Consider the following 55,032-nt stretch of genomic DNA (forward strand, 5'->3'; position numbering starts at 1 on the left):
GCGCCAGATTTTGCGCTGCGGCTGGCGCCCGTGGACGTCGACGAGGCCCGCCGCATGATCTTGGAGGTGCGTCAGACGCGCCTCATCCGCGGCTTTCGCGGCCTGCCCGAAGGCGATTGCGAGGCGCTGGCCTGCGCAGTTGCCGCATTTTCGCGACTGGCGCAGTGCGCCGACGTGCGCGTTGAGGAAGCCGAGATCAATCCGTTGTTCGTCCGCGCCGATGGCGTGGTCGCCGTGGATGGCCTGGTCCGCCTTGGCTGACCGGACGTTCGCTTTCCAACATTTGTCTTAGGAACCATAAGATGGACTTCAAACTTACTCCCGAACAACAGGACTTCCAGTCGGCCGTGCGCCGCTTTGCTGAGCGCGAATTGCGGGCCGGCGCCGTGGAGCGCGCGCATTCCGACGACTACCCGTGGGAAATCGCCCGGTTGATGGCTGGGCAAGGCCTCCTGGGGATCACGGTCGCGCAGGAAGACGGCGGTATCGGCGGGTCGCTGATGGATGCGGTCATTGCCATCGAGACCGTGGCCTCGGTGTGTCCGCGCAGCGCGGACGTGGTGCAGGCGGGCAACTTTGGCGCGATCCGCGTCCTCGCCGAATACGGCAGTCCCTTGCAAAAGCAGAAGTACCTGACGGGTCTGCTGGCGGGAGAAGGGCTTATCTCCGTCGGCATGACCGAACCGGACGCAGGCTCCGCCGTGACGGAATTGAAGACCAGCGCGACGCGCGCTGACGGCGGATGGCGCATCAATGGCACGAAGATCTTCACGACGCACGGCCCGCATGCCAGCGTCATCCTGGCTTACGTGCGCTTCGGCCCGGGCACGGGCGGAATCGGCTCTGTCCTGGTCGGCACGCGCGACGAGGGGGTGAAGCTGGGCAAGCGGTCCGCGTTCATGTCTGGGGAGGAGTGGGTCGAGATCTTCTTTCACAACGTCTTTGTGCCGGACGACATGGTGGTCCTTGGGGAAGGTGGGTTCAAAAAGCAAATTGCCGGCTTCAATGTCGAGCGTATCGGCAACACCGCGCGGTCGCTTGCGCTGGGCCGTTATGCGTACGAAGAGGCGCGCAACTGGGCCATGCAGCGCAAGCAGTTCGGCCGGCTTCTCTGCGAATTCCAGGGTTTGCAGTGGAAGTTCGCGGACATGCGGATCAAGCTGGATGCGGCCCAGCTCCTGCTGTATCGCGCCGCAACCGGCGCGGACACCGGCTTTCCGTCCGCCACTGAGACGGCCATCGCCAAGGCCTACTGCAACCAGGTGGGGTTCGACGTGGCGAACGATGCCTTGCAGGTGTTGGGCGGGCTGGGCTACAGCCGCGAGTCGCTGGTGGAATACTGCGTACGCCGATGCCGGGGCTGGATGATAGCGGGGGGATCCATCGAAATCTTGAAGAACCGCATTGCCGAGGGAATCTTCGAGCGCAGCTTTCCGCAACGCCCGCCGTGCTGAACCGGAGGAATGTCCGAGGATAGAACCGCCGGAACTTTACTGGCTATTTCCCCGCCGCAGGCGAATACGCGCCCACCAGTTCGATGATCCAGTCGATAAAGGCGCGCAGTTTGGCGCTGACGTGGCGGTTGGGCGGGAACGCCACGTACATCGGCATCGGGTCCATCCGCCAGTCCTCGAACACCGGAACCAATTCGCCCTGCGCAAGATGCGGCGCGGACATGTAATCCGGCAGCCACATCACGCCCATGCCGGCCAGACCGGCCGCCAGGTAGGCATTGCCGTCGTCCACGGCCAGCACGTAACGGCCGTGCACGTTGACGACTTCGTTGCCGCGGCGCATGGCGTAGGGCAGCGCGCGGCCCGTGCGTTGCCACAGAAAGCCGACGATGCGATGGTGCGTGTCCTCAAGCTCGCGTGGGTGTGCAGGCTTGCCGGCCAGTTTCAGATAAGAGGGCGCGGCATAGACGCCCAATCGTAGGTCACCGACACGGCGGGCCATCAGGGATTGATCGGTCAGCTCCCCGCCGCGCACCACGCAGTCGACGTTTTCGCCGATCAGGTCGACGATGCGGTCGCTGACGCCCATGTCGAGCTGGATGTCGGGATAGCGCGCGTGAAAGGCCGGCAATGCCGGCACCAGCACCATGCGCGCCAGCGGGCTGGGCACGTCCACGCGCAGGCGGCCACGCGGCGCTTCGGCGGCGCTGGACAGGCTGGTCTCGGCGTCGTCCATGTCGGCCAGCAGCTTGATCACCCGCTCGTAGTACGCCGCGCCGTCGGCCGTGACGTTGACCTTGCGCGTGGTGCGGTTCAAGAGGCGCACGCGCAGCCGCGCTTCCAGCTGCTGCACAAGCTGCGTGACGCTGGTTTTGCTCATGTGCAGGGTTTCGGCCGCCTTGGTGAAGCTGCCGGTCTCCACCACGCGCGCAAACGCGGTCATTGCGTCAAATCGGTCCATGGCTGCTCCGCAGGGTGTTGGGGATTGTTTGGATTCTACAAATAGTGATGGATGAAGTTGGCCGTTTATCCGCGCGGCGGGCGCTTTTACAGTCTGCCTATGTCAACGCGGGCGGTCCGAAGCCCCTTCACTTGGAGAATCCCATGAACAACCGTGACGTCGTGTTTCCTCCTCATCGCCACGCGCTTTACGAGCGCAACCGTTATTCGCCGGCCGTGCGTTCCAACGGCTTTCTGTTCGTGTCCGGCCAGGTCGGCAGCCGCGACGACGGCTCGCCCGAGCCCGATCTGCGTCAGCAGGTGCGGCTGGCTTTCCAGAACCTGAACGCCATTCTGCACGCGGCGGGCGCGTCGTTCGACGACGTGGTCGACGTGACGGTCTTCATGGTGGATCCGCAGTCGCAGTTCGAGACCATGTGGGAAGTGGTGCCGGAGTTCTGGGGCGAGGCGCCGTTTCCGAACATCACGGCGGTGGGGGTGACCTGGCTTTATGGATTCCAGTTCGAGATCAAGGTCATCGCCAAACTGCCGGAGGGCGCGACGGCTTGAGCGTGCGGCCGGCCGGCGGCCGGACCGCTGGCCGGATAATGACCGGCCCATGGCGGAATCATGACCGCCTGAAGACGACGACCTTGCTGGTCAGCTTCTGCAGCGGTTCATCCCGCTGGTTCGACGTGACGGATTCCACGACCACGATGGCGCGATCGGGTTTGGAACGGGACGGCGTGATGCTCAGCACCGTGCTCGTCACCTTCACTACGTCGTCGGGGCGGGTGGGCTGCGGCCAGACGACGTCGGCCCCAGCGCCAATCACGCCGCGCGCCACGGGAAAACTTTCGACCAGCAGCTTCATGGTCAGCGCCGCCGTATGCCAGCCGCTGGCCGCCAGACCCTGGAATAGCGTGTCACGCGCGGCGTCCGGATCCAGATGAAAGGGCTGCGGGTCGAATTGCGTGGCAAAGGCAATGATTTGCGCCGCGTCCAGGGCGTGGCTCTTGCTGACGAAGACGTCTCCGACGGACAAGTCTTCAAGATAGATCAGCGGCGGCTTGCGGGTATCGGTCATGAACAGCTCCGGCGGTCGACAGGTGGGTGGGGCATTATGGGCGCGCGCCCGCCACTCCCGCAATGCCGCGGGCGATGACCGTTGCCAAAATCGGGTCCATAATCGGCATGTCCCGTTTTATGGATGTCGCACCATGGCAGAAACCCCCACGTCGTCGCAAGAAATCCGTCCGCTGGAGATCGGCGACATCACCGTCATCGACAACACCAAGCTCAAGAAGGCCGTGACCGCCGCGGCGCTTGGCAATGCGATGGAATGGTTTGACTTCGGCGTCTACGGCTTTGTTGCCTTCGCACTGGGCAAGGTGTTCTTTCCCGACGCCTCGCCCGCCGTGCAGACCATTGCCGCCCTGGGCACGTTTTCCGTGCCGTTCCTGGTCCGGCCGCTGGGCGGCGTCTTCTTCGGCATCATGGGCGATCGCTTCGGACGCCAGAAGGTGCTGTCGCTCACCATCATCATCATGGCCATCAGCACGTTCTGCATCGGCCTGATTCCCGCCTATGCCACGATCGGCATCTGGGCGCCGATTCTTCTCTTGGCGTGCAAGCTGGCGCAGGGCTTTTCCGTTGGGGGCGAATACACCGGCGCGGCCGTGTTCGTGGCCGAATATGCGCCAGACAGGCAGCGCGGCTTCCTGGGAAGCTGGCTGGACTTCGGCTCGATCGCCGGATTTGTCGTGGGGGCGGGCATGGTCGTGCTGCTGCAGACCATGCTGGGCGAGCAGACGTTCCTTGACTGGGGCTGGCGCATCCCGTTCTTCGTGGCCGGACCGCTGGGCCTGCTGGGCTTGTATCTGCGCCACGCGGCCGAGGAAACGCCGGCCTTCACGCAACAGCTTGAACGGATGGAAAAGGAAGACCGCGACGCCGTGCAGGAAAAGCCGACGGTGTCATTCCGCGAGATCTTCAGCAAGTACCGCCGTGCATTGCTGGTCAGCATCGGCATGGTGCTCGTGACCAATGTCACCTACTACATGCTGCTCACCTACATGCCCACGTATCTGTCGGGCAGCCTGGGCTATACCGAAGGGCATGGCGTGCTCATCATCGTCGTTGTGATGGTGGGCATGCTGTTCGTGCAGCCGGTGGTGGGGTTCATCAGCGACAAGATCGGGCGCAAGCCATTCCTGCTGGCCGGCAGCCTGGGCCTGCTGGTCACGGCGATCCCCTCGTTCTTTCTCATCGGCAGCGATAACACCGCGCTGATCTTTTTAGGACTGTTGCTGATCGCCGTGTTCCTGAACTGCCTGATCGGCATCATGGCGTCCACGCTGCCCGCGCTGTTTCCCACGCGCATCCGCTACAGCGCGCTGGCCAGTTCGTTTAACGTTGCCATCATCTTTGCCGGCCTGACCCCCACGGTTGCTGCATGGCTGGTGGAAGAGACCGAGAACCTGATGATGCCCGCGTACTACCTGATGGCGGCGTCGGTCATCGGGCTTATCACGTCGTTCTTCCTGCCCGAAACGGCCAACCGGCCGCTGCGCGGGGAAACGCCGACGGCGTCCAGCCGCAAGGAGGCCAAGGTGCTCCTGCAGCAGGCGTACGAACACATCGAGCAAAGCGTGCAGGACGTCGATGCCGAGATCGCGGCGCTCGAGGAAAAGCTCGACGCGCTGCGCTTGCGGCGCCAACGGTTGGCCGACAGGCATCCGGATATTGAATAGAGGAGCGGGACATGAGCGTGCCATTCAAGCAGGTGGATGTGTTCACCAACGAACCCTATCGCGGCAATCCCGTCGCGGTGGTGCTGCAAGGGCAGGGGCTGTCGGACGAGCAGATGCGGCGCATCGCCAACTGGACGAACCTGTCGGAGACCACCTTCGTGCTGCCGCCCACGCAGCCCGGCGCCGATTACCTGGTGCGCATCTTCACGCCCCAGGCCGAGCTGCCCTTTGCGGGGCATCCCACGCTGGGCACCGCCCATGCGCTGCTCGAGGCGGGCATCGTCGCGGCGCGTGACGGCAGGCTCGTGCAGGAATGTGCCGCCGGCCTGATCGAACTGTCGGTCACGGATGCGGCGGGTGGCAGCCCGCTTATCGCCTTCACGCTGCCGGAACCCAGCCTGGCCGAACTTGGGGCCGATCTCGTCGACGAAATGGAAGCCATCCTGGGCTCGGCGGTGCTGCACGATCCTGCGCCCAAGTTCGTCAACGTGGGCCCGGTATGGACGATTGCCCAACTGCCCAGCGCACAGGCGGTGCTGACGTTGGGACCGGACTTCGCACGCATGGCCGACTTCGACCGCCGCAACAATGCCGCGGGCATCGTCGTGTACGGCGCCTACGGCGAAGGCGCGGAAGCGGCCATCGAGGTCCGGGCCTTTGCGCCCAGCTTGGGCGCCAACGAAGACCCGGTGTGCGGCAGCGGCAACGGCTCGGTGGCGGCGTTCATCCGCGACGCCGGACAGGTGCCGCAGTTCGGCACGGAATACCTCAGCACGCAGGGCGCCGTGGTCGGGCGGTCGGGCAGGTTGCGCATCTCGTTCGATGCGGGCGGCGCCATTCGCGTGGGCGGGCAGTCCGTGACCTGCATCGACGGGCGCATCGCCGTTTGAGACGGGGACCGCATGACCGCGATGCGTGCCCGGTTTTCGGCAGGCGCGGCGTGGACTATGCTTGAACGTCGCGCATTGCAGCAAGGTTGAAGCGCATCACTTTCCTGCCAAGGAGGAGCACGATGGCCAGCAAAAACACCGTTTGCCTGTGGTACGACGGCGACGCCCTGGAAGCGGCGACCTTTTATGCAAAGACGTTCCCCGATAGCAAGGTGGGCACGGTCCACCGCGCACCCGGCGACTATCCCTCCGGCCAACAGGGCGACATCCTGATGGTGGACTTCACGGTGATGGGCATCCCCTGCGTCGGCCTCAATGGCGGCGACGCCTTCCAGCACAACGAATCGTTTTCTTTCCAGGTTGCGACCGACGATCAGGCAGAAACCGACCGTCTGTGGGACGCCATCGTCTCGAACGGCGGCCAGGAGAGCGACTGCGGCTGGTGCAAGGATAAATGGGGACTGTCCTGGCAGATCACGCCACGGGCGCTGCTGGCGGCGGTCACGGACCTGGATCAAGCGGCGGCCAAGCGCGCGTTCGAGGCCATGATGACGATGAAGAAGATCGACATCGCGACGATTGAAGCGGCACGGCGGGGGTGATTTCGCGGCCGGCCAACGTAGGCTGAGGCCCGTGCAAGTTCCAACGGTTGGAAGTCAGCCGGTGTGGGGGCCAGATCAAGAAATGATCTGTCCAGGGGACAAATTTTTGGGGTCGGATTACACACGCTCGGTCACTGCCGAGCGTGATGCAAAAGCGCACCCAGAAAAGGTGAAATGACACGTTTTCACCGTAAAATCCCGCAGCCGCCGCGCGTTTTCGGCGAAATCTCCTGACTTTCGAGATGTACGTCGATCTTCTCACTCTGTACCTGCTGGCAGTTGGAACACTGCTTGTCAGCGCCGGCCTCATGTTCTGGGAACAGCGGGCCAACCCCACTCGCAGCAAGGAATTACGCATCCTGGCTTCAGGTTTCGCCACGCTGGCGCTTGGCTGCGCGGCGGCGTTATATCGTCGCGACCTTCCCGGCGTCAGCGGTGCGGCGCTGAGCAATCTCGTTATCCTCGGCGGCTATCTGCTTGTGCTCAACGGCGTTGCCGCGCTGAGCGGTCGGCGCTATGTGCGCACGCCGCTCTGCGTGCTGATCGGCATGGGGCTGACCTGGGTGATCGGGGGCGTGCGCTGGCTCGACGTGATGTGGACGTACGTAAGCTCGGTCCCGATTGCGCTCGTCAGCGGATTGACGGCCTGGGAGGTGTACCGCTGCCAGGCGCTCAAGCCGCGCCGGTCGCGGCACATTGTGATGGCCGTTGCGGGCGTGCATACGGCGCTCTACGCCGGCCGCGCGTTCATCCTGCCCTGGTTCGACTCGCAACCCGTCCTGGCGCTGGCCGGCAAGCTCACCATCTACGAGGGCGTGCTGTATTCAGTGGTGCTGCCGATGACGCTCCTCAAGCTCATCCGCGACGAAACGCACCGCCAACTGCTGCTGGAGTCGCAGACCGACTACCTGACCCGCCTGGGCAACCGGCGCTGGTTCGTCGAGCAGGGCGCGCGCATGCTGAACGGCAAGGAAGGGCGCGGCGCGGTGTCGGTGCTGGCGTTCGACCTGGATCACTTCAAGTCCGTCAATGACCGCTATGGGCACGCGGCGGGCGACCAGGTGCTCAAGTCCTTTGCCGAAACCGCGCGGGAAGTGCTGGGTCACGACACCATTCTTGCGCGCATCGGCGGCGAGGAATTCGCCGCGCTGCTCTGGGGCGACGACGCAAAGGGCGCCCACACGCTGGGCAAGGCGATGGCCGAGCGCTTTGCCGTGACCGTCTCCAACCGGATCGACAACATCGGCATTGCTGCGACGGTCAGCATCGGGCTTGCGCGTTTCAACGGCGACGCGCCCACCATCATGGATGCGCTGGCCATCGCAGACCAGGCGCTTTACCGCGCCAAATCGCTGGGTGGCAACCGGCTGGAAGTGGCCGGGACCAGGGAGCAAGCCGCGGCCTGAACGGCCGCGTTGCTTCGGGACGGTGATGGTATCGGCTACTGCGCGACGTACTGCTTGCGCGTGGCGTCGTAGGCGTAGATGACGGCGTCGCCGGGGCCCAGCTTGCGGGTTTTGCCGGGACCCGAGATCGTGTTGCCCGAGAACTGCACCGTCACGCGCGGCAGGTCGGCGGTCGCGGTGGCGCTGAAGACCAGTTCACCTTCGCTGCGCGTACACGGCATGACGTCGCCGTCCGCACAGGCCGGCCCGTTGTCCTCGCCTGCGATCACGTTGCCCACGTAGGACCACACATTGCCCGTTTCGTCCTGACGCTTTTCCGGGGGCGTGAAGACAAGCAGCGCGTAGCCGCTGATCGTGATGCCGTTCTCGAAGGTTTCGGTGGGCACCGCCAGCAATAGCTTGCCCGATGCCGTGCGGTACTCCAGCGGCTTGCGCTGGGTGTCGACTTCCGGTGGCCTTTCGTAGGCGCCGAATTCGCCGATGGTCGGCTCCATGCCGCGGAATTTCCAGGGACTTTCCGGGGATGCGGGGTCGCGGATGAAGGTGGCTTCGGCCAGATTCACGGTCGTCATCGGACCGACGTCGTCCTCGCCCGGCTTGCCGTAGCGCTCGGCGGTTTCCCAGATGAAGCCGGTGTAGTAAGGCGTGCCTTCCAGTTCGAACGCATGGCCGAACCAGTAGGTGGCGATGCTGCCGTTGGCGACGTCGGCGGAAGGGGCGCCCTTGCTGTCCACCTGATGGATGGCGTACAGGACCGCGGCGGCGTCGGGCGGCGCAATCGGCGCAGCGGCGTTGGCGGCGGGGGCGGGCGCGTTGGCTGCAGCCGTGGCGGGGACAGGGGTCGCAGCAGCCGTTGCTGCGGCAGCCGCAGGAACGGCTGTTGATGCTGCGGCCGGTGCCGCCGCCTTTTCCTGCGCGGCATTGCCCGGCGTGGGGCTCATCGCCGCAAACGCGGCCGTGATCGCCGCCACCAGCAACGCGGCGGCCGCCGCGTTGCCCGTCCGCAAACCTTTTCCTTCTGACTTGCGCGTAGACGCCATGTCCTTCTTCTCTCTCTGTCGCGATGTGCAGCCATCGGCGGAAGCGGCCGGCGCGCGCCAGTGCCTGGGGCGCTTACCTGCGCCGCAATGCGGGCTGCACGGGAATTTCGGGTGCCAAATCGTTGGCGGCCTCGACCATAGAAGGGGGACACAAAGGGTGTCAAGGCAAGTGTGTGCGGGGCGGCGGCCGTGTAACGAAGCCATCGCCGCCCGATTTCCGGTGGCGTCTACGCCTGTGCCCAAAAACCCCCGCATTTTCCTGTAATGCGTGCCATTGGACCGGGTAACAGGGCGCTTAACGCCCTGTTACCTTGGCAATATTCGGGGTTACGGCCGAGATGGGATTAGCGCTGGAACAGCGTCGTTCCCGCATGCGGCGCCCGCGCAGTCAGGATCGTTCCGCTGACGGATTCCGTGCAGAACACCCTGCGCCTGTCTTCGCCGCCAAAGGCGAGGTTGGTGGTCGACATGCCTTTCGGACTGCGCCACACCGTCATGGGCTCTGCGCGGTGATTGAGCAACCACACATAACCCAAGCCCGGATTGCACACGAGCAGGTTGCCTTCGCTATCGACGGCCAGTCCATCCGGGCCGCTGGGACCATACGACGTGAAGAACTGGCTCACCTTGCTGACGCTGCCGTCTGCCATCAGCGGCACGCGCCAGACGCAATTGCCGCGTGTCACCGCCAGGTACAGCACCTTGCCGTCGGGCGACAGCGCGACGCCGTTGGGACTGGGCACGTTGTCCAGCAGGCAATCCAGCTGCCCGCCCGGGCGCAGACGGTACAGGCGACCCGAAGGATCATGCAGGCCGCTCTGGCCCTGGTCGGTGAAATAAAGATTGCCCTGCGCGTCGAAGATCAGATCGTTCACGCCCTTGAAGCGCTCGCTGTTGCGGCGGGCGAGATAGGGCGTGACCGTGCCGCTGGCGACGTCCAGCGCCATCAGGCCGTTCTTGTAGTCGGTGATCAGCAGCCGCCCGTCATCCAGGAACTTCATGCCGTTGGGCTCGCCGTCATACTCCGCCACCAAAGTCCATTCTCGGTCCGGGGCGATGCGAAAGATGCGGCCCCACGGGATGTCGGTCACGTAGAGATTGCCGCTGCGGTCGAACACGGGGCCTTCCAGGAACGAGTCGGCAATCGCGCCGCCGCGGTTGGCATCGGCCCAGTCGCTGCGTTCGGCGCGGCGAAAGCGGTCGGGCATGGGCGACCAGACCTCGAACGACTCGACCTGTGGCGCTTGCAGAAAAAACATGGTGTCTCCCTGTTCTTATTTCGCGTCGTAGCCGATGTTGCGTGCCACGTTGCCCCACATCACGCCGCTGTCGGCCAGGATGCGGCCGAATTCGGCGGCATCGGCCACGCGCGGGTCGGCGCCCATCTTGGTGGCGAACGTCTGCATTTCTTCCGACGCCATGGCGCGGGCGACCTCGCGTTGCAGCCGCTCGGTGACCGCCGGCGGCGTGCCCTTGGGCGCCCACAGGCCGGTCCAGTTGACCACGCCAAAATCCTTCACGCCAGCTTCCGTGAAGGTCGGCACATCGGGCAGCACCGCCAGCCGCTTGTCGCCGCTGATAGCCAAGAGGCGCAGCTGACCGCCTTGCACCGCGCCCATCACGCCCGTGGTGGAGGCGAACTGAAAGTCGATCACCTTGCCCAGCACCGCCTGCGTGGCCTCCGCCGCGCCCTTGAACGGCACGTGCATGAACTTGACCTTCGTCGCCAGCGCCAGGCCTTCGGCGGCAAAATGCGGCGTCGTGCCGGGACCTCCGGAGCCGTAGGTGATCATGTCGGGCTTGGCGCGGGCCTGCGCGATCAGGTCATCGAGCTTGCGGTAGGGGCTGTCGTTGGACACGGCCAGCGCCATCGGCGCAAACACGAAAGCCGAGACCGGCTGCAGATCCTTGGCCGGATCAAACGGCAACTGCTTGAAGATGTGCGGCAGCAGCGAATAGGTCGTGTCGTTGGCCACCAGCGTATAGCCGTCGGGCGCGGCGCGGGCCACCTGATTCACGCCGATGGTGCCCGTGGCGCCCGGCTTGTTCTCCACGATGAAACTCTGGCCGGTCTGCGTTGAAAGCATCTGCGCCATCTTGCGCGTCGCCACGTCGACCGCGCCGCCGGGGCCGTAGGGCACGACGACGCGCACCGGACGGCTGGGCCACGTGTCGGCGGCGTCCGCAGCTTGGGGGAGACCGCTGGCCAGCAGCGGCAGGGCGGTGGCAAGCGTCGTGACCGCGCGGCGCAGGCGAAAACGGGTTTGAACCTGGGTAATCATTGTCTTCCTCTCTTGTTTTGTATGGATTATTCCGCTTTCATGCCCAGGTTGTCCGTCGTTGCGGCCTGGGCGCATACTCAGGCAGCCGACCCGGCGCGGGCCAGCACGTCCAGCACGTTGCGCGCGGCGGCCACGCCCATGTTGACGTAGGCCGCGCTGGTCACGCCGCCGATGTGCGGGCTCAGGATGATGCGGGGCTCCGTCTGGAAAGGGTGGCCTGCCGACATGGGTTCGACCGCAAAGCTGTCCAGGCCCGCGGCCCGCACCTGGCCCGAACGCACGGCGGCCAACAGCGCGTCCTCGTCCACCAGACCGCCGCGCGCCGTGTTCACCACGATCACGCCAGGCTTGCACTGCGCCAGCGTTTCTGCGTTGACCATGCCGCGGTTCTCGTCGGTCAGCGGGCAGTGCAGCGACACCACGTCGGCCTCGCGCCAGATTGCATCGCGTTCCACGGTACGGATGTAGTCCGGCAAGTCCTTGGCGTACGGGTCGAAGCCGATCACCTGCATGTCCATCCCGTGCGCCATGGCCGCCATGCGCCGGCCGATGGCGCCCAGGCCGATCAGGCCGATGGTCTTGCCGCCCAGTTCCAGGCTCTTGTGCGTGGACTTGTCCCAGTGGCCGGCGCGCATGCGTTCGTCCAGGCCAACCACTGACTTGGCGCAGGCCAGCAGCAGCGCCAGCGCCTGCTCGGCGACGGCGGCGGCGTTAACGCCCACCGCGGCCACGACCTGGATGCCGCGTTCGGCGGCGGCGGTCTTGTCGATGGTGTCGGTGCCGCTGCCGTGTTTGGAGATGACGCGCAGCGCGGGGGCGGCGTCCATCGCCGCGGCGCCCACCTTGCTGTAGCGCACGATGATGGCGACCGGGTTGTGTTCGCGGCACAGCGCCACGATGTCGTCTTCAGTGGGCGTCTTGCCGGCGAAGATCAGTGAGAAGTCCTGCAGCAGCGCCAGCGCCTCCGGCGCCAGATCCGCCGCGGTCACGACCAGCGCGGGCTTGCCCGTGGCAGCGGTGTTCACAGCGACTCTCCTTCCTTCAGGACGCCCGCGGCGCGCAGCGCGGCGGTCAGCCACTTTGCTTCCGTGTCGCCCGCCTGGATCGCGGCGATGCGCGCGGCTTCGTCGCGCACCTTCTTTTCGGCGGCGGGCAGCAGGCCTTCGATCTTTTCGCGCTCCACCACCACCACGCCGTCTGCGTCGCCGATGATGAAGTCGCCCGGATTGACCGTCACGCCGCCCACGGATATCGGGTGCCCGATGCGGCCGGGCACGTTCTTGGTCGGGCCGTTGGGGTTGGTGCCGGCGGCAAACACCGGGTAGTCTATGTCGATGATCTCGACGGTGTCGCGCGCGGCGCCGTCCATCACCACGCCGGCGATGCCCAGCTTGCGGCAGGCGTTCATCATGATGGTGCCCATCAGTGCCGAACTGAGGTCGCCCTTGCCGTCGATGACCAGCACGTCACCGGGCTTGGCCAGCGAAATCGCGGCGTGGATCATGAGGTTGTCGCCGGGGCGCACCTCGACCGTCAATGCGGTGCCGGCGACTTTCATGCCGGGATGCAGCGGACGGATGCGTCCGTTCAGGGCGCCGCGCCGTCCGGCGACGTCGGCCAGGATGGCGGGTTGCAGTTCGGCGGCGCGTCGCACGATGTCGGCGTTGACGCGGGGGAAGTCCTTGATGATGTCCGGGGTGCTCATGCGTGTTCCTGTCAAAGGTAGAAGAGGGATGCGGGCGCGGTCAGGCGGGCTTGATGCCGGCGTCGCGGATGACCTTGCCCCATTTGTCGAAGTCCGCTTTGCGTGTCTGGTCCAGGGCCTGCGGCGTGCCGCCGGCCAGCGTGATGCCAAGCTGGTCGGCCAGCGCAACCAGCGCGGGGCTTTGCAGCGCGCGGCCGATGTCGGTGTTGAGCCGCGCGATCACCGGCGCCGGGGTTGCAGCCGGCGCGAAGACCGCCTGCCATTGCTCGACCACGAAATCGTCGAACCCGGCTTGCGCCATGGTGGGCACGTCGGCAAGCGCGGGCAGGCGCTGCGCGGACGTGACGGCCAGGGCGCGCAGCGCGCCGGTCTGCACGTGGGGCAACGCGGCGGCGGCCGGAATGAAGGCGAACTGCACCTGGCCGGCCAGCGTGTCTTGCAAGGCCGGGGTGTCGCCCTTGTAGGGCACGTGCAGAAAGCGGGCGCCGGTCTTTTGCTGCAGCAGTTCGCCCTGCATGTGCAGGATGGTCCCGGTGCCGCCCGATGCATAGGCCAGGCTTTCCGGCGCCTGCTTCGCCGCGTTGATCAGCTCGGCCACGGTCTTGAAGGACTGCGCCTTGCCCACGACCAGCAGATGGGGAATGGTGCCGATCATGATGACCGGCGCGAAGTCGGCGACGGGGTCATACGTGAGCTTGCCCATGACGTGCGGCGCGATCGCCTGCGGGCCGATCGACGTGCCCAGCAAGGTCAGGCCGTCCGCTTCGGCGCGTGCCACGCGGGCCGCGCCGATGGTGCCGGTGGCGCCCGGGCGGTTGTCGACGATGACGCGCGTTGAGAGCAAGGCATCGAGCTGCTGCGCGATGGCGCGGCCCAGCACGTCGGTGCTGCCGCCCGCCGGATACGGCACCACCCAGGTGATGGTCTTGCCGCCGGGCCATTCCTGCGCGGCGCGAACGCCGAAGGCGGCGGTGGCCGTCAGCGCCGCGGTGGCGGCGAGGAAGCTGCGGCGGGTAAGGGTGTGAGGGTCTTGCATGGGTTGTCTCCGATGATGCTTTTTGTTCATGCCGGAAAGCCGTACAGGGCCGCCGGGTTGTGGACGAGGACCTGGCCCAGTTGGTCGCGGCCGGTCCATTCGGCCAGGCGTTCGAACTGGCGCGCGTCGTCGGGCATGGGTTGCATGCCGGCCGACGCCGACGCATGCGGCCAGTCGCTGCCCCAGACGACACGCTCGGGATTGGCGTCTAGATAACTGCGGGCCAGCGCATCCAGCGCCGGGTCTTCAATGGAATGCCGCGGGCTGACGATGTAGCCGCCGGACAGCTTGATCCACGCGCGGCCGCGCTCGAGCAGCCGCAGCACCAGGGCGTGGGCCGGATGCACGCCGGCGTCTTGCGGCGCAAGCCGCGCCATGTGGTCGAACACGATGGGCGCGGGCAGGTCTTGCAGCGCGGGCGCCAGCTCGGCTAGCTGCTCGCGCGCCATCAGCAGTTGCAGGTGCCAGCCCAACGGTGCGACGCGCTGCGCCAGCGGCACGATCTGATTCGCAGAACTGGTCACGCCCAAGGACAGATTGAGACGGATGCCGCGAACGCCTGCGTCGTGCATGGCTTGAAGCTGCGCATCGGTCTCGCTGCCATCGATCACCGCCACGCCGCGCGCCTGCCCACCCAACTGCGCCAGCGCGTCCAGCATGGGACGGTTGTCCGCGCCGTAGGTGGAAGGCGTGACCAGCACGGCCCGCTGCGTTCCCAACCGGGCCTGGATCTCGCGGTACTGCGACATCGTGGCGTCCGGCGGCGACAGCTTTGCGCCGGGCGCGGCGGGGTAGCGCGCGTCATAGGCGTGGATGTGGCAGTCGCACGCGCCGGCCGGCGCGGCAATGGCGGGGCGCGACGTGCCGCTGGAATACGGGTAGCGGGCTTGCATGGCGGATCACTCGACCTTCGCGCCCGAGTCCTTGACGATCTTGCCCCAGCGGATGCGGTCGTCGTGGATCAGCTTGGCGAACGCGTTCGGAGAACTGGTCAGCACTCGCGCGCCTTGCTCCTGGTACTTCAAGCTCAGGTCCTTGGCCTGCAGCGCCTTGTTGAACTCGGCGTTCAGGCGCTGCACGATGTCGGCCGGCGTGCCGGCGGGCGCGGCCAGTCCGAACCAGGTCACCGCCTCGAAGCCGGGAAAGCCGCGCTCGGCGACGGTGGGCACGTCGGGCATGTCAGGCACGCGTTGCGACGACGTCACCGCCAGCGCCCGCATCTTGCCGTTGCGCACGTGGCCGATCAGTGTGGGCACCGACGACAGGTACATGTCGATCTGCCCGCCGATCAGGTCATTGGAGGCCTGCGCCGCGCCCTTGTACGGAATGTGGGTGAGCTTGATGCCGGCGGCGTTCTGCAACTGCACGGCCGCCAGATGCGCGACGGTTCCGTTGCCCGAGCTTGCGAAGTTCAACGCGCCGGGTTTGGCTTTGGCGGCGGCAATCATGTCCTCGAACGACTTGAGCGGCGAGGTGGCCGGCACGACGATCACCAGCGGGGCGTCCGCGACCAGACCGATGGCGGAGAGATCCTTTTCGGGGTCGTAGGGCAGCTTGGCGTAGAGGGTCGGGTTGATCGCCAGATTGCTGGTCTGGCCCAGCACCAGCGTGTAACCGTCCGGCGCCGCCTTGGCGACCGTGTCGACCCCGATGTTGCCGCCCGAGCCCGGCCGGTTCTCCGTGACGATGTTCCAACCGGTGTTGGCGCCGACCTTGATCGCCGCCTCCCGGGCCAGCACGTCGGTGCCGCCGCCTGGCGGGAAGGGGACGATCAGGCGGATGGGCTTGTTGGGATAGTCCTGAGCGGCGCTCAGGCTTGTCATGCACACCAGGGCCAGGCCCGACAGCACGCGCGCGATCTGCTTCATCGTTGTCTCCGAATAGTTGTTTTGGTGAAAGCATTGTGAATCCGTGTTCCACTCAATACAATGCAGTTTCGTATAGCGGAACATGTTGCGTACCATGAACGATGAGCTGAACCCCGATCCGGACGAAACCCCGGCCGAAGAAGGCGTGGTGGCGGTGCGCCGCGCAATGAGCATCCTTGCCGCGTTCGGCGTGGACGACACGCACCTGTCGCTGGCGGAACTCAGCCGGCGGACCGGCTGCCATCGCTCAACCGTGTTGCGTCTGGCGCGCACCCTGGCCATGGACGACTACCTGGCGCAACGCGAGGACGGCACATGGCGTCTGGCGCGCGCGGCCGGTTGGCTGGGCGCCTGCTACCAGGCCACGTTCAACATTGCGGAAGTGGTGCAGCCGGTGCTGCGTGAGCTGTCGGCTGCTACGGGTGAAAGCGCCACGTTCTATGTGCGCGAAGGCAAGCAGCGCATCTGCATGGCGCGGGTTGAAGGCCCCAAGTCCATCCGGCATCACGTGCGGGTGGGGGCGGCGCTGCCGCTTGAGCTGGGCAGTCCGGGGCGTGTGCTGCTGGCGTTTGCCGGCGAACCGGGCGAACCCTATGAATCCGTGCGCCGCGCGGGCTACATGATTTCGCTCGGCGAGCGCGATGCGGAGGTCTCCAGCATTTCGGCGCCGGTCTACGGCATCAACTGGACACTGCAGGGCGCAATCTGCATCTCGGGGCCGATCTCGCGCCTGACCGAAAGCGTGCTGCTTGATCTCAAGGAGCCCGTGCTTGCGGCGGCGAGCCGGCTGTCGCGGTCGCTGATGGGATTGCGGCGGACGGCGTAGTTCGTGCGAGGGCTTTCTGCGCCAGCCTCAAAAACAAAAAAAAGAAAGGACGCGATCCGGGCTCCATCGGACCGCGTCCCTGCGCGCGCAAAGGGCGATGGCCTAGCCGCGCCCGTTTGCATGCGTGGCGAACATCACTCCGCCTCGATCTTCGCTTCCTTCACCACCTTGCCCCACTTGTCCAGGTCCGACTGGATCACCGCCGCGTATTCCTGCGGCGTGCCGCCCTGGACCTCGATGCCCGCGGCTTCCAGCTTGGCGCGCACGGCGGGTTGCTTGAGGACCGCGTTGATCTCGGTGTTGAGCTTGGCGATGATCTCCTTCGGCGTGCCCGCCGGCGCCAAGAAGCCGCCGTTGGTGTTGGCGTCGTAGCCCTTCAGGCCTTGCTCCTGCGCGGTCGGCACGTCGGGCAGCGCCTTGGTGCGATTGGCGGTCGACACGGCAACGGCGCGCACGTTGCCTGCCTTGACCTGTTCCTGCATCGCGCTCAGCGTGTCGATGTACAGCACCGTGCGGCCGGCCAGCAGGTCAGGGTGCGCGGCGGACGAACCCTTGTACGGGATCAGCAGCATGGGCGCGCCGCTGACCATGCGGAACATCTCGGCGGCCATTTCCTGCGCGCTGCCCCGGCCCGACGTGGCGACTTTGGCGTCGTCGGGATGCGCCTTCATCCAGTCCACCAATTCCGGCAGCGTCTTGGGCGGGATCTTCGGATAGACCGAGAACACCAGCGGAATTTCATGCGTGTAGATGATGGGCTCGAAACTCTTCTGCGGGTCCCAGCCCAGGTTCTTGAACAGGTATTTGTTGATGTTGTGGCTGCCGCCCACGATGCCGATGGTGTAGCCGTCGGGCTTGGCGTTGGCGAGCAGTGCGGTGCCCAGGTTGTTGGAGGCGCCCGGCCGGTTGTCGACGATGACGGGCTGGCCCAGCGATTGCGAGAGCTTTTCGCCGACGACGCGCGCAATCATGTCGATGCCGCCGCCCGGCGGGGCCGGCACGATGATGCTGATGGGGCGGGTGGGGTAGTTCTGCGCCGCGGCCAGGCCGGGCACGGCGGCAAGGACTGCCGAAAAGGCCAGGGTCTTGGCCAGCGTGGTGAAGGTCATGCTTGTCTCCTCGGGGTGGTCAACTTCAGTCAACTCTGTGAGGCGCCCCGGGCGTGCTGCACCCCGGGGCGCGGATAAGGCCTTAGCCGCGCCCGGCGAAGGGCATGGCGCTGGCCATGACGGTCATGGTCAGGACGTTCGCGTCCAGGGGCAGCGACGCCATGTGGCGCACGGCTTTGGCGACGTGGACGGCATCCATCATGGGTTCCGGCGCCACCGTGCCATTGGCCTGCAGCACACCGCGCGTCATGCGCTCGGACAGCTCCGTCATTGCGTTGCCGATGTCGATTTGGCCAGCCACAATGTTGTAGGCGCGGCCGTCCAGCGCCAGCGACTTGGTCAGGCCGGTGACTGCATGCTTGCTGGCGGTGTAGGGCGCGGTAAAGGGGCGCGGCGTGTGCGCGGAGATGGAACCGTTGTTGATGATGCGTCCGCCCTGCGGCGTCTGGCGGCGCATCAGCCCGAAGGCGGCGCGCGCGCACAGGTAGACGCCCGTCACATTGGTGTTGATGGCGTTGAACCACTTTTCCAGCGGCAGTTCGTCCATCGGCACGGCGGGCGCGTTGACGCCCGCGTTGTTGAACAGCAGGTCCAGCCGGCCGAATCGGCTTTCGATGGTGTTGAACAGCGCTTCGACGCTATCCGGGCTGGTGACGTCGGTGGGCACGGCCAGCGCGGTCTGACCGCGCGCGGCAGCCTCGGCTTGCAGCGACTGCAAGGGATCGGCGCGGCGGCCGGCCAGCACGACGGTCCAGCCGTCGTTCAGCAGGGCGATGGCGGTGACGCGGCCGACGCCGCTGCCGGCGCCGGTGACCAGGGCAATTTTCTGGGTGGTGCTGTCGTTCAAGGGAAGGCTCCTCGGGCGGATTGGATGGTTATTGATGTTGAAAGAATCGGCGCGGCGTCAGCCGGCGCGGGGCGCGGCAACGGTCATGGTCAGGTCCCCGATGCCGGCCACGCCCGCGCTGACGACATCGCCAGGGCCCAAGGGACCGACGCCGGCGGGCGTGCCGGTAAAGACGAGGTCGCCGGGCGCCAGGGTCACGGATCGCGACAGCATCGCCACCAGCTCGGGTACGGACCACAGCAGGCCGGATACGTCGGCGCGCTGGCGGTCTACTCCGTTCACGGACAGCCACAACGCGCCTTCGCGGGGATGGCCGCAGGCGTCAGCAGGCACGATGGCGGTGCACGGCGCGGAATGATCGAAGGCCTTGGCGGGCTCCCAAGGACCGCCCGCGCGCTTGGCCTGCTGCTGCAGATCGCGCCGGGTCATGTCCAGCCCCGCGGCGTAACCCCAGATATGGCGGGCTTCGACGTCATCTGCAGCGATGTCCTTGCCGCCGCGGCCAATCGCCACGACCAGCTCGATCTCATGGCAGTAGTCCGCCGTGTCCGCGGGATAGGGCAGCGCGCCGGTGGCCGGGAACACGGCGCTGGCGGGCTTCATGAACCACGCCGGCATCTCGGCCGGACGCGCTTCGTCGGGCAGCCAGCGATAGTTGCGGCCGATGCAGAACACGCGCGTGACGGGAAAACGGGCCGCGCTGCCGGCGATCGGCAACGTGGTTGGTGCAAGGGCGGGAAAGACGAGGTCGGTCATGGCAGTCGTCGAAGATGTGCCTTGCGGCTCAGGTCGTCAGGCTCAACGCCGGACGCTCGCCGGCCAGCGCCTGCGCGATACTGTCCAGCACCATCTGGCCCATTGCCGCCCGCGTCTCCCACGTGGCGCTGGCGCGGTGCGCCTGCAGGGTGGTGCGATCCGACTGGCGCAGCGCCTGCGGCACTCGGGGCTCATCCACAAAGACGTCCAGTCCCGCGCCCGCGATGCGGCCGGCGACCAGCGCCTCGGTCAGGTCGGCCTCATTGACCAACCGGCCGCGCGCCACGTTGACCAGGAAGCCCTGCGGGCCCAGCGCTTCCAGTACGGCGGCATTGACGATGCCCTCGGCCTTGTCGGCGGCGGCGCAGAGCACCAGCGCGTCGGACGCCCGGGCCAGCGCGACCAGGTCCGGCACGAATTCATGCGGCACGTCGTCCATGGCGCGCAGGTCGGTGTAGCGGATCTGGCAGCCAAAGGCCGCCGCCCGGGTAGCGACGGCGCGGCCCACGCGGCCCATGCCCACGATGCCCACGCGCATGCCGCTGAAGCGGCGCGCCAGCGGAATGGCGCTGGGCGAGGGGAACTGCTCCCACAGGCCTTCCCGCACAAAGCGGTCGCCCGCGCAGAGGTTGCGGCAGGCTGCGATCAGCAGGCCGATCGCCAGGTCGGCGACATCTTCGGTCAACGCGCCCAGCGTGGCCGTGACCGGCAGGCCGCGGCCGCGGCAGTACGCCAGGTCCACCGCGTCGGTGCCCACGCCATTGACCGCCACCACCTTCACGCCGGGCAGCTGTTCCAGCATCTCGCGCGAGATGCCGGTGTGGCCGCCGGTGATGACGGCGTCGATGCGAGCGCCGTGCTCGTGCAGCCAGGCCGCCTGATCGGAGATCTCGAAGAACTTGTGCACCTGGTACAGCGAGGCAAGCTCGTCGTTGACCGCCGGGATCAGGATGGGATTGAGTTGCAGGACCTGAGGCTTCATGTCGGTTCGGCTCTGGTGGGGGGACCGGCTGCGGGTCCGCGTTGAACATGGATTCCATGGTATTTAATGATTGATTTGTAAAGCAATATTGATCTATAAAATCAACATATAAACTTTGCTACAGAAGATCATGGGTACCTGGATTTCAATGGCCGAAGCGTGCAGCCAGCTTGGCGTGCGGCCGCAGACCATCTACGCCTACGTCAGCCGCGGCAAGCTGGAGGTCATGCCCGACCCGGCCGACACGCGCCGCAGTCTTTACCGCGCCGAAGACGTCGCGGGGCTGGCCAAGCGCAAGCAGGCGGGTCGCAAGCACGAAACCCTGGCCACCAACACGCTGTTCGGCGCCGAGCCCAGCATCCCCACTGCCATCTCCACCTTCCATCGCCAACGCCTGTACTACCGCGGACAGGACGCGGTCACGCTGGCCGGTTCGGCCAGCCTGGAAGAGGCCGCGCAATTGCTGTGGAATTCGGACCAGCAGGCGGACTTCTCTTGCACTGCGCGCGTGGCCTCACCGGGCCGGGTCGCGGCGTTCACGTCGTTGGCGGCGCTGGCCGCCACCGGGCACTCCACGCATGGCCGCATGACGCGCGTCCTCCACACCGAATGCCAAAGCCTGGTCGGCCAACTGGCCAACGCGTTTGGCGCGCAGCCCGGCAAGCGGCCGCTGCATCTGCGGTTTGCGCAAGCCTGGAAGCTGTCGCCGCAAGCCGCCGAGTTGCTGCGCACCGCCATGGTCCTGCTCGTCGACCACGAACTGACCAGCTCCGCGTTTGCCGCGCGCATTGCAGCCTCGACCGGCGCGTCGCTGCCGGCGTGCCTGCTATCGGGTCTGACGACGTTGTCCGGGCCGTTGCACGGCGACGCCTCCGGCCGCGTCCGCGCGTTGTTCGACGATGTGGCACGTCAAGGCGAAGATCAGGTGATCGCGCACTACCTGTCCACGGGCCTGCCGCTGGCGGGCTTCGGCCATCATCTGTATCCCGATGGCGATCCGCGCGCGGCGGCGCTGCTGGCGCAGTTTGAGCCGGCCGAGGTCATCACGCGCTTCATCGACAAGGCCACGCAACTGACCGGCCTGCATCCCAACATCGACGTGGCGCTGGCCGCGCTGTCGGCGCACTGCAAGCTGCCGGACGATGCGGCCTTCGGACTGTTTGCCACGGCGCGCAGTATCGGCCTGCTGGCGCATTGCCTGGAGCAGCTCAGCGTCGCGCAAGTCATCCGGCCGCGCGGACGCTATGTGGGCGTCGTGCCGCAAGCGGCCTAGTCCGGCAATCTTCGGTATGCTGGCTGATCCGGACAGGAGATCAGCCATGACACGTACGCAGAAGCAGAGAATGCTGGCAGGAGACCTCTACACGGCCGCCGACGACGAGATCCAGGCGGACCAGCTTGCCGCCAGCGCCTGGATGAAGCGGTACAACGCCTTGCTGGGCGAGCCGCCCGAACAATGGCACGCGCTCCTGCGCGAGCGCCTTGCCAGCGTGGGCGAGGGCGCACTGATCCGCCCGCCGTTTCATTGCGACTACGGCTACAACATCTCGCTGGGCGCGAACGTGTTTATGAATTTCAACTGCGTGATCCTCGACGTCGTGCAAGTCACCATCGGCGATGGCACGCAGATCGGCCCGGCCGTGCAGATCTACACGGCTGACCATCCGCACGATCCCGAGCAACGCCGCGCGATGCTGGAATTCGGCCGTCCCGTGCACATCGGCAAGCAGGTGTGGATCGGCGGTGGCGCGATCATCCTGCCGGGGGTCACGGTGGGGGATGACGCCATCATCGGCGCGGGTAGCGTGGTGACGCGCGACGTGCCGGCAGGGGCGAAGGTGGTGGGGAACCCGGCGCGGGTGCGTGGCTAAGCAATTGTCCGAACCTCTTCCCGTCGGATAACCCCGCGCAGTCTAGGCGCCTGTGCGATCGGGCTGCGCGTCGTCAGCGAAACCCGGCGGCGCCTGGAATCCCCCTTGCTGCGCCGTGAACAGGGCGGCGAAGCGGATGGGCGTCAGGTCTTCCAGATAAGGCCCGACGGCCTGGGCGCCGATGGGCAGGTTGTCGTCGTCCAGGCCCAGCGGAAAGCTGGTGGCCGGCAAGCCAGGCAGGACCGGCAGACCGGCCCAGTTGAACAGATCCGCAAAGCGAAGCTGCGTCACACCCTCGTCAAACGCGACCGGAAACCTGCGCGCATCCTTGGGTTCCGAATGGTCGTGCGCAAAGGCTGTGGCCGGCAATACCGGACTTAGCACCACATCGAAGTGCTCGAAGAATGCCTCCCATTGCTGGCGCAATCGCAGCCGTTGTTCGTGCTTGTGCAGCCACTCCGCGTGTGAGAGATACGGGCCGCGCTTCCATGCGGTCTCGGCAGTCTCTTCGCTTTCCGGGTCAGCCGGCTGCGCGGCCGCACCCGTTGGCCGTGGCAGCGACGCGCCCAGCAGACTGCGGTACACGACATGCGCGGCATTCAGATCGGGCAGCAACCCAGCGGTCTCTTCAGGAAGCGTCACGGTCACTCCCGCGGCTCCCAATCCCTGTCGCAGCCGCGTTTCGACCAGTCGTTCGGACCGGGACTGAGGCTGCCCGGGCCAGGCCGTCAACAGCAGCACCCGGAACTTGCGCAGGTCGTCGTGCCGCGCGGCAGGCAACGTCGCCCGCCATGCCTTGCTTGCCAGAGGATCCCGGTTAAGCAGCAGTTGCAGCGCCAGTTCAAGGTCTTCGGCGCTGCGCGCCAGCGGCCCGGCCACGGTCAAATCGCGCAACGTCTGCTTGCCGGAGGGCGCGCCGGTGCCGCCGTTGTAGACCAGGCCGAATGTCGGCTTGTGGCCGAAGACGCCCGTGAAATGGGCTGGCACGCGAATCGACCCGCCAATGTCAGTGCCTAGCTCCAATGCGCCGAATCCGGCCGCGATGGCAGCGGCGGACCCGCCTGACGAGCCGCCTGGCGAGCGGTGCAGATTCCAGGGATTACGGGTGACGCCATAGACCGCGTTGTAGGTCTGCAGATCGGCAAGCGAGAGCGGAACGTTTGTTTTGCCGATCAGCACGGCGCCGGCTTCGCGCAGCGCGATGACGGCCGGCGCGTCGACGGTATCGACGTTGTGCGCGTAGTCAGGATTGCCCACGCACGTCGCGAGGCCAGCGACGTGGAAGTTTTCCTTCACTGTGATCGGCACGCCCAGCAATGGCTTGCGCTCGCCGCGAGCCAGGGCGGCGTCGGCCGCGCGTGCGGCCTGGCGCGCTCCTTCATCGTCGCGTGCGATGACCGCGTTCAGTTGGGGGTTGTACCGGTCGATGCGCGCAAGCACATGGTCCAGCAGTTCGATGGCGGTGACCTCGCCCGTTGCGAGGGCGCGCGCCTGCGCGTGCGCAGGCGCGAACGCCAGCGCTTCCAGGTAGGCGAAAGAGGGGCGTTGCTGTTGGATCACGGTTCGACTCCTCTCAATGTTCCAGCCACGTGTCGGAAAAGTCTCCGGCGGTCAGGTCCACGCTGTTGTGCAGGTTGTGGACACGCTTCTGATAGACCTGCAGGGTTGACGGCACGGTCACCAGCGGAAGCGTGGGAAGGTCCTTGCCGACGATGCCCTGGATCTCCTTGAAGGTCGCGGCGCGGCGCGTATCGTCGGTTTCGACGGCGGCGGCGCGGAACAGGTCGTCCACACGCGGATTGTTGTAATGCGCCGCGTTGACGAAGGGCAAGGGATTCTTGATGCCGTCGGACCAGTAAAAGCGCTGCACGCCTACCGTGGGATCGAACAGGCGTCCCAGGCCATTCACACTCAGATCGAAACTGCGTTCCTTGTAGAGCCGGTTGATGAATGTGGGCAGGTCGCCATCGACAATCTCCACCTTTACGCCCACGCGGTTCAACGCCGCGCGGATGTACTCGGACGTGCGCTTGAAGTCGGCCGACGGCATGAACGCCAGGCGCAGGGAGAAGCGGCCATCACTTCCCTTGCGCGGGTAGCCGGCTTCATCGAGCAGGGTGTTGGCGCGCACAAGGTCAACGGGATAGTTGAAGGCGCTGTCGTCGTAATACTGGGCAAGAATGGACGGAATCGGCGAATTCACGACGCGGGCGCGCTTGTAGTAGACGGTGTTGGCAATGAAATTCCGGTCGATGGCATGCGCCAGCGCGTGACGCACCTTCGGATTCGCCAGGATCGGATTGTCCAGGTTGAACTCCAGAAACAACACGTTGCTCAGGAACTCGTCGTAGGTGTCGTCGATGGCAAGCTTGGGGTTGCCCGACAGGCGATCCAGGTCAGACACGGCCACGTTCAACGCCGCGTTGGCTTCGCCGGTTTCGATGGCCGCCGATATCGATGCCGTGTTTTTGATAAATCGATAGATCACGCGGTCGAGGTAGGGATGCCCTTTGCGCCAGTAATCAGGGTTCTTTTCCAGTACGACATAGCTGCCCTTGGACCATTCCTTGAACCTGAACGGACCTGTGCCGATCGGGTGGTTGTTGTTGTCGTGCACCAGCGGATCCGCCGCGCCATAGCGCTGCTGCGAGACGATGGGCGTCTCCGCGGACGACAGCGCCTTCAGCAAATAGGGCGCAGGCTTGCTCAGCACGATGATCGCCGTGTGCGGGTCGGGGGTTTCAACATCCTGGACGTTGGCGAACGTGATTCGGCCGCGCGGGCCGATCTCGCGCTGCTTCAGGATCGAGTATTTGACGTCGGCCGAGGTGAAGTCCGTTCCGTTGTGAAACTTGACACCGGTGCGCAGCTTGAACGTGTAACGCAGGCCGTCGTCGGTGATGTTCCATTCGGTGGCCAGGAGCGGTTGCGGTTTGAACTGCAGGTCATAGCGCAGCAGACCTTCCGTGATCTTTGCGCTGACGTTGCGGTTCTCGACCTTCGGATTGACCAGCGACACCAGCGCGGTGGGTTCCTGCGCCATCAGGAAGGTGAGCGTGCCTCCAGGCTGCGGCTGCTGTGCGTTTTGCGCGTGCACCGCCACGCTTGCCGCGGCGGGAATCCACGCCAGCATCATCGCCAACCGGCGCATTGTCTTCGACTGCATATCTGCCCTTTTTAAGAATGCCGCGCTTGTGCCGGCGCTCGATATTTGAAGAATTGAGAGGGCGAAATGTTGAACCGCTTTGCCACGCACAACAACGATTGGCGTCTTATTTACTTATCCCGATAGTCGGCCGCCGCGTTTGCTAATTCGATATTCTTCGTTGCCGGCGTCGCAAGCCGATCGCGACAATGCCGAGCTTGACGATTATTCGGATTCAACAGACACGTTTGCGGCAGGCGGCTGCGAACCTGTGCATCGCTATGAGCAACTTCAACGGCGCCCAGCTGTCCAGACTGCTGGCCGTGTTTCGCAGGAATGCCCTCCAGGCCATTCCGACCGTGCTGGGCATCATCATTCTTAACTTCCTGTTGCTGGAATGGGTGCCGGGCAACGCCGCGGACGTCGTGGCGGCGGAATCCGGCGGGGCCACGGCCGAGAGCCTGGCGCAACTGCAACGCCACTTCGGCCTGGATCTGTCGATGGGTGAGCGGTTGAGCAACTATCTGTCGCACCTCGCTCATTTCGATCTGGGCATGTCGGCCCGCCACAATCTGCCCGTCACCACACTCATTCTCGATCGCCTCGGCAATACCTTGCTGCTGATGGGGGCGGCGCTGTTGCTGGCTACATTAACCGGCGTGGTGCTGGGCGTGCTGATGTCGCTGTATGCCGGGCGCTGGCAGGACAAACTGATCTCAGTGCTGGTCCTGCTGTTGTATTCCACGCCGACGTTCTGGCTGGGCTTGATGGCGATCGTGCTGTTCGCGGTCACGCTGGGTTGGCTGCCGACCAGTGGCAGCCACACCATCGGAGCGGGGCTGTCGGGTTGGGACGCGGTGGCCGACAAGGCGCGGCATCTGCTGCTACCGATGCTGACGACAGCAGGTCTCTATCTAGCGGTGTTTTCGCGGCTGACCCGTGCAGCGATGCTGGAAGTCAGCAAGCAGGATTTCGTGCGCACGGCCAGGTCCAAAGGCTTGTCGCCGGCGGTCATCACGGTGCGCCATGTGCTGCGCAATGCATTGATTCCGGTCACGACGCTGATCGGCATGCACTTCGGCGCATTGCTGGGCGGCGCGACGGTGATCGAGACCGTATTCAATTGGCCGGGCCTGGGCAGCTTGGTGCTGGAATCTATTCTTGCGCGCGACTATCCGGTGCTGTTGGGCATCCTGTTCTGCTCCTCCTTGCTGGTGATCGTGGTCAACATGGTGGTGGACTTGCTGCAGGCCGCGCTGGACCCGCGAATCCAGGTTCGCTGACACGGGCCATGAGCCTGCATTTTCTCGAAACGACACGATGAACGACGCTATCGAACAATCTCGCACTGGCCCTATGCGCCAGAACACCCACCTCTCCGCATCCGCCCGCGATCCGGGCAGATGGCGCGCCGCCTGGGGGGGATTTCTGCGCGATCCCGCAGCATTGGCCGGCCTCACTATCCTGCTTTCCGCGGTGCTGGTGGCCGTGTTCGCGCCGGTGTTGTTTCCCGGTGATCCGCAGGACATGGTCGGGCCGGCCCTGGCGTGGCCCGGCCAGGACGCCGCCTTTCTGCTTGGCACGGATTCGCTGGGGCGTGACGTTGCTGCGGGTCTGGCACATGGCGCGCGCCTCTCGCTGTCGGTTGGCGCCGTGGCGGCCGTCATCAGCCTGACGATCGGCATTCTGGTCGGCGCCATTTCGGGCTATTACGGTGGCTGGGTCGACGACGTGTTGGTTCGCTTTACAGAGTTGGTGCAGACCGTGCCGACGTTCCTGTTCGTCATCGTCATCGTGACGATAGGCCAGCCGTCTGTCTGGCTCATCCTGCTGGCGATTGGATCGGCATGCTGGCCCGTGACCGCGCGGCTGGTGCGCGCCGAGTTCCGCACGCTGCGCGAATCCGAATTTGTACTGGCGGCGCGCAGCCAGGGGTTCGGCAACGCCTGGGTCATTTTCCGCGAGATCCTGCCCAATGCCTTGCCGCCGGTCATCGTGACGACGTCCGTGCTCGTGGCCACTGCAATCCTCATGGAATCGGCGCTGTCGTTCCTGGGGCTGGGCGATCCCAACGCCGTGTCGTGGGGCAGCATGATCGGAGAGGGGCGCGAAATGTTGCGCACCGCGTGGTACCTGTCCGCGGTGCCAGGCGTGGCCATCGTGCTGACGGTGCTGGCGCTGAATTTGGTGGGAGATGCGATCAACGACGCATTCAATCCCAGACTGGCGGCACGCGCATGATTTCCACACTTCGAACTGCCACGCCCAGCGACGCCGCCGCACTGCTGGAAGTGCGCGGGCTTGATGTTCATTTCCGCGGTCGCCGCGGCAGCCATCACGCCGTCAAGCAACTGTCCTTTTCGGTCGCGCAGGGAGAAACGCTGGCGATCGTCGGCGAATCCGGCTGCGGGAAGTCCACCACGGCGCTAGCGTTGTCGGGATTGCTTGCCCCGCAGGCCTCGGTAAGCGGAGATATCGTGCTGCAAGGGCGCAACCTGGCCGGCTTGCCCGAGGCGTCGCTACGCATGATCCGTGGGCGCGACCTGTCGATGATTTTCCAAGAGCCGATGACCTCTTTGAATCCGGTGCACACGGTCGGCGCACAGATTGGCGAGACACTGCGCCGCCATCACGGGCTGTCCGCGGCGGCGGCGCGTGCCCGTGCCATCGAGCTGCTGGATCTGGTCAGAATTCCGGAACCCGGCAGGCGGCACGACGATTATCCGCACAACCTGTCCGGCGGGCAGCGCCAGCGCGTCATGATCGCCATGGCGGTTGCCTGCTCGCCCAAACTGCTCATTGCCGACGAACCCACCACCGCGCTGGACGTGACCGTGCAGGCGCACATTCTGGAGCTGCTGGACACGCTGCGTCGCGATCTGTCGATGGCGCTGATTCTCATCACGCACGATCTGGGCCTGGTGTCCCGATGGGCAGACCGGGTGTTGGTGATGCTCAATGGAGAAAAGGTGGAAGAGGGGCGCGCCGGCGCGATATTCGAGCTGCCCAAACATCCCTACACGGCAGGGTTGGTTGGCGCATCGCTGCATGCGGGCAAGGACGTTCACTACCGTCAGACGCGGCTGCCGGAGATCCGACACGGCATCGACGCGGACACCGGTGCGCGCGCTATCACGTTGGTCACGCCTGCGCTGTCCGCATGTGGCGGGCATCGTGACGTTGCTCTTGCGCCCTTGTTGAAGGTCGAGTCCCTGCGCACGTCATACCGCAAACGCGATGGCAGCATGTTCCATGCGGTCGAAGACGTGTCATTCGAGCTGCGCCGGGGCGAGACGATAGGGCTGGTGGGAGAGTCGGGGTGCGGCAAGTCAACGTTGTCGCGCACGTTGCTGCGGCTGATTCCTCAGTCGGCCGGCCGCATCGTGTTTGATGGTGCGGACCTTACCGCGATGTCGGAAAGGCAGGTCAAGCCGTGGCGCAGCCGGATGCAGATGGTGTTTCAGGATCCCTACGGCTCGCTTAACCCACGGCGGACTGTCTTCGACATCCTGGATGCGGTGCTGTCGCTGCACGGCGTGTCGCGCAAGGCAGAACGCGCCGCGCGCATTGCCGAGACGCTTGAGCGTGTTGGCCTGCCCGCGTCCGCCAGCCATCGCTACCCGCACGAATTCTCGGGTGGACAGCGTCAGCGCATCGGCATCGCGCGCGCCTTGATCCTGCGACCATCGTTCCTGATTCTGGATGAACCCGTGTCCGCCCTGGATGTGTCCATCCAATCCCAGATTCTGAATCTGCTGGCGGAACTGAAAGAAGCCTTTGGGCTGTCCTATCTGTTCATCTCGCATGACTTGGCGGTAATCCGCTACATCGCGGATCGAATCCTGGTCATGCGTGAAGGCAGAATCGTGGAAGCGGGCGCGCGGAAGCAGGTTTGGGATAGCCCGAGCCATCCGTACACTAAATCACTGCTCCAAGCTGCCTGAACACTGCGGCCACGATGGCTTCGGGCCGGTCTTCCTGCACAAGGTGACCGGCATTCGGCACGGATATCAGCGGCCGGTCCGATATCAGTGCCGCCAGGGTCGCACCGCGCTCGTGCGGGATCCACGCGTCCTGTTCGCCCCACAGCACTTGCACCAGGCAATCCATGCGACCGTACAAGCCCTGCACCTCGTCCGTGTACTTCTGATCCATTTGCGCGATCTGCCGGTAGAACGCCGGCTGTCCGACGGGGCCCAGCCACGGGCGGCTGTACACGTCCAGCGCCTCTTCCGATAACGGATTGTGCGCGGCGGTCTGCAGATAGGCTTTCAACAGTGCGCGGTGCATGTAGTCCGGCATGCCCGAGAACGCGGCCTCGTGCTGGCGGACATGCTTCACGAAAGGCGAACCCCACGGTGCCAGCGCCACCGCATCGAAGATCGTCAGCGATGCGTAGCGCAGTCCGTTCAGGTAATACGCGCGCAGCGCCGTCGCACCGCCGAAATCGTGGGCAAGGACATCGGGGCGATCCAGGTCCCATTCCTTGAACAGCGCCGCCAGTATCCGGTTCTGCACACCCAGCGACACGTCTTGGCCGTCCCGCATCTCGGAGGCGCCGTAGCCCGCCAAATCAAAGTAATAGACGGTTCTGCGGTCGGCGAGCAGCGGGATGATCCTGCGCCACACCTGCGATGAAAACGGCGTGCCATGGATGGCGACCAGCGGGGGACCGTTGCCGAGCTTGCCCCAGCGGATGACGTTGCCTTCGATCAGGGCGGTGTGGGGGAGTTCGAGCATGGCGGCTATCAGGAGAGATCGTCGGGGATGGGCTTGCGCGGCCTGCGGGGCGGGTTGTCGGCGAGGCCGGCATGTTCCGTTGCGCCCCGTGTCTTGGCGGCCGCGGCAACCGGTGCAACTGTCAGCGGCGGCGCGCCCGTTACGGCTGGCAGCGCGGGCGCCAGCACGGCGGGAATCCCGGCGGCATTCCGATATGACTGGAGCAGCAGCAGCGCGTCGATCGTGCCCAGATCGTGCTCCGCTTCAGCGCGCGCTTCAAGGCGGGTCTGTTCGTCTTTCACGGCTTGATTCGCCGCTGCCGTCCGTGCGTCCAGCCTTGCCAGCTGCGCATGAAACGCCTGGACGGCAAGCTTCAGGCAGTGCGCCGTGTAATCGTCGTGCAGCAGGTCCGCGGGCGGCGTCAGGTTGTGATCCGCGGGCACCCGGGGGCGGTGCGCCGCATCGGCCGCCAGGGGCAATGCTCGCGCGGCGTAAAGGCGTTGGAACGGCGTCGGCGGCGTGCGCGCGACGCGATCTGCGCGCAAGTGGGCGCCCACGCGTTCAGTGCGGTATGCATCCCTGGCATCGTCGGTTCTGACCGCGCCGGGCGAGGCGATTGGGGAAGGGAGCATGGGCGTCTGGGTGGGCTGAGCGATGGGCCAATCTACTAGTTGGTCGGTAGCGTGTCAAGGGTGGATCAGACCGGGGCGGACGGGAAATGCTGAACGGGTTGCGCAGCGCCTGCGGCCGCACGGCGACCGGACAGGCAGGCATTCGCGCAGTGTTAAAACCTTCGTGACGGGCGCCGCGCGCCAGCCACGTCAAAGGAGAAGACCATGCCCATGTTCATCACGATCGGTTATGGCGATCAGCACGGCTATGACCGCACAAACAAAGCCATACGCGATTCTGCTCATGCGCATGATGCCGCGTTGCAGCACGCGGGCGTGCTGATGGGCGTCGCGGGAACGCCGGTGCAGGTGCGGAATCCGGACGCGGCAGGTGTCGAGACGTTGCAGGGACCCTACATGAACGCGCCGCTGCCGCTCGCGGGTTTTGCGGTTATCGAAGCGATTGATTTGGCCGACGCGATCGAAAAGGTGTCTCGCACGCCGTGTGCCGTGGCGCACGGCGTCGTGGAAGTGTGGCCGCTGGAACAGCCGTAGCGCGCGCTATTGGTCGACCGACCGCATGTCGCAAGTCGTCTCGGACGACGCGCACACGCCGCGAAACCAGGCGCGTCCGCGCGTGCGGTCCTTCTCGGCCAGCAGTTCAAATGTTGCGCTGTGGCGCATCTCGTAATCCAAAAGCAGCCATTCGCCGTCGCACGCGACGATGCCGCGCAAGGTGGCGCGCTCGGTCAACCAGTCGCTGCCCAGGTCCAGCAACCGTTCGCTGCCGGCGTCCGGGCGGGCATATCCCCGCGCCGACTGGATGCCGACTTGCGCATCCCCGGCGGCGATCCAGCCTTCACCCTGATAGACGGGCCGCGGCGGGCTGCGGTCACTGCCGCTCATGGCGTCGCTGGCGTTCCTGATCTTCAGCCAGCCGTCACGCGCCTCCGTCACCTCGAAGGTCACGCTGTAGAGGTCGACTTCGGGATCCGGGCTGTCGCCGCGCGTGGTCGGCAGCGCGCCGAGCTGCTTGGCGCTGGCTGATGCCGACGCGCGCACGGGGATGGCGGGCTTGGCATTGGTCGTCCAGCCCGAAAAGCGGCATGCCGTGGGGCCGGCGGGCGTCCAGGCAGCTGCGTTAGACGCGGTTTGAGCCTGCAGACCAGGCGACAGGGCAAGCGCGGCAAACAGCAATGCAAGCGGTCGGAGCGTCATGGAGGATTCGTCAGCGGAGTGATTGAGGCCGGAAGATCGGCCGGCGAAAAGCCTAACATGACCGCCACCGGGGTCCCGATGCGCGCAGAGACACCGGGCAGCGCAAAGGCTGCCCGGCGGTCTTCCTGTGATGGTTTGCGGGCCGGCTACTGCGCGCCGGTGGCGCCCGACACATACTGCGCCAATGCCTGCACGTCCGCGTCACTTAACGCTTCGAATGCCGGCATGACGCCGATCCCGTTGCGCACGGCCTGCGTGACGCGATTGGCGTCGGGTTTCAGTTCGTCGAGGTTGGGCCCGATGGTCCCGGCCGCGCCGGCGTCGGCCAGCGTATGGCAGACGGCACAGGCGGGGGTTGTCGACTTCAGGAACAAGGCGCGGCCCGCCTCGGCATTGGGCGGTTCCGCCGCCCACGCCGTGGCGCCCGCAATCAACGACAGGCCCGCCGCGCAGAGGTTGCGCGTCCGCCGCCCGATCAGGCGGCGGGATGCGGGGTTCGGCTTGAAGAAACGGCTTTGCATCGATTCCGCCATCCTCAAGACACGTTGATGGCCAGACCGTGGTCGCGCCAACTGCTGTTGATGTAGCCCGGCGCGTTCTCGAACCGGTTCTCCACCTGCACGTTGCCCTGCGTGTCTTCGACGCGGCTGACCAGCATGTGCTGGCCCGCTGTCAGTTCCACCGGCAGCGCGAACTGACGCCATGCATATTTGCCAAGATCCGGTCCGATCAGCGCGGCCTGCTTCCAGGTCTTGCCGCCATCGATGGACACGTCCACGCGCTTGACCTCATGCATGCCCCCAAAGGCAACACCCCGCACCACCACGCGTCCGGCCTTCACGGCCTGACCATTTGCGCCCGGTGCGTTGATCCACGACTTGGGTTCCATCGCCCAGACCGAGGGTTGGTCGGGACTCGGCTTGGCGTCCATCGGCGTCAGGCGATAGCCGGTCTGCTGGATCTTTGCGGGGCTTTGTTCGGCGGTGAACGCCAGCCGCTTGATGTACTTGACGTTGTTCACGCCGGTATAGCCCGGCACGATCAGCCGCAACGGGCCGCCGTGGGCCAGTGACAGCGGCTCGCCGTTCATCTCCCAGGCCAGCATGGCGTCCTGCATGGCCTCGCGCGGCACCGAGCGTTCCACCAGCAGCGATTTCGGATCCAGGCCTTCCGGCAGCACTTCGCCGCCGGTGCCGGTCATGAAGGCGGGCGTGCCATCAAGGCCGCCCAGGTATTCCACGAGCGTGCGCACCGGCACGCCCGTCCACATCACGCAGCCTGCCGCACCCACTTCCCACGGCGTGCCGCTGGGCTTGTGGGGAAAGAAGCCGCGCCCATTGCCCGAGCACTGCAGCACCGTCGCGATCGATTCCACGCCCAGCGTCTTCAGGTCGCCCACGGTCAGCGTGCGCGGCTGCTTGACGCCCTGGATCTCGACCTTCCAGCCGTCCCGATCGTCCAGGATGGCCGCGTCCGGCGGCGGCAGGTTGTTGCGGACGTAGAGCTGGCGCGACGGCGTGATGATGCCGTCGCCAAACGCGCTGCGGCGCGTTTCGATCGTGTTGGCGCTGTGCACGATGACGCTGTCGGCGTCTTTCCAGGCCGCGTAAGGCGGCAGGGGTTTGGCCGTGGATGCGGCGGCCGGTTTCGCTGCGGGCGCCGCGGCGGCGGGTTTGGCGGGCGCATCGCTGGCGCGCGCGATGCCGCTGGCGCCCAGACCGGCCGCGGCCAGGGCGCTGGCGCTGCCGGCCAACAGGCGGCGCCGTGCGGGGTTGCGTGGGGTTGTCTCCATGGCTTGCCTCTCTGGTTGCCGCGTCCCGCAGCGCGAGCGCGGTGTTGTGCTTATGGCGGCCCAGCGCTTGCGGCCTTCCGCATCATCGGCAATGCCCCTCTTTATGTCAACGGGTTCTAAAGAACTATAGGTTTACGGTCATTTCAGATATAAGAGTTTCGGATATTGGGTTCAGGGCCGCAAAGAACGGAATCTGTCCTGGTGCAAATGAAGCCATTGTTCGGCAGTGCAAACGGCAATGCCGCGCTGGGCATTGAAGGTCTGTGCTTTGTCCCACGCCACGCCACGGGCCTGCGCGAACACTGCGCGATACTTGCGCATCGCGTCGTCAGGTTCGGCCGCCAGTGCGCGCAGCAGCTCCGGCACCGGCCATTCGCGCCGCGTGACCTTGCGCTCCAGCAGGCGGTCCAAGGTATCCGCGACCGCCCGGTACGTGACGGTGTCGCCCGCGACATGCACGACCTGGTTGGCGATGCGGGGCTGTGTGAACAGGATCTCGGCGGTCAGCGCGCCAATGTCTTCGGCCGTGGTCAGCGTGACCGCATTGTCCAGGCTTCCCAGCGCGTTCACCGTGTTGGCGGCCAGATCCACCACACCGAACGCGGGTTCGAACAAAAAGCTCGTGAACATGCCCGTCGATACGATGATCCATTCAGTGTTGCGCTGGGCGCGCAGCATGTCGCGCACATCAAGCTGCTCATCGAACAGGTCCTGCGGGCTGCCCCGGCCGATGGCGTCGTAGTCCACGCCAAACTGCCAAGGCACAAAGCGCTTGACGCGCGCGTCCAGCGCAGCGCGGGCGATCTTGCGTTGAACGCCGGGTCCGCCGACAAAGCCCGTGCATGAGACGACCGTATCGTAGCGGCGGAAGGTGGCTGCGAGCGCCTCCGTGGATTGCTGGGCAAGGTCGCCCTCGATGATGCCGACGGCCAGCCCACGCAGCTCGGCAAGATCGCGCTGCTTGGCGGGATCGTTGGAAGCGACGGTCGACGCGCGCAACAGGACCGACAACTGGCCTTTGACGACGCGCGGCGCCAGGTTGCGCAGCACGGCCATGCCGAGCTGGCCCGCGCCCAAAACGAGGATGGCGTTGTGTTGAATCATGAGATGCCTCAAGCAGAAAAAGTGGCTTGCAGTGTAGGAGCGGGCCGGGCATCCATTGTTCGCCGTGACGGAATTCACAACGCGCCGCAGCGCGCAATAGCGGCAGATATGCGTTGGTAATATCGGGACCTTCCCGCCGCATGCGGCGCACGTTCTATCGTCGGGATCGGCTCATGGACAAACTTCAAGCGATGGCGGCATTCATCAGGGTCGTCGAAACGCGCAGCTTCACCAAGGCCGCGCAATCGCTGGCGCTGCCTCGGTCGTCGGTCACGACGATGATCAAGAACCTGGAAGCCCACCTGGGCACGCCGCTCCTGCATCGCAGCACGCGCAGCCTGAGCCTGACCGATGCCGGTGCGCGCTATCTGCAGGCGTGCCAGGCCATCCTGGCCAATATTGCCGACGCCGAGAATGACGTTACCGCCGCGGTCCAGGCGCCCCGAGGCCGCGTGCGCGTCGACATGCCCGGCGTGGTTGGCCGCGCGATTGTGGTGCCAAGGCTGGTCGAGTTCGAGGCGCGTTATTCCGACGTCGAGGTCGTACTGGGCCTGAGCGATCGCCCGGCCGACCTGATCTATGAAGGTATCGACTGCGCCATCCGTAGCGGCGAGCTTGCCGATTCCACGCTCGTGGCGCGCAGCCTTGGTCACCTGGTATGGGTGACCTGCGCGTCGCCCCAATACCTGGGCCGCTTCGGCGAACCGAAATCGGTGGAAGCGTTGCCCGCGCATCGGGTGGTCAACTATCTGTCCAACGCCACCGGCAGGCCGCTGGACTGGCGGTTCCGAGTCGACGGTGAAAACGTGTCGATGGCGTTGCCAAGCCGCTATTCGGTCAACGAGACCGAGGCCTATCTGCACTGCGGCCTGGAGGGTCTGGGCCTGATTCAACTATCGGCGCTGGCGGCGTCTCCGTATCTGCGCAGCGGCCGCCTGCGCGAGGTCTTGGCCGATGCGCGCTGCGAGCCGGTGCAGCTTTCCATCGTCTATCCCCAGGCGCGTGCGACCGCGGCGGTGAAGGCGTTCGTGCAGTGGGTGCTGGAGATCAGCCGGCCCGTGTTGGCGGAGTGATGATCGTCACGGGGCGACACTGCTCGCCATCGCGTCCTGCCGGTATTCGTGCGGCGCGACGCCGCTCGCTTTCCTGAACGCCCGGGAAAAATTAGCCGGTGTGGAATAACCAGAGTCCATGGCGATCTGCGTGATGGAAACGGTGCTTTCGCGTAGTAGGTCTTGAGCACGACGCAGACGCGCGGTATTGGACAGCTCACGAAAGCTGACGCCGCCGTCGCGGCGCAGTACGCGTTGCAGGGTGCGCACGCTGGTGCCCATCGCCTTGGCCGTGGTGTCGATAGAGACGGCGCCGGCTTGCATCTGGATGCGGATGTGCCAGATGACGGCGGCCAGATAATCGCAGTCCGCACTGGCGGCTGATTCCGCCGCAGGCCCCTGCACACCGGCAACCGTGCCCGGCGGGACCGGGGTTGGCGTCATATGAGTAGTGGCGTCATTCACTTGTGCTTATTCTTCGCGTGTAGTTGCGAGAATCTGCTAGCGCGCTTCCTGCCTGGCAGAAATCGGAGTGATGTGCCTTCGGATATTACCTAAGCCAACAAAGGGCGAGGCCTCTTTTTATTTGGCTTACAAACCTGACGGAGAATCGCAATGAGACTACACAAAACCATCCTGGCGCTGTGCGTCGTGCTGGCGGTTTCGGGTTGCGTGACCAAGCAGACCTACGACAAAGAGGCGCAACTGGCAGCCGAGTATTCCGCCCTCAATAAGCAGCTCTCGGCCGAACTACGCGGCGACCAAGTGCAGATTACGCAATTGCAGGACGAGTTGAAGGTCACCATGGTGAACGAGATTCTCTTTCCCGAAGGCGGGTGGAGCCTAAGTTCCAACGGCGAGAGGACGCTGGCCAAGATCGCGCCCACGCTTTCCAATCTGCAAGGCAAGCAGATCGTCGTCGAAGGGTTCACCGACAACGAGCCCATCGGGCCGGCATTGAAGCGGCAGTTTCCCTCCAATCTCGAGCTGTCATCGGCGCGGGCGGACAACGTGGCCCGTTATCTGATCGCCAAGGGCGTATCGCCAAACTCGGTGTCCGCGGAGGGGTTCGGCGAGGCGCGGCCGGTAGCCAGCAACTCGACGCCTGAGGGCAGGGCCAAGAACCGGCGAGTGGAGATCGTGATCACAGCCGCGGGTCGTCCTTAAACCGGCTCGTTTGCGGGCGGGTTCGAAGCGGCCAGGAGCGCTCCTCCTGGCCCCTCTGCATGACACTCGCCGAGTCACGCGCCGCCGACGCCGCGCACCACTTTGCCCGTTCCGCCGCACGTCGCGCAGCGCGTTTGCTCGATCCTGCCGCTGCCGTGACACGCGGGGCAGGGCACCTGGCCCGTTCCAGGTGTACCAGGCGCGGCGTCGTCGCCGGGGTTGATGTCGCCCGGCACGGCGCCATTCACAACTTTTCGCCCGGCAAGTTGCTGGCTTGCCGGACCCAGTCCGAAAACTGCGCTTCGTCGAATGCACCTTCGTGGATGTCCAGGTAGCGCACCTGCGGATACTTCGATTTTCCAGCGGGGATGGGCCGCAGCGCAGCCCCCTGAAAAAACGTCACCTTGATGTACTTCGTGAAGCAGTGCAGGCTCAGGAACCAGCCTTCGCCCGGGCGTCCGTAGAAAGGCGAATTCCATTTGACCGCCTTGGCGACGCCGGGGACAGCTGCTTCCACCAAGGCGTCGATGCGTTTGCCGATAGGCGATTTCCAGCCGGGCATCGCGGCGATGTAGGCCTGTACGGGTTCGTCGCCATCTCCCTTTGGTATCTGAGGGTTGCCGCTGGAGAGCAGGACGACTTCGCCGGGCGCCGCCTTGGTTGCGGGGTTGCGCGCTCTACCGGTCTTTCGAGTCGGCGCGGAATTTGCATTTTGCGTCATGGATGGTGCTCTCTGTGCTCCGGGAACGGGTCTTCCCGCCCCAGATAATCGTCCACCGCGCTGCCGACCGTCGGGTGAAAATGGTCGTCGCTGAACAGACGGGACAGCTCAAAGCGTTTGAGCTTATCCCGGACGGGGTCCTTCATCTCCGCGAAGTGCAACGCGACGCCTTCGCGCGCCAGCGTTTCGCACAGCTCGCGCAGCATGTCCGCGGACGTGACGTCGACGCTCGTGACGGGTTCGGCAGCCACGACCACGCGCCGCACGGGCGAGGGCGATGCCTCCACGGCTTCCAGGAGGCGCTGCTGGAAGAGCTCGGCGTTGGCAAAGAACAGGGGCGCATCCCAACGGAACAGCACCAGTCCGTCGATCAGTGCGGCATTCGGGTAGCGCTTCAGGTCGTGATACCCGCGAAGGTTCGGCACGCGGCCCAGCACCGCGAAGTGCGGGCGCCAGCCGTCCCATAGGAATTCAATGACGGCGATGACGACCGCAAGGCAGATGCCGGGTATTGCCCCAAAAACGGCGACCGCGGCAAAGCACAGCATCGACAGCCAGAACTCCCATTGCTGAATGCGGTAGATGCGCCGCAGGTCCTTGAACTCGAAAAGGCCGATGGCGGCGGCGATTACGACTGCGGCCAGCGCGCTGTTGGGCAGGTGGCGCAGCAGGTTTGGCGCGGCGATCAGCAGCGCGGCCACGGCCAGCGCGCCGACGACGCCGGTCAGTTGCGTGCGCGAGCCGGCTGCTTCGGCCACCGGCGTGCGCGACGCGCTGCTGCTGATCGGAAAGCCCTGGAAAAACCCCGCCGCCAGGTTCGCCACGCCCAGTCCCACCATTTCCTGGTTCGGATCCACCCGCGTGTGGGTGCGCGCGGCGTAGGTGCGTGACAGCACGCTGGTGTCGGCAAACGCAATCAGCGCCACCGCGCAGCCGCCCAGCACGATCTTGACGAGATCGGCGTTGCTGAGCCACGGCCAGGCAAGGCTGGGCAGACCCTGCGGAATTTCGCCAAGCACCTTGACGCCTTGCGCGTCCAGGCTGAAAAGCTTGACCGCCAGCGTGGCAAGGATCACCGCAATCAGAATGCCCGGCACGCGATCAAAGCGTTTGAGCAGCAGAATCACCGCCAGGCTTGCCGCGCCGACGGCGAAGCTTGGCCCATGGGTCTGCCCGTCGGCAACGGCCAGCGCCAGTTGCTGCATTTCCTGCAGAGGGCCGGCGTCGTCGATGGAGATGTCGAACAGCTTGGGCAACTGGCTGACCAGCACGGTCAGCGCGATGCCGTTCATGTACCCGTAGCGGATCGGCTTGGACAGCAGCTCGGTGATGAAGCCCAGCCGCATCAGGCCCAGCACGATGCAGAACAGCCCGGAGACGACGGCCATCATGCTGGCCGCGGCGATGGCCCGCATCGGATCCCCATTGGAGACGCTGAGCACCACGGCCAGGATGGGCGCGGCCAATGCGGAGTCGGGCCCCAGCACCAGAATGCGGCTTGGGCCGAACAGCGCGTACGCCAGCATGGGAATGATGGTGGCGTACAGACCGTACACACCCGGAACGCCAGAGGCTTCGGCATAGGCGATGCCGACTGGCACGAGCATGGTTGTCAGGACCAGACCGGCCGCGACGTCCTTGGGCAGCCAACCTGCCTGATAGGACTTGAGCATTGCCAGGCCGGGCAGCCAGCGCAACCAGTTCGGCGCGGGCTTGGCAGCGGAGCGGGGCGTCAAGGTGGACATGGAATCCCGGTGCAAACGCGTGCGCTACGGGTTAGGGACTTCTGCGCGCATCATGGCGGAGAAGGGTTGCCGGTATCTTCCAACATCTGTCGCAGGCGAGCGCGGCGGCGCTCGAGGTCGGCGATCTGGCGCTCCACGGATGCCAACCGCTGGCGCTGCACCTCGGACGTCTCCGGGCACGCCGCCGCGCCTTCGATCAGCCGCATGCAATCGGGAAATCCGCGGATCTCCGCCAACGTGAACCCGGAGGCGATCAGGCGCTGGATTTGCCGGACCTGAGTCACAGCGGCGGCGGGAAATGTGCGATACCCATTGTCCGCCCGTGCCGACGCAAGAAGACCATGGTCGTCGTAGTGGCGCAGCGAACGCAGGCTTGCGCCGGTTTTGCGGGCGAGCTCGCCGATCGACATGGGTGTTTGAGGCGGGGGCGTTTTCATGCGGGAAAGCGTAGCAGATTGGTGCTTGACCTTGACATAGGTGTGAGGGTTGAAACTGGCGCTCCCTCCAATCTTCGGGATGCATCATCCATGCAACGCAGAACCTTTTTTCGCCATATGGCGGCAGCAGCCTTGTTCATGGCAGTCTCCGTGGCCGCCAACGCCCAATCCCGGCACTACACCGTCACGGCTCCTGATGGCGTGGCCCTCGCCGTCCAGGAGGCCGGCAATGCCGCGGGTCCGCCGGTCGTTTTCGTACACGGGTTGCTGGGTAGCCACCTGAACTGGGAGGCCCAGCTTGCCAGCCCGGCGCTGCAGCGGTATCGGCTGATAACTTACGACCTGCGGGGTCACGGTCTATCGGGCAAACCGGTGGACGCGGCGGCGTATACCGATGGCCGGCGCTGGGCGGACGATCTGGCGGCAGTGATCACGGCGACCGGCGCGCAAAATCCCGTCGTCGTCGGCTGGTCGCTGGGCGCTGCGGTGACGACCAACTACCTTGCCGCTTACGGTGACGCGCAGATTGCGGGCGCCGTCTATGTAGGGGGTGTGATCGAGCTGGATCCCAAGCAGATCGCACCGCATCCTGCCCTATACCGGGACATGGTGTCGCCGGATCTGAAGACCCACCTGGACGCGGAGCGTGAGTTCATCGGCCTGTGCTTTGCGCAAGCGCCCGATGGCGCCACGTTCCAACGGCTCCTGGCCAATGCCGCCATGGCGTCCTTCGACATGCAGGCCGCCGTGCAATCGATGACGGTCGAGGCGGCGGGCGGCGTCCGCTCGGCGCGCAAGCCTTTGCTGCTGATCTACGGCGCGAAGGACGCCCTGGTACAGCCGGCGCCGTCAATCGACCGGGCGAGGGCGCTGAACCCGCACGTGCGCACCAAGATCTATGCGGCCTCCGGGCACGCGCCATTCATGGAGGAGGCGGACAGGTTCAACCGGGAGCTGGCTGCGTTTGTTGACAGCGTCGTGACACGCTGACGGGATGGATGAAGCGAGGGGCTCGCGGCAGCTGCTTTTGCCAAATGTTGCTTGTTGCGAAGCAGCATCGCCTGCTATCTTCGACCCCGAAATGCGTTTGCCCCGATTTGGACCGCTTCAATGCCCGCCTCCCAGCTTCTGATTCCCGAACCCGCGCCCGCGCGGTCCACCGACACGCTGGGCTGCTCGGCCAGCAAGCTGGCTGTGAATCAGGAGTTCCACGGAGGCGGACTGACGTTCTACCGCAAGCGCACCGAAACCGCGCAATTCGGCAGCGTCGAAACGCCCGCGTCGGATCGCGGGTTTCTGGTGGGCGTGGCGCTGCGGGGCGGCCACCGTCGCCGCATCCTGCAGGGCAATCACGCGTCGACCCATGATTTCGACGCGGGTTCAATCTACATCCGCGACTTCACCGACGATTACCGGGCCGACCTGCAAGGCGGGTTCGATTTCATGTTGGTCGAAATGCCCCGCGCGTTCATCGAACGCATCAACGACGAGAAGGGCGGCCCGCGTGTCAGCAGCCTGCTGCCGCGCAATGGGCAGCCCGATCCGGTGCTGGGCCATCTGTCGCAGGTGCTGGCGGGCGTGGTGGCGAATCCCGCGCAGACGAGTGGACTCTTCGTGGATCATTTGAGTCTGGCCCTGGGCACCCATCTGCTGTCGCAATACGGGGCCGGGGCGACGAGCGGCTGGGCGGACTCGGGCGGGGGCCGCGTGCTGTCCCGCAAGCTGGAGGCGCGCGCCAAGGACATGCTGCTGGCGTCCCTGCGCGAGGACGCGTCCGTGGCAGATATCGCCGAGGCCTGCAATCTGTCCCGCAGCTATTTCATCAAGGCGTTCCGCCAGACGGTTGGCACTACGCCGCATCGGTGGCTGCTGGAGCAGCGGGTGCAAAAGGCGCAGGAACTGCTGCGCGCACCGGGCCGGTCCATCACCGACATCGCGCTCTTGTGCGGCTTTGCCGACCAGGCGCATATGACGCGCGTGTTCACCAGTGTGGTGGGGGTGGCGCCTGGGGCGTGGCGCAGGGAACACGGGGCTTGAGATAGCGCTAAGCGGCCGGCAGCCCGGCTGGAACAGCTTCGTTGCCGAGGACGCGCGCGTTGCTCTTTCGTGCAAAGCAGGACGCAAGTGGGCAAGACGTGCCCGCGCCATGGCGTTACCGTGATGGAATGCCTTCCCTCTGTCCCCGATGTTCCGAAAGCGTTCCATGAGTGTTCTTGCCGCCGGCCCCGCGCCGGCCAACCTGCCGCCCGATTTGGCCGCCTTGCATGCGCAGGCGTTTCCGATGCTGCCGCGCGCGCTGATCGAGCGCGCGGCCGCCTATGGCGAGGAGATGTCGGCCGAGCCGGGCCGGGTGCTGCTCAACAGCGGTGATCGCGAAGCCGCGTTCTACATCCTGCTCCAGGGCTATGCCGAAGTGCTGGAACCCGACGCTGGCGGCACCATGCGCAGTCTGCTTGTCCATCGTGACGGCGAATTCACGGGCAGCCTGGACCTCTTCACTGACCGGCCGAATGCGGTCACGGTGCGCGCCAATACCCCCAGCCGCCTGTTGCGGCTGAGCCGCGCAGCGCTTGAAACGCTGATTCTGGCGGAGCGGCCGCTGGCAGAAATCATCCTGCGCGCGTTCATGCTGCGCCGCATCGGGTATCTGCGGCGCCGGCCGTATGGGGGCGCCATTCTGCGCTCTGTGGCGGGAAGCGCGCAGGAAGATCCCGTCATGGACCTGGCCGTGATCGGCGGCGGGCCGGCTGGAATGGCCGCCGCCGCCTATGCCGCCTCCGAGGGGCTGCAGACATTGCTGGTGGGCGGCTCGCTCTCCTGTGGCGACGCGCCCGGACTGGACGTGCTGAAGGGCTTCCCCGGCACGATCACCGGATTATGCGAGGGCCCGCTGCTGCGCCGCGCCCAGGACCAGAGCAAGCGCTTCGGCGCGCACGTGCTGCCGCTGCGCACGGTCAGCCGCTTCGACGGCGGCTGTTATCCCTATCGGGTGTGGCTGGACGACGGCCGGCTCGTCGAGGCGCGCAGCCTCATCGTTGCGACCGGCATGCAGGGCGATGCGGAAACGGTGACCGATCAGGCCAACACCGCCTGGCTGGACGGGTGGCTGGACACGGATGACCAGGGCTGCATCCATACGGGTCGTGCCGCCGCGGGGTCGATGCAGGCCAGGGATTATGAAAGCTCGCAGCCGGGTGTGTTTGCGGTGGGGGCAGCGCGTGCCGGGTCGGTGAAGCATGTGCTGGCGAGCATCGCCGAGGGCGCGGCTGCGGTGCGGGTGGTGCATCGGTTTTTGGATGCGTCGGCGCATTGAGGGCCTTGGGCCGCTCGAAGCGAGCTTCCCCCTGAAGTCCGAGTAAACGATTGCCCACCGCGATCTGTTCTTGGTCCGCCGGGATTTCCTCATCCAAATGCCCTAAGACCCGAAAGGATTTTGTGGACAGACCATAAAGTTTTTTCTCTTTGCGCAGGCGAGAGTTTGCGAACATGCGTCTAAAGCTTTCCAGCCATAGGAACGCATCGGGAGACAACCATGATCTGTACGCATGCCGCGCGCAAGCGCGTCAACATCGTCGCTGCAGCCTTCATCGCAGCTGCCGCATTCGCCGTCCCCAGTCTTGCCTCCGCGCAGGCCGCCGACAGCTATCCCAGCAAACCCATCCGCCTGATCATTCCTTACCCGCCGGGAGGCGCAACCGACGTTATCGGACGCATTGTGGGCCAGCGCCTGAGCGATGAGATCGGCGGCCAGGTTGTGATCGAGAACCGGGGCGGCGCTGGCGGAAACATCGGCGCTGCCGAGGTGGCCCGGGCTCAGCCCGACGGCTATACGCTCCTGATGGGCGCGCTGACCTCGCACTCGGTCATGGCGACCCTGGAGAAGGACACGATCCCATACGACCTGCGCAAGGACTTCGCGCCCGCTGGCGTGGTGGGCTTCGTGCCGCTGGTGGCCGTGGTCAATCCCAAGCTGCCGATCAAATCGCTGTCCGAACTGGTGACCTACGCCAAGGCGAATCCGGGAAAGCTCAACTTCGCCTCGTCGGGCGCCGGCGCGCCGCAGCGCATGGCAATGGAGCTGTTCAAGCAGATCGCGGGGGTCAACATCGTGCACGTGGCCTATCGCGGCAGCGGTCCGGCCATGACCGATCTGGTCGGGGGACAGGTCGAGACGATGACCGAGACGGTTCCTGCTGCAATCTCGTTCATCAAATCAGGCCAGTTGCGTCCGTTGGCCGTCCTTACGCCGCAGCGCGTTTCGATGCTGCCGGATATTCCCACTGCCGAGGAGCAAGGGTTCAGCGGCTTCAACGTCAGTTCGCTCTTTGGCGTGATGGCGCCGGCGGGCACGCCGGCTCCTATCGTGGCCAAGATCAATAAGGCGCTGACCACGGCGCTGGCCAAGGACGATGCCAAGGCCCAACTGCTGCAGCAGGGCGTTTACGCTGACGCGCTGGATGTGGAAGCGTCGAAGGCCCGGCTGAACGCCGAGATCGAGCAGTGGGCAAAGGTCATTCGCGAGGGGGGCATCACCGTCAACTGACGGGAAGCCCCGGCCCGTAATGCATCCTCAGACGGCCCAGCAGGCGCAGCCCAGCGCGCCCCAGAAACCCTTCAGGTCGGAAACGGGCAGCTTGCTGGCCCAGGCCCCGGCGTGCTGGTGGCCATGGACATTGCAGTCGTTGGCGCACGCGCAGGCAGCGGCCGCCTCGCGCAGGGTGGCCTGCAAAGGCTTGCCCTCGCTGTCGCCCCAGGCGCCGTAGCCGCCGAACAGGCGGGTGGGCGACCAGTCGGGCATGGCGGGCGGCGGGGCGGCCTCGTCGTATTCGGCGAAGTCGCCTGCGCCCCAGACCACCTTGCCGCCCACGACGGTCAGCAGGCTGCTGGTGTCGGCGATGTCGGATTCGGGGCACGAGAAGAAGTCGCGATCAGGCACGATCAGGTCGGCAAGCTGGCCGACGGCGATACGGCCCTTTTTGCCCTGTTCGTTCGAGAACCAGGTGACGTTCTCGGTCCACATGCGCAGGGCGGCGTCGCGGTCCAGGCAATTGCGCTGCGGGGTCAGCCGCAGGCCGCCCACCGTCTTGCCCGTGATGAGCCACGACAGCGACACCCACGGGTTGTATGAGGCGACGCGGGTGGCATCGGTGCCCGCCGACACGTTGACGCCTTTTTCAAGCATGCGCTTGACGGGCGGCGTGGCCTCGGCGGCACCGGCGCCGTAGCGCTCGACAAAGTATTCGCCCTGGTAGGCCATGCGATGCTGCACGGCCACACCGCCGCCGAGCGCGGCGATGCGGTCGATGGAACGCTCGGAAATCGTCTCGGCGTGGTCGAAGAACCAGTTCAGCCCGGCCAGCGGAACGTCCTTGTTCACGCGTTCGAACACGTCGAGCGAGCGCGAGATGGTCTCGTCATAGGTGGCGTGCATGCGCCAGGGCCAGCGGTTCTGCGCCAGGATGCGCACGACTTCCTCGAGATCGCCTTCCATTTCGGGACCCATCTCGGGGCGCGGTTGGCGGAAATCTTCGAAGTCTGCCGCCGAAAGCACCAGCATCTCGCCCGCGCCGTTGTGGCGGAAGTAATCGGTGCCTTGCTTGTACTGGGAGGTGGCCGTCCAGTTCAGGAAGTCTTCCTTTTCCTGCTTGGGTTTCTGGGTGAAAAGGTTGTAGGCCAGGCGGATCGTCAGTTGACCGGCGTCGGCCAGTTGCTGAATGACCTGATAGTCCTCGGGGTAGTTCTGGTTGCCACCGCCCGCATCGATGGCGCCCGTGACGCCCAGGCGGTTCAGGTCGCGCATGAAGTGGCGCGTGGAATTGACCTGGTATTCGAAGGGCAGCTTGGGCCCCTTGGCCAGCGTGGCGTACAGGATCGATGCGTTGGGCTTGGCAAGCAGCAGCCCGGTTGGGTTGCCGGCCGAATCCCGGACGATTTCGCCGCCGGGAGGCGCGGGCGTGTTCTTGTCGTAGCCAACCGCGCGCAGGGCGGCGGCGTTAAGCAGGGCGCGGTCGTACAGGTGCAGGATGAACACGGGCGTATCGGGCGCCACCGCGTTCAGTTCCTCGATGGTGGGCAGGCGTTTTTCAGCGAACTGGTGTTCGGTGAAGCCGCCGACCACGCGCACCCATTGCGGAGCGGGCGTGATGGCGACCTGGCGGCGCAGCATGGCCATGGCGTCGGCCAGGCTGGTCACGCCGTCCCAGCGCAGTTCCATGTTGTAGTTCAGGCCGCCGCGGATGATGTGCAGGTGATTGTCGATCAGGCCGGGCAGCACGCCGCGTCCGTTCAGCGCGATGACGCGGGTGGCCGGGCCGGCCAGGGGCAGAATGTCGCTGGCGGCGCCCACACGCGTGAAACGGCCATCCTTGATGGCGACCGCGTCGGCGACGGGGTTGGCGGGGTCCAGGGTCGTGAAACGGCCCTGATGCAGGATGAGGTCGGGGGCGCCTTGGCGCGCGGGATCCAGGGTGTCAGCCATTGCGCTTGTCTCCACATGCATCGGCGGGTTGTTGGGCGGTGTCGGCGGACGCCTTGGGGCAGCTGGGCAATTCGCCGAACATATGCGGTTTTACCTGTTCATGGATGAAGGACGTGCGGGTGGGCTCGTCCGCCAGCAGGCGCTTGACCAGCGGGGGAATCTGTTCCCCAGCCAGGATGCCCAGCAGGCCAACCAGCGCGATCACCGGTGGCGCCGGCGATCGCACATTGAAAAGGGCGTAGATGATACCGACCAACAGGCCGAGACCCAAGGAAACGAGGTAGACCTTCATTGGCGCGCTCCTGTCAGCCTTCGTGGGCGTTGAACATGGACTTGGCGTAGATGATGCCCAGGCCATAGGCGCCGCCGAACTTCCGGGCAATGCCGGTCGTCATGTCGTAGGTGTCGATGCGGGCCCAGTCGCGCTGCAATTCCAGCAGGTACTGCAACGCGGTGACCGGCTGGCCGCCTGCCTGAACGATACGCTCAATGGCACGGTTATGCGCTTCGGCGGACACGTCGCCGCAGGCGTCGGTGATCACATAGACTTCAAAGCCCTGATCCAGCGCCGACAGGGCCGGGCCGACAATGCACACGCTGGTCCACAGCCCGGCCAGCACGATGCGCTTCTTGCCGATTTCATTGACCTGCTTGATGACGGCGGCGTCTTCCCAGGTGTTCATGGACGTGCGGTCCAGCAGCGGCCGGCCGGGGAACGGGGCGGTGACTTCCTCGAACATGGGGCCGGAGAAGCTTTTTTCGGCAACCGTCGTCAGGATCGTGGACACGCCGAACCCGGCGGCCGCATGGGCGACCAACGCGGCGTTGCTGCGCAGCGTGACGGCGTCGATGGAATGGGTGGCGAACGCCATCTGCGACTGGAAGTCGATCATGATCAGCGTGTGATCGTGCGGGGACAGCAGCTTGGCGCCGGGGGCGGGGGTCGCAATGACAGGCACGGGTGATTCCTTCGGTGGCCGGGGTGTGGAACTCCGGCAATGTGCCAGCCGCCCGGCGGGACGTATTGAACGATAGTCCGCCGGTTTGAAGATTGTGATCGCGGCGGGCGATCATTTCGGCAAAGACGGTCTGCATAGGCCGAACGCATCGGCGAAACGCATTGCCGAAACGGTGTATCGCCACGGGCGCGTCGCTCGGTTACGCTGCTTCGGTCCCGGCGCGTCGCAACATTTCCTTTTCGGAGAATCCCATGGGCATGGCTTTCCAGAACGACCTGCACGACGACTTCGGCATGCGGCCGGCCGCCTACATACCCTATGGCGGTGCCGATCTGGGGGAAATGCTGGCGGTGGGCCGGGCGGTGGGCGACGGGGACGACACCGCATTCTTTGAGGCCTGGATGGCGGCGGGTGATCGGTTGACCGCCGAGGCGCAAGACGCCGAACGCCGCAACCTTGTCGCCAGCGCGCGTGAACTGCACTTGCGAGCCAGCGCCTTCTATTGCACGGCTTACCGGCCGCTATATGGCGCGCCGACAGATGCACGGTTGCTGGCGGCCTTTCGCAAGCAGACCGCGGCTTTCGACCGAGGCCTCGCGCTGTCTGCGCATCCCGTCATGCCCGCGTGCATCCCGCTGGTCGGCGCGAATATGCCGGCATATCTGATTCCGGCTGTCGGCCACCACACTGACGTCAGGCCGCTCGTCATCTTCACCAACGGTTATGACGCCACGGTGACGGATATGTATTTTGCAAGCGCCGTGGCCGCGTCGCGCCGGGGTTATCACGCCCTGGTGTTTGACGGGCCAGGGCAGGGCGGCATGCTGTACGAACAGGGCGTGACAATGCGGCCCGATTGGGAGACGGTGGTGGGCGCCGTGGTGGACTACGCGATCACGCTGCCTATCGTGGACCCCAAACGCATCGCACTCAGCGGCTGGAGCCTGGGCGGCCACCTGGCGCCACGCGCGGCGTCCGGCGAACCCCGGCTGGCGGCCTGCATTGCGGACCCGGGCCAACGTAGCCTCGCGGGCTCGTTCCGGCCGTTGGCCGTCAAGCTGGGCGCCAGCCCGGAAAGCGCGCAGAACCTGGGTGAGGTGGACCAACCCGTGATGGACCGCCTCTGGCAGTTCGTCACGGCCAGCCCCGTGCTGACGTGGAAGGTGGTGCAGCGCGGCTTCTGGGTGCACGGCGTGGACAATCTGCGTGACTACCTGCGAGCAATCGAGCCGTTCACCCTGGAGGGCCGGGTCGACCAGATTACGTGCCCGACGCTCATGACGCTGGCCGAAAACGACCCGTTGGCGGCTGGCACGCGGCAGTTCTTCGACGAGTTGCGCTGCCCCAAGACGCTGCTGCGCTTCACCGCGCAAGAGGGCGCGGGGGATCACTGCGAATCCGCGAACCGCTCGCTCTTGAACCGCCGCGTGCTGGACTGGCTGGACGGCGTGCTGTAGGCGGACCGGGCCGCGCCCGCCGCGCTGCCTATAATTGCACCGATCCCCGCTTTTTAGACGGCAGTCCTGCCGTGCCTCATGTCGACCTTGCCTTTGCGCGTGCTGTCGGTGATTCCACCGATGACGCAGCTGAATACCCCGTACCCGTCCACCGCCTACCTGACCGGCTTCCTGCGTTCGCGCGAGATCACCGCGTTTCAGGAGGATCTGGCGCTTGCCCTGGTGCTGCGCCTGTTGTCGGCCGACGGCCTGCGCGCCGTGGCGCAGCGTATCGACGCGCTGCCCCTTGAAAAACACACGCAACCGATCCAGGCCTTCGTCGCCATGCAGTCGCGCTATCTGGCTACCATTGGGCCGGTGATCGGCTTTCTGCAAGGCCGCGATCCCACGCTGGCGCACCGCATTGCCGGGCGCAACTATCTGCCGGAAGGCCCACGCTTCAGCTCGCTGGACGTCTATCTGGACGAGGATGGCGGCGATCCGCTGGCGTGGGCGTTTGGCGCGCTGGGCCTGCAGGACCGGGCCAAGCATTTGGCCACGCTGTATTTGAACGACCTGGCCGATGTGCTGCGTGACGCCATCGACCCGCGCTTTGAATTCGTGCGCTATGCCGAATCGCTTGCGGGCAGCCAGCCCACGTTCGACCCGCTGGCAGAGGCGCTGGCTGCCCCGATGAACCTGGTGGACGAGACGCTGCGCGAACTGACGGATGCGGCGCTGGCGCGTCACAAGCCGACGATGGTTCTGCTGTCGGTGCCGTTTCCGGGGGCGGTGTATGCAGCCTTTCGCATCGCGCAGGCCATCAAGGCGCAGGACCCTACCATCGTCACCGTGCTGGGCGGCGGCTTCGTCAACACCGAGCTGCGCGAATTGAAAGACCCGCGCGTGTTCGATTACTTCGACTTCGTCACGCTGGACGCCGGCGAGCGTCCCTTGCTGGCGCTGCTGGAGCACGTGCAGGGCAAGCGGTCGCGCCAGCGCCTGGTGCGCACGTTTGTGCGCGATGCGGACAGCGGCGCGGTGCGGTACGTCAACCTGGTTGAACCGGACGTCGCGTTCGCCGAAGTGGGCACGCCCACGTGGGACGGCCTGCCGCTGGATCGCTACCTGTCGCTGCTGGACATGCTGAACCCGATGAACCGCCTCTGGAGCGACGGCCGCTGGAACAAGCTGACCGTCGCCCACGGCTGTTACTGGAAGAAGTGCAGTTTTTGCGACGTGGGGCTGGACTATATCGGCCGTTACGAGGGCGCATCCGCATCCGTGCTGGCCGATCGCATTCAGACCATCGTGGCCGAGACCGGGCAGACCGGCTTTCATTTCGTGGACGAAGCGGCGCCGCCCAAGGCGTTGAAGGCGCTGGCAGCCGAGCTGATCGAGCGCAACGCCGGCATTTCGTGGTGGGGCAACATCCGCTTCGAAAAGACCTTCAGCCCGGAACTGTGCGAACTGCTGGCCGACAGCGGCTGCATTGCGGTGTCCGGTGGCCTGGAGGTTGCGTCGGACCGGCTGCTGAACCTGATGAAAAAGGGCGTGTCGATCGACCAGGTGGCGCGCGTGACGCGAGCCTTCAGCGATGCCGGTGTGCTGGTGCACGCCTATCTGATGTACGGCTTTCCCACGCAGACCGTGCAGGACACCGTGGATGCGCTGGAATATGTTCGCCAGCTGTTCGAAAACGACTGCATCCAGAGCGGGTTCTTTCACCGCTTCGCCTGTACGGTGCATTCACCCGTCGGCCTGAATCCGGACGAATACGGCATCACGCTCAAGCCCTTGCCCGACGTCACGTTCGCCAAGAACGACGTGGGCTTTCACGACCCCACGGGCGTGGATCACGACGCGCTGGGCAAGGGCTTGAAGAAGGCCATCTACAACTTCATGCACGGCATCGGCCTGGAAGAGGACGTGCGCAGCTGGTTCCCGTTCAAGGTGCCGCGCACGACGGTGGCGCGCAATCGCATCGCGCGCGCGCTGAGCCAACGGGGGTAGCCGGTCCAGCGCGGTTCGTGCTGCTACAGCACGAAGCCGCCATCCGCAGTCAGGCTGGCGCCCGTGATGTAGCCGGCATCGGCCCCCGCCAGGAATGCCGCCAGCCCTGCGATTTCAGTCGATTTGCCCATGCGCCCCAGCGGAATGCGGGGAATGAGCTGCGCCGTCCATTCCGCCGTCAGGTCCGTCTGGATGGGACCCGGCTGGATGTTGTTGACCGTGATGCGGCGTGGTGCAAGGTCCAGCGCCGCGCCGCTGACCATCGCGGCGACGGCGGCCTTGGTCATGGCGTAGACGCTGCTGCCGGGCGAGCCGGTCCGGATGGCGGTGTTGCTGCCGATGGTGATGATCCGTCCGCCGTCGCGCATGTTGGCGGCCGACGCCTGGATGGCCAAAAACACGCCGCGCACGTTCACTGCCAGCATCTGGTCCAGCTCGTCGAGCGGGACTGCGCCGATCGGATTGGCGCGGTAGATGCCGGCGTTGACGACAGCGACACTCAGCGGCCCGAACTGTTGCACGGCGGTGTCCACTGCGCATGCGATGGCTTGCGGGTCGGCGCTGTCGGCTTCAATGGCCAGCGCGCGACCGCCGCTGGCCTCGATGGACGCGACGACCGCGTTGGCGCTGTCCGCGCGGCTGGCGTACGTTAGCGCCACTGCATAGCCGGCTTCCGCCAGCCTCGCGGCAATGGCGGCGCCGATGCCGCGGGAGCCGCCAAATACAAGCGCGGCGGGGGATTCAAGCGTTGGGATTTGTTCCATGATGTGCACCGTTTTCAGTAGGTGCTTGCATCATCCCGCTGAACCCGCGCCCGTGCATCACCGGATTCAAGTCGCAGTGTGTGCGGCAGGAATCACGAATACATGCCGGTACGATTCCCCCTGCTTGCGCGCGTTCCGGCCCACCGTGCTGGCGCAAAAACGTGCGGAATCTGCGGCTTGATGCCGCCCCTCAGGCCGTCGGCGGCGCGTCCGGCACGGTGCTCAGCACCGGCTCGGCGGCCTCGGCGCCGTGTACCGCGTTGGTCAGATCCTCGGTCATTTCGTGGTCGAGCGCGCCCTGGATCAGGTCATCGGTCACGCGCAGCTCCACCCCCACCGGCGACATCTGCGCGGCGGCCGCAAAGGGCGCCACGGGGGCGGGCGCGGGACGCTCGTTGCGGCGCCAGACAAAGAACGTGACCAACCCCAGGTTCAACAGCGCAAAACACCAGAACAGGCCCGCTTCGCCAAACTTCGCCATCACCGGCGAAATCGCCAGCGGACTGAGCGCCGATCCCAGCGAGTTGATCAGCAGCAGCCCCTGGATCATACGCACCAGCGCGTCGGCCGGCGCGCGGTCGGCCGCGTGGCTGACGGCGACCGGGTAGATCGCAAAGACGCCGCCGCCCAGCAGGAACAGCAGCGGCATCAAGAAGGACGAGCCCGGCGGCAGCATCAGGATCAGCAGGCTGAGCACGGCGCAGAAGACGGCCAGCGCGATCAGCACCACCTGCCGGTCTCGCAGATCCGACCAGCGTCCTACCGGGTATTGCAGCACCATGGCGCCCAGAATCACCGCGCCCATCATCTTGCCGACCTCGGCAACGTCCAGGCCGATGCGCTGCAGATATAGCGGCAGCAGTGTGTAGACCGCGGCAATGGCCACGCCCGAGCCAAAGCAACCCATCACGCCGGTGGGCGTCATGCGCGCCAGATGCTGCGGCAACAGCGGCTCGACACGTTCCACCAGCGGCGACACGCGCGGAATGATCACCATCGGCAGCACGGACAGTGACGCCAGCAGGCCGGCCACCATGAACGGCGCCATGTCGCCCAGCCGCGTGATCGCGCCCAGCTCCAGCTGGCCCAGCATGCCCGAACCATACAGCGCGATCATGTACAGCGCCAGCAGTCGGCCGCGCATCTTGGCATCGCCCGCCAGCAGCAGCCAGCTCTCGACCACCAGAAAGACGCCGACGCTTGCCCAGCCGTTGATCAGGCGCAGCACGAACCACGCCTCGCGATTGAAGATCAGGCCCTGCAGCAGCACCGTCACGGCGATCAGGGACGCAAAGCTGCTGTAGGCGCGGATATGGCCGATGCGCAGGATCAGGCGGTCATTGAAGATCGCGCCCAGGGTCAGCCCGATGAAGTACGACGACGAAATGATGCCGACCACCGTGGCCGATTCGCCGGCGGCGTCCAACTGCAGGGTCGTGAGGGAAGAGATGAAAGCGTTGCCGATGCAGACAACGAACAAGCCAAGTAGGGGCCCGAGCACCAGGCCCAACAACTGCCGAGACATGAAATCCTCGATTTCCAGAACAGCAAAAGCATCCGGTGCGACCGGACAAACGATCAATGGGGTTTGGGGGAATGCGTCATGGTTCGCCTGGCTTGGGAGGGCAATGCCATGCGCTTGGGCGCGGGCCGGGTGCGCGGGGCACGCTCGGCGGGAATCCGGCGCGGATTGTAGCGCTGATTGGCGGGTGGTCTGGCGGGCCCCCTGGGCGCTTGCGGCTGGCTTGCCAGATCGGGCTGAACCGGTCAGCATCGCGCCCCATGCGACCTTTGAACGAACTCATCAACGAAACCGAGCCGGCCTTGCCGCTCGTCCATGATTGGATTGCCGGTGCGGCTATTCAGTGTGAAATCCTGCCGCCTTCGCCACGCAACGACGATGTCCTGCTTGCGTTGCAAGTGACGACCCGGTCCCCGATGGGAGCCATCGCGCACGGCACGGGCGGCCTGCTGCTTGATGGCGGCTGGCTTCGCGTGCTGGGCAGCGGGCATCCGCGCCTACCGCGCGACCTGGCCGGCTGGAACGCGGGGCGGGCGGATGGCTTCCTGCTTGTGGCGGACGACGCAGCGGGCGGCTTCTTTGCGCTGAACGGCGGGGCGCTGGGCGATGATCCGGGCATGCTCTATTACCGCGCGCCCGACAACCTGCAATGGGAGGCGCTGGAGCTGGGCTACTCCGATTTCCTGCAAGCCATGCTGGCCGGACGAATCGAGGACTTCTATGCCGCGTTGCGCTGGCCCGAATGGCAAGCCGAAGTGAAGGCGTTGGGCCCGGATCAGTGCTTTTCGTTCTATCCGTTCCTGTGGACCCAGGAAGGCTCGCCGGCGGCCAGTTCGCGCAAGGCGGTCGATATCGCCGAACACTACGCCCTGACATTGGGCGTTGACGCTAGGCATTGAGGTTGGACATTGACCCGGCCGGCTGACAGCCCGCCCGGCGCGTCGGCGCCCTACGTCAGCGCCATGCCCCCGTCCAGCCGCAGGTTGACGCCCGTGACAAAGCTGCTCTCGTCACTGGCCAGATACAGCGCGGCACGCGCCAGTTCGTCGGGGCGGCCCATCCGGCCCAGCGGAATGGCGGCAGCCATGGCGTCGTCCAGCCCCGCGCGCTGATCAGCGGGCAGTCCCAGCTTTTCCAGGATGGGCGTATCCACCGGGCCGGGGCTGATGACGTTGACGCGGATGCGCCGCGCCTTCAGTTCCAGCGCCCAACTGCGGGCCATGGCTTCGATGGCGGCCTTGCTTGCTGCATAGACGGCATGGCCTTCCAGCACCTTGGCGCTGGCAATCGAGCTGACCAGGATGATGGACGCGCCGTCGTTCAGTACGGGCAGGGCTTTGGTCACGCCAAAAAACACCCCGCGCGTGTTGATGGCGAACTGACGGTCGTAGTGTTCGACGGACACCTGCGCCGACGGCTCCAGAATGGCGACGCCGGCGTTGGCCAGGTAGATGTCCAGGCAGCCGAAGCGTTGCCGGACGTCGGCGACCACGCGCTCGTGCGTGTCCAGATCGGCCACGTCCCCCGTGATACCCAGCGCGTCATGGCCGATGGCGCGCACGGCTGCGTCCACCGCGTCCTGCCGGCGGCCCAGGATGACGACCTGCGCGCCGGCCTGGGCGAAGGCGAGCGCGGAAGCGAGCCCGATGCCGCTATTGCCCCCGGTGATGAGGGCGACTTTTCCCTGAAGTCGGGTCATGGCTTTTCCAGAAAGATGAAGGAAAGCCCACTCTATCTATTCCAAAGGGCGTTAAATAGGGGGTTCTTGTACAAGCACCTATTC

Annotated in this window: 55 protein-coding genes (1 of these 55 only partly in view); 23 read left to right on the forward strand and 32 right to left on the reverse strand. The window is 65.7% G+C overall.

Going from position 1 to position 55,032, the window contains the following annotated elements; genetic code table 11:
• On the forward strand, positions 1-261 hold the final stretch of the coding sequence (locus tag AC6CIE_RS04910; RefSeq protein WP_498091421.1) for an acetate--CoA ligase family protein. The gene continues 1,821 nt to the left of window position 1, outside the view; 261 of the gene's 2,082 nt are visible here — the last part of the coding sequence; its start codon lies beyond the left edge, outside the window; it ends in the stop codon at positions 259-261.
• Positions 262-302: 41 nt separating this feature from the next.
• A complete protein-coding gene (locus AC6CIE_RS04915) occupies positions 303-1,454 on the forward strand; it encodes an acyl-CoA dehydrogenase family protein (protein ID WP_498091423.1) in 1,152 nt (383 codons plus the stop codon).
• Between the two features lie 43 nt (positions 1,455-1,497).
• Here the strand turns inward: AC6CIE_RS04915 and AC6CIE_RS04920 are convergent, their stop codons facing one another.
• Positions 1,498-2,415 (reverse strand): LysR family transcriptional regulator, encoded by a 918-nt coding sequence (locus tag AC6CIE_RS04920; protein ID WP_191577415.1) that lies wholly within the window; start codon positions 2,413-2,415, stop codon positions 1,498-1,500.
• 143 nt (positions 2,416-2,558) lie between these two features.
• On the opposite strand from AC6CIE_RS04920, the gene AC6CIE_RS04925 reads away from it, so the two are divergent.
• Positions 2,559-2,963: a RidA family protein gene (locus tag AC6CIE_RS04925; RefSeq protein ID WP_175121348.1), complete on the forward strand. Its 405-nt coding sequence runs from the start codon at positions 2,559-2,561 to the stop codon at positions 2,961-2,963.
• Between the two features lie 58 nt (positions 2,964-3,021).
• Here the strand turns inward: AC6CIE_RS04925 and AC6CIE_RS04930 are convergent, their stop codons facing one another.
• The gene (locus AC6CIE_RS04930) at positions 3,022-3,480 is read right to left on the reverse strand and encodes a MaoC family dehydratase (protein WP_452000588.1); all 459 of its coding nucleotides are present in this window, start codon (positions 3,478-3,480) and stop codon (positions 3,022-3,024) included.
• A 133-nt stretch (positions 3,481-3,613) separates the two neighbouring features.
• On the opposite strand from AC6CIE_RS04930, the gene proP reads away from it, so the two are divergent.
• The 4 genes from proP (at position 3,614) to AC6CIE_RS04950 (ending at position 8,044) form a co-directional block, all read left to right on the forward strand.
• Positions 3,614-5,146, forward strand: coding sequence for a glycine betaine/L-proline transporter ProP (gene proP, locus AC6CIE_RS04935; RefSeq protein ID WP_498091424.1), 1,533 nt, complete (start codon positions 3,614-3,616; stop codon positions 5,144-5,146).
• An 11-nt stretch (positions 5,147-5,157) separates the two neighbouring features.
• Positions 5,158-6,036, forward strand: coding sequence for a PhzF family phenazine biosynthesis protein (locus AC6CIE_RS04940; protein WP_175136365.1), 879 nt, complete (start codon positions 5,158-5,160; stop codon positions 6,034-6,036).
• A 122-nt stretch (positions 6,037-6,158) separates the two neighbouring features.
• Complete coding sequence (locus tag AC6CIE_RS04945; protein ID WP_056561644.1) at positions 6,159-6,638, forward strand: VOC family protein; 480 nt, start codon at positions 6,159-6,161, stop codon at positions 6,636-6,638.
• 242 nt (positions 6,639-6,880) lie between these two features.
• On the forward strand, positions 6,881-8,044 hold the full coding sequence (locus AC6CIE_RS04950) for a GGDEF domain-containing protein (RefSeq protein ID WP_498091426.1): 1,164 nt from the start codon (positions 6,881-6,883) through the stop codon (positions 8,042-8,044).
• A gap of 35 nt (positions 8,045-8,079) precedes the next feature.
• Here AC6CIE_RS04950 and AC6CIE_RS04955 read toward each other — a convergent pair whose 3' ends face one another.
• The 8 genes from AC6CIE_RS04955 to AC6CIE_RS04990 all read right to left on the reverse strand — a co-directional run bounded on the left by AC6CIE_RS04955 (position 8,080) and on the right by AC6CIE_RS04990 (position 15,975).
• Positions 8,080-8,985 (reverse strand): hypothetical protein, encoded by a 906-nt coding sequence (locus AC6CIE_RS04955; protein WP_498091555.1) that lies wholly within the window; start codon positions 8,983-8,985, stop codon positions 8,080-8,082.
• Positions 8,986-9,428: 443 nt separating this feature from the next.
• On the reverse strand, positions 9,429-10,343 hold the full coding sequence (locus AC6CIE_RS04960) for an SMP-30/gluconolactonase/LRE family protein (RefSeq protein WP_498091428.1): 915 nt from the start codon (positions 10,341-10,343) through the stop codon (positions 9,429-9,431).
• A 15-nt stretch (positions 10,344-10,358) separates the two neighbouring features.
• A complete protein-coding gene (locus AC6CIE_RS04965; protein WP_498091430.1) occupies positions 10,359-11,366 on the reverse strand; it encodes a Bug family tripartite tricarboxylate transporter substrate binding protein in 1,008 nt (335 codons plus the stop codon).
• Positions 11,367-11,443: 77 nt separating this feature from the next.
• The gene (locus AC6CIE_RS04970) at positions 11,444-12,391 is read right to left on the reverse strand and encodes an NAD(P)-dependent oxidoreductase (RefSeq protein ID WP_498091431.1); all 948 of its coding nucleotides are present in this window, start codon (positions 12,389-12,391) and stop codon (positions 11,444-11,446) included.
• Positions 12,388-13,071 carry an RraA family protein gene (locus AC6CIE_RS04975; RefSeq protein ID WP_498091432.1) on the reverse strand — a complete coding sequence of 228 codons (684 nt, stop codon included), beginning with the start codon at positions 13,069-13,071 and terminating at the stop codon, positions 12,388-12,390. The genes AC6CIE_RS04970 and AC6CIE_RS04975 overlap by 4 nt, the downstream gene beginning before the upstream one ends.
• 40 nt (positions 13,072-13,111) lie before the next feature.
• Complete coding sequence (locus tag AC6CIE_RS04980; protein ID WP_498091433.1) at positions 13,112-14,107, reverse strand: Bug family tripartite tricarboxylate transporter substrate binding protein; 996 nt, start codon at positions 14,105-14,107, stop codon at positions 13,112-13,114.
• Positions 14,108-14,133: 26 nt separating this feature from the next.
• Entirely contained in the window at positions 14,134-15,000 is an 867-nt protein-coding gene (locus AC6CIE_RS04985; RefSeq protein WP_498091435.1) for an amidohydrolase family protein, read from the reverse strand.
• A 6-nt stretch (positions 15,001-15,006) separates the two neighbouring features.
• Complete coding sequence (locus AC6CIE_RS04990; RefSeq protein ID WP_498091437.1) at positions 15,007-15,975, reverse strand: Bug family tripartite tricarboxylate transporter substrate binding protein; 969 nt, start codon at positions 15,973-15,975, stop codon at positions 15,007-15,009.
• A gap of 94 nt (positions 15,976-16,069) precedes the next feature.
• Here AC6CIE_RS04990 and AC6CIE_RS04995 point away from each other — a divergent pair, with 94 nt between their 5' ends.
• The gene (locus tag AC6CIE_RS04995) at positions 16,070-16,801 is read left to right on the forward strand and encodes an IclR family transcriptional regulator (RefSeq protein ID WP_254594108.1); all 732 of its coding nucleotides are present in this window, start codon (positions 16,070-16,072) and stop codon (positions 16,799-16,801) included.
• A 134-nt stretch (positions 16,802-16,935) separates the two neighbouring features.
• Here the strand turns inward: AC6CIE_RS04995 and AC6CIE_RS05000 are convergent, their stop codons facing one another.
• The 4 genes from AC6CIE_RS05000 to AC6CIE_RS05015 all read right to left on the reverse strand — a co-directional run bounded on the left by AC6CIE_RS05000 (position 16,936) and on the right by AC6CIE_RS05015 (position 20,495).
• Positions 16,936-17,910: a Bug family tripartite tricarboxylate transporter substrate binding protein gene (locus tag AC6CIE_RS05000; RefSeq protein ID WP_175183590.1), complete on the reverse strand. Its 975-nt coding sequence runs from the start codon at positions 17,908-17,910 to the stop codon at positions 16,936-16,938.
• A gap of 82 nt (positions 17,911-17,992) precedes the next feature.
• Positions 17,993-18,757: an SDR family oxidoreductase gene (locus AC6CIE_RS05005; RefSeq protein WP_498091439.1), complete on the reverse strand. Its 765-nt coding sequence runs from the start codon at positions 18,755-18,757 to the stop codon at positions 17,993-17,995.
• 57 nt (positions 18,758-18,814) lie between these two features.
• Complete coding sequence (locus AC6CIE_RS05010) at positions 18,815-19,513, reverse strand: fumarylacetoacetate hydrolase family protein (RefSeq protein WP_498091441.1); 699 nt, start codon at positions 19,511-19,513, stop codon at positions 18,815-18,817.
• Positions 19,514-19,541: 28 nt separating this feature from the next.
• Positions 19,542-20,495 carry a 2-hydroxyacid dehydrogenase gene (locus AC6CIE_RS05015; RefSeq protein ID WP_498091443.1) on the reverse strand — a complete coding sequence of 318 codons (954 nt, stop codon included), beginning with the start codon at positions 20,493-20,495 and terminating at the stop codon, positions 19,542-19,544.
• Between the two features lie 130 nt (positions 20,496-20,625).
• Here AC6CIE_RS05015 and AC6CIE_RS05020 point away from each other — a divergent pair, with 130 nt between their 5' ends.
• On the forward strand, positions 20,626-21,768 hold the full coding sequence (locus tag AC6CIE_RS05020; protein ID WP_175121363.1) for a citrate/2-methylcitrate synthase: 1,143 nt from the start codon (positions 20,626-20,628) through the stop codon (positions 21,766-21,768).
• A gap of 46 nt (positions 21,769-21,814) precedes the next feature.
• Entirely contained in the window at positions 21,815-22,366 is a 552-nt protein-coding gene (locus AC6CIE_RS05025) for a sugar O-acetyltransferase (RefSeq protein ID WP_367352286.1), read from the forward strand.
• 42 nt (positions 22,367-22,408) lie between these two features.
• Here AC6CIE_RS05025 and AC6CIE_RS05030 read toward each other — a convergent pair whose 3' ends face one another.
• Together AC6CIE_RS05030 and AC6CIE_RS05035 are read right to left on the reverse strand one after the other, a co-directional pair.
• Entirely contained in the window at positions 22,409-23,926 is a 1,518-nt protein-coding gene (locus AC6CIE_RS05030) for an amidase (RefSeq protein ID WP_498091445.1), read from the reverse strand.
• A gap of 13 nt (positions 23,927-23,939) precedes the next feature.
• Complete coding sequence (locus AC6CIE_RS05035) at positions 23,940-25,532, reverse strand: ABC transporter substrate-binding protein (protein ID WP_498091447.1); 1,593 nt, start codon at positions 25,530-25,532, stop codon at positions 23,940-23,942.
• 260 nt (positions 25,533-25,792) lie between these two features.
• On the opposite strand from AC6CIE_RS05035, the gene AC6CIE_RS05040 reads away from it, so the two are divergent.
• The 3 genes from AC6CIE_RS05040 to AC6CIE_RS05050 all read left to right on the forward strand — a co-directional run bounded on the left by AC6CIE_RS05040 (position 25,793) and on the right by AC6CIE_RS05050 (position 29,455).
• Entirely contained in the window at positions 25,793-26,794 is a 1,002-nt protein-coding gene (locus tag AC6CIE_RS05040) for an ABC transporter permease (RefSeq protein ID WP_175121366.1), read from the forward strand.
• Between the two features lie 73 nt (positions 26,795-26,867).
• Positions 26,868-27,752 (forward strand): ABC transporter permease, encoded by an 885-nt coding sequence (locus AC6CIE_RS05045; protein WP_498091449.1) that lies wholly within the window; start codon positions 26,868-26,870, stop codon positions 27,750-27,752.
• Complete coding sequence (locus tag AC6CIE_RS05050) at positions 27,749-29,455, forward strand: ABC transporter ATP-binding protein (RefSeq protein WP_498091557.1); 1,707 nt, start codon at positions 27,749-27,751, stop codon at positions 29,453-29,455. Before AC6CIE_RS05045 ends, AC6CIE_RS05050 begins: the two co-directional genes overlap by 4 nt.
• On the opposite strand, the gene AC6CIE_RS05055 is transcribed toward AC6CIE_RS05050, so the two are convergent.
• Entirely contained in the window at positions 29,430-30,251 is an 822-nt protein-coding gene (locus tag AC6CIE_RS05055; protein WP_498091451.1) for an alpha/beta fold hydrolase, read from the reverse strand. The two genes, AC6CIE_RS05050 and AC6CIE_RS05055, sit on opposite strands and share 26 nt — an antisense overlap.
• An 8-nt stretch (positions 30,252-30,259) precedes the next feature.
• Positions 30,260-30,862, reverse strand: a complete 603-nt coding sequence (locus AC6CIE_RS05060; protein WP_498091453.1) for a hypothetical protein — start codon at positions 30,860-30,862, stop codon at positions 30,260-30,262.
• Between the two features lie 204 nt (positions 30,863-31,066).
• Here AC6CIE_RS05060 and AC6CIE_RS05065 point away from each other — a divergent pair, with 204 nt between their 5' ends.
• A complete protein-coding gene (locus AC6CIE_RS05065; protein WP_239212766.1) occupies positions 31,067-31,396 on the forward strand; it encodes a YciI family protein in 330 nt (109 codons plus the stop codon).
• 6 nt (positions 31,397-31,402) lie between these two features.
• On the opposite strand, the gene AC6CIE_RS05070 is transcribed toward AC6CIE_RS05065, so the two are convergent.
• The 4 genes from AC6CIE_RS05070 to AC6CIE_RS05085 form a co-directional block, all read right to left on the reverse strand.
• Positions 31,403-32,059 carry a hypothetical protein gene (locus AC6CIE_RS05070; protein WP_498091455.1) on the reverse strand — a complete coding sequence of 219 codons (657 nt, stop codon included), beginning with the start codon at positions 32,057-32,059 and terminating at the stop codon, positions 31,403-31,405.
• A 146-nt stretch (positions 32,060-32,205) separates the two neighbouring features.
• On the reverse strand, positions 32,206-32,580 hold the full coding sequence (gene sorU / locus AC6CIE_RS05075) for a SorU family sulfite dehydrogenase c-type cytochrome subunit (protein ID WP_255595805.1): 375 nt from the start codon (positions 32,578-32,580) through the stop codon (positions 32,206-32,208).
• Positions 32,581-32,594: 14 nt separating this feature from the next.
• Positions 32,595-33,851, reverse strand: coding sequence for a SorT family sulfite dehydrogenase catalytic subunit (gene sorT, locus AC6CIE_RS05080; protein ID WP_498091457.1), 1,257 nt, complete (start codon positions 33,849-33,851; stop codon positions 32,595-32,597).
• 171 nt (positions 33,852-34,022) lie between these two features.
• On the reverse strand, positions 34,023-34,955 hold the full coding sequence (locus tag AC6CIE_RS05085; RefSeq protein WP_498091458.1) for an aromatic alcohol reductase: 933 nt from the start codon (positions 34,953-34,955) through the stop codon (positions 34,023-34,025).
• Between the two features lie 173 nt (positions 34,956-35,128).
• On the opposite strand from AC6CIE_RS05085, the gene AC6CIE_RS05090 reads away from it, so the two are divergent.
• Positions 35,129-36,028: a LysR family transcriptional regulator gene (locus tag AC6CIE_RS05090; protein WP_498091460.1), complete on the forward strand. Its 900-nt coding sequence runs from the start codon at positions 35,129-35,131 to the stop codon at positions 36,026-36,028.
• 6 nt (positions 36,029-36,034) lie between these two features.
• Here AC6CIE_RS05090 and AC6CIE_RS05095 read toward each other — a convergent pair whose 3' ends face one another.
• Positions 36,035-36,472 carry a helix-turn-helix domain-containing protein gene (locus AC6CIE_RS05095; protein ID WP_343738993.1) on the reverse strand — a complete coding sequence of 146 codons (438 nt, stop codon included), beginning with the start codon at positions 36,470-36,472 and terminating at the stop codon, positions 36,035-36,037.
• A 150-nt stretch (positions 36,473-36,622) separates the two neighbouring features.
• On the opposite strand from AC6CIE_RS05095, the gene AC6CIE_RS05100 reads away from it, so the two are divergent.
• Positions 36,623-37,174 (forward strand): OmpA/MotB family protein, encoded by a 552-nt coding sequence (locus AC6CIE_RS05100; protein ID WP_175121378.1) that lies wholly within the window; start codon positions 36,623-36,625, stop codon positions 37,172-37,174.
• 244 nt (positions 37,175-37,418) lie between these two features.
• On the opposite strand, the gene AC6CIE_RS05105 is transcribed toward AC6CIE_RS05100, so the two are convergent.
• Genes AC6CIE_RS05105 through AC6CIE_RS05115 form a run of 3 tightly spaced genes read right to left on the reverse strand, consistent with a single transcriptional unit; the run spans position 37,419 to position 40,077 of the window.
• Entirely contained in the window at positions 37,419-37,895 is a 477-nt protein-coding gene (locus tag AC6CIE_RS05105) for a DUF1801 domain-containing protein (RefSeq protein ID WP_498091462.1), read from the reverse strand.
• Positions 37,892-39,640, reverse strand: a complete 1,749-nt coding sequence (locus AC6CIE_RS05110) for a SulP family inorganic anion transporter (RefSeq protein ID WP_498091464.1) — start codon at positions 39,638-39,640, stop codon at positions 37,892-37,894. Before AC6CIE_RS05110 ends, AC6CIE_RS05105 begins: the two co-directional genes overlap by 4 nt.
• 50 nt (positions 39,641-39,690) lie before the next feature.
• Complete coding sequence (locus AC6CIE_RS05115) at positions 39,691-40,077, reverse strand: MerR family transcriptional regulator (RefSeq protein ID WP_175121381.1); 387 nt, start codon at positions 40,075-40,077, stop codon at positions 39,691-39,693.
• A gap of 138 nt (positions 40,078-40,215) precedes the next feature.
• Here AC6CIE_RS05115 and AC6CIE_RS05120 point away from each other — a divergent pair, with 138 nt between their 5' ends.
• The 4 genes from AC6CIE_RS05120 to AC6CIE_RS05135 all read left to right on the forward strand — a co-directional run bounded on the left by AC6CIE_RS05120 (position 40,216) and on the right by AC6CIE_RS05135 (position 44,620).
• Complete coding sequence (locus AC6CIE_RS05120; RefSeq protein ID WP_498091466.1) at positions 40,216-41,067, forward strand: alpha/beta fold hydrolase; 852 nt, start codon at positions 40,216-40,218, stop codon at positions 41,065-41,067.
• A gap of 120 nt (positions 41,068-41,187) precedes the next feature.
• The gene (locus tag AC6CIE_RS05125; protein WP_175136385.1) at positions 41,188-42,114 is read left to right on the forward strand and encodes a helix-turn-helix domain-containing protein; all 927 of its coding nucleotides are present in this window, start codon (positions 41,188-41,190) and stop codon (positions 42,112-42,114) included.
• A 166-nt stretch (positions 42,115-42,280) separates the two neighbouring features.
• Positions 42,281-43,390, forward strand: coding sequence for a Crp/Fnr family transcriptional regulator (locus AC6CIE_RS05130; protein WP_498091468.1), 1,110 nt, complete (start codon positions 42,281-42,283; stop codon positions 43,388-43,390).
• A 219-nt stretch (positions 43,391-43,609) separates the two neighbouring features.
• Positions 43,610-44,620 (forward strand): Bug family tripartite tricarboxylate transporter substrate binding protein, encoded by a 1,011-nt coding sequence (locus AC6CIE_RS05135; protein WP_218344032.1) that lies wholly within the window; start codon positions 43,610-43,612, stop codon positions 44,618-44,620.
• A 27-nt stretch (positions 44,621-44,647) separates the two neighbouring features.
• On the opposite strand, the gene AC6CIE_RS05140 is transcribed toward AC6CIE_RS05135, so the two are convergent.
• The 3 genes from AC6CIE_RS05140 to AC6CIE_RS05150 are packed head-to-tail and all read right to left on the reverse strand — an operon-like array spanning position 44,648 to position 47,514.
• A complete protein-coding gene (locus tag AC6CIE_RS05140) occupies positions 44,648-46,555 on the reverse strand; it encodes an amidohydrolase (RefSeq protein ID WP_498091470.1) in 1,908 nt (635 codons plus the stop codon).
• On the reverse strand, positions 46,548-46,847 hold the full coding sequence (locus tag AC6CIE_RS05145; protein ID WP_056561574.1) for a XapX domain-containing protein: 300 nt from the start codon (positions 46,845-46,847) through the stop codon (positions 46,548-46,550). Before AC6CIE_RS05145 ends, AC6CIE_RS05140 begins: the two co-directional genes overlap by 8 nt.
• Positions 46,848-46,860: 13 nt before the next feature.
• On the reverse strand, positions 46,861-47,514 hold the full coding sequence (locus AC6CIE_RS05150) for a hydrolase (protein WP_175136389.1): 654 nt from the start codon (positions 47,512-47,514) through the stop codon (positions 46,861-46,863).
• Between the two features lie 251 nt (positions 47,515-47,765).
• Here AC6CIE_RS05150 and AC6CIE_RS05155 point away from each other — a divergent pair, with 251 nt between their 5' ends.
• Positions 47,766-48,971: an alpha/beta hydrolase family protein gene (locus AC6CIE_RS05155; RefSeq protein ID WP_498091472.1), complete on the forward strand. Its 1,206-nt coding sequence runs from the start codon at positions 47,766-47,768 to the stop codon at positions 48,969-48,971.
• 78 nt (positions 48,972-49,049) lie between these two features.
• Entirely contained in the window at positions 49,050-50,963 is a 1,914-nt protein-coding gene (locus AC6CIE_RS05160) for a B12-binding domain-containing radical SAM protein (RefSeq protein ID WP_498091474.1), read from the forward strand.
• Positions 50,964-50,986: 23 nt separating this feature from the next.
• Here the strand turns inward: AC6CIE_RS05160 and AC6CIE_RS05165 are convergent, their stop codons facing one another.
• Positions 50,987-51,727 carry an SDR family oxidoreductase gene (locus tag AC6CIE_RS05165; protein ID WP_495601533.1) on the reverse strand — a complete coding sequence of 247 codons (741 nt, stop codon included), beginning with the start codon at positions 51,725-51,727 and terminating at the stop codon, positions 50,987-50,989.
• 190 nt (positions 51,728-51,917) lie between these two features.
• A complete protein-coding gene (locus tag AC6CIE_RS05170; RefSeq protein WP_452000548.1) occupies positions 51,918-53,252 on the reverse strand; it encodes an MFS transporter in 1,335 nt (444 codons plus the stop codon).
• A gap of 257 nt (positions 53,253-53,509) precedes the next feature.
• Here AC6CIE_RS05170 and AC6CIE_RS05175 point away from each other — a divergent pair, with 257 nt between their 5' ends.
• The gene (locus tag AC6CIE_RS05175; protein ID WP_498091476.1) at positions 53,510-54,148 is read left to right on the forward strand and encodes a DUF2625 family protein; all 639 of its coding nucleotides are present in this window, start codon (positions 53,510-53,512) and stop codon (positions 54,146-54,148) included.
• A 50-nt stretch (positions 54,149-54,198) separates the two neighbouring features.
• On the opposite strand, the gene AC6CIE_RS05180 is transcribed toward AC6CIE_RS05175, so the two are convergent.
• Positions 54,199-54,948 carry a glucose 1-dehydrogenase gene (locus tag AC6CIE_RS05180; protein ID WP_498091478.1) on the reverse strand — a complete coding sequence of 250 codons (750 nt, stop codon included), beginning with the start codon at positions 54,946-54,948 and terminating at the stop codon, positions 54,199-54,201.
• Positions 54,949-55,032 lie beyond the last annotated feature (84 nt).

It is taken from the genome of Achromobacter sp. GQ309 (assembly GCF_059759315.1).

Coding starts and splice junctions, on each gene's coding strand:
- AC6CIE_RS04930 (WP_452000588.1), bottom strand. CDS start 3,480: ATGACCGATACCCGCAAGCCGCCGCTGATCTATCTTGAAGACTTGTCC.
- AC6CIE_RS05035 (WP_498091447.1), bottom strand. CDS start 25,532: ATGCAGTCGAAGACAATGCGCCGGTTGGCGATGATGCTGGCGTGGATT.
- AC6CIE_RS05175 (WP_498091476.1), top strand. CDS start 53,510: ATGCGACCTTTGAACGAACTCATCAACGAAACCGAGCCGGCCTTGCCG.
- AC6CIE_RS05050 (WP_498091557.1), top strand. CDS start 27,749: ATGATTTCCACACTTCGAACTGCCACGCCCAGCGACGCCGCCGCACTG.
- AC6CIE_RS05120 (WP_498091466.1), top strand. CDS start 40,216: ATGGCAGTCTCCGTGGCCGCCAACGCCCAATCCCGGCACTACACCGTC.
- AC6CIE_RS05010 (WP_498091441.1), bottom strand. CDS start 19,513: ATGACCGACCTCGTCTTTCCCGCCCTTGCACCAACCACGTTGCCGATC.
- AC6CIE_RS05070 (WP_498091455.1), bottom strand. CDS start 32,059: ATGACGCTCCGACCGCTTGCATTGCTGTTTGCCGCGCTTGCCCTGTCG.
- AC6CIE_RS05085 (WP_498091458.1), bottom strand. CDS start 34,955: ATGATTCAACACAACGCCATCCTCGTTTTGGGCGCGGGCCAGCTCGGC.
- AC6CIE_RS04965 (WP_498091430.1), bottom strand. CDS start 11,366: ATGATTACCCAGGTTCAAACCCGTTTTCGCCTGCGCCGCGCGGTCACG.
- AC6CIE_RS05145 (WP_056561574.1), bottom strand. CDS start 46,847: ATGAAGGTCTACCTCGTTTCCTTGGGTCTCGGCCTGTTGGTCGGTATC.
- AC6CIE_RS04975 (WP_498091432.1), bottom strand. CDS start 13,071: ATGAGCACCCCGGACATCATCAAGGACTTCCCCCGCGTCAACGCCGAC.
- AC6CIE_RS04995 (WP_254594108.1), top strand. CDS start 16,070: ATGAACGATGAGCTGAACCCCGATCCGGACGAAACCCCGGCCGAAGAA.
- AC6CIE_RS05180 (WP_498091478.1), bottom strand. CDS start 54,948: ATGACCCGACTTCAGGGAAAAGTCGCCCTCATCACCGGGGGCAATAGC.
- AC6CIE_RS04925 (WP_175121348.1), top strand. CDS start 2,559: ATGAACAACCGTGACGTCGTGTTTCCTCCTCATCGCCACGCGCTTTAC.
- AC6CIE_RS05125 (WP_175136385.1), top strand. CDS start 41,188: ATGCCCGCCTCCCAGCTTCTGATTCCCGAACCCGCGCCCGCGCGGTCC.
- AC6CIE_RS04940 (WP_175136365.1), top strand. CDS start 5,158: ATGAGCGTGCCATTCAAGCAGGTGGATGTGTTCACCAACGAACCCTAT.
- AC6CIE_RS04960 (WP_498091428.1), bottom strand. CDS start 10,343: ATGTTTTTTCTGCAAGCGCCACAGGTCGAGTCGTTCGAGGTCTGGTCG.
- AC6CIE_RS05060 (WP_498091453.1), bottom strand. CDS start 30,862: ATGCTCCCTTCCCCAATCGCCTCGCCCGGCGCGGTCAGAACCGACGAT.
- AC6CIE_RS05140 (WP_498091470.1), bottom strand. CDS start 46,555: ATGGCTGACACCCTGGATCCCGCGCGCCAAGGCGCCCCCGACCTCATC.
- AC6CIE_RS05130 (WP_498091468.1), top strand. CDS start 42,281: ATGAGTGTTCTTGCCGCCGGCCCCGCGCCGGCCAACCTGCCGCCCGAT.
- AC6CIE_RS04920 (WP_191577415.1), bottom strand. CDS start 2,415: ATGGACCGATTTGACGCAATGACCGCGTTTGCGCGCGTGGTGGAGACC.
- AC6CIE_RS05025 (WP_367352286.1), top strand. CDS start 21,815: ATGACACGTACGCAGAAGCAGAGAATGCTGGCAGGAGACCTCTACACG.
- AC6CIE_RS05115 (WP_175121381.1), bottom strand. CDS start 40,077: ATGAAAACGCCCCCGCCTCAAACACCCATGTCGATCGGCGAGCTCGCC.
- AC6CIE_RS04915 (WP_498091423.1), top strand. CDS start 303: ATGGACTTCAAACTTACTCCCGAACAACAGGACTTCCAGTCGGCCGTG.
- AC6CIE_RS05090 (WP_498091460.1), top strand. CDS start 35,129: ATGGACAAACTTCAAGCGATGGCGGCATTCATCAGGGTCGTCGAAACG.
- AC6CIE_RS05135 (WP_218344032.1), top strand. CDS start 43,610: ATGATCTGTACGCATGCCGCGCGCAAGCGCGTCAACATCGTCGCTGCA.
- proP (WP_498091424.1), top strand. CDS start 3,614: ATGGCAGAAACCCCCACGTCGTCGCAAGAAATCCGTCCGCTGGAGATC.
- AC6CIE_RS05165 (WP_495601533.1), bottom strand. CDS start 51,727: ATGGAACAAATCCCAACGCTTGAATCCCCCGCCGCGCTTGTATTTGGC.
- AC6CIE_RS04980 (WP_498091433.1), bottom strand. CDS start 14,107: ATGCAAGACCCTCACACCCTTACCCGCCGCAGCTTCCTCGCCGCCACC.
- AC6CIE_RS04985 (WP_498091435.1), bottom strand. CDS start 15,000: ATGCAAGCCCGCTACCCGTATTCCAGCGGCACGTCGCGCCCCGCCATT.
- sorU (WP_255595805.1), bottom strand. CDS start 32,580: ATGCAAAGCCGTTTCTTCAAGCCGAACCCCGCATCCCGCCGCCTGATC.
- AC6CIE_RS05040 (WP_175121366.1), top strand. CDS start 25,793: ATGAGCAACTTCAACGGCGCCCAGCTGTCCAGACTGCTGGCCGTGTTT.
- AC6CIE_RS04945 (WP_056561644.1), top strand. CDS start 6,159: ATGGCCAGCAAAAACACCGTTTGCCTGTGGTACGACGGCGACGCCCTG.
- AC6CIE_RS04955 (WP_498091555.1), bottom strand. CDS start 8,985: ATGAGCCCCACGCCGGGCAATGCCGCGCAGGAAAAGGCGGCGGCACCG.
- AC6CIE_RS05055 (WP_498091451.1), bottom strand. CDS start 30,251: ATGCTCGAACTCCCCCACACCGCCCTGATCGAAGGCAACGTCATCCGC.
- sorT (WP_498091457.1), bottom strand. CDS start 33,851: ATGGAGACAACCCCACGCAACCCCGCACGGCGCCGCCTGTTGGCCGGC.
- AC6CIE_RS05000 (WP_175183590.1), bottom strand. CDS start 17,910: ATGACCTTCACCACGCTGGCCAAGACCCTGGCCTTTTCGGCAGTCCTT.
- AC6CIE_RS05110 (WP_498091464.1), bottom strand. CDS start 39,640: ATGTCCACCTTGACGCCCCGCTCCGCTGCCAAGCCCGCGCCGAACTGG.
- AC6CIE_RS05015 (WP_498091443.1), bottom strand. CDS start 20,495: ATGAAGCCTCAGGTCCTGCAACTCAATCCCATCCTGATCCCGGCGGTC.
- AC6CIE_RS05155 (WP_498091472.1), top strand. CDS start 47,766: ATGGGCATGGCTTTCCAGAACGACCTGCACGACGACTTCGGCATGCGG.
- AC6CIE_RS04950 (WP_498091426.1), top strand. CDS start 6,881: ATGTACGTCGATCTTCTCACTCTGTACCTGCTGGCAGTTGGAACACTG.
- AC6CIE_RS05160 (WP_498091474.1), top strand. CDS start 49,050: ATGTCGACCTTGCCTTTGCGCGTGCTGTCGGTGATTCCACCGATGACG.
- AC6CIE_RS05170 (WP_452000548.1), bottom strand. CDS start 53,252: ATGTCTCGGCAGTTGTTGGGCCTGGTGCTCGGGCCCCTACTTGGCTTG.
- AC6CIE_RS04990 (WP_498091437.1), bottom strand. CDS start 15,975: ATGAAGCAGATCGCGCGCGTGCTGTCGGGCCTGGCCCTGGTGTGCATG.
- AC6CIE_RS05020 (WP_175121363.1), top strand. CDS start 20,626: ATGGGTACCTGGATTTCAATGGCCGAAGCGTGCAGCCAGCTTGGCGTG.
- AC6CIE_RS05045 (WP_498091449.1), top strand. CDS start 26,868: ATGCGCCAGAACACCCACCTCTCCGCATCCGCCCGCGATCCGGGCAGA.
- AC6CIE_RS05100 (WP_175121378.1), top strand. CDS start 36,623: ATGAGACTACACAAAACCATCCTGGCGCTGTGCGTCGTGCTGGCGGTT.
- AC6CIE_RS05105 (WP_498091462.1), bottom strand. CDS start 37,895: ATGACGCAAAATGCAAATTCCGCGCCGACTCGAAAGACCGGTAGAGCG.
- AC6CIE_RS05065 (WP_239212766.1), top strand. CDS start 31,067: ATGCCCATGTTCATCACGATCGGTTATGGCGATCAGCACGGCTATGAC.